The organism is Microbacterium album (assembly GCF_014643695.1).
GTDB classification, from domain to species: domain Bacteria; phylum Actinomycetota; class Actinomycetes; order Actinomycetales; family Microbacteriaceae; genus Microbacterium; species Microbacterium album.
In genome coordinates this window covers 1-57,671 of record NZ_BMJY01000007.1, presented here as the reverse complement: position 1 = coordinate 57,671, position 57,671 = coordinate 1, and the positions used below count along the sequence as shown (strand labels likewise).

Genomic DNA, 57,671 nt, shown 5'->3' with positions numbered 1-57,671 from the left:
CCCGAGACCTACATCGGCTACTCGGACGCGAACGGCACCTGGCAGTACTCGTACTCGGCGGCGCCGCAGGGCACCGACTGGCAGCAGATCTCGTACGCGATCCCCGCCGGCACGGCCTACCCGATCCGACTGCAGATGATCAGTGCCTACGAGACCCGCGCAGCCAACCAGGCCCGCGGCGAAATGTGGTTCGACGACCCGGTCGCCGAGGTCGCCCCCGAGGTGGAGCTCCCCATCGCGCCGATCGTGACCGACGACACCATCGTCGGCGCGGGCGCGACGGACGACTCGACCCTCCGCATCGCGGTGGTTTCGGACGCGCAGTTCGTGGCCCGCAACCCCAACAGCGGTGAGGCGCAGGGTGCGCGCGAGGCGTTCCGCGAGGTCATGGCCGCTCAGCCCGACGCGCTGTTCATCAACGGCGACCTGGTCGACGAGGCGGCGGTCGAGGACTTCGCGCTCGCCCAGCGGATCATCGACGAGGAGCTCGGCGACGCCGACTTCCCGTGGGTGTACGTCCCCGGCAACCACGAGATCATGGGCGGTCCGATCTCGAACTTCAAGGACGCCTTCGGCGACACGTTCACCTCGACCGACATCAAGGGAACGCGCTTCATCACGCTGAACACGGCCACGGGCGACCTGAGCACGGACTTCGCCCAGCTGCCGTTCCTGCGTGACCAGCTGGACGACGCCGCGTCGAACGACGCGATCACGGGCGTCGTCATCCTGCAGCACATGCCGATCGACGACCCGCTCGTGTCGAAGTTCAGCCAGCTGAGCGACCGTCGTGACGCGGCCCTGCAGCAGGACTGGATCGAGAAGTTCCGCGAGACGTCCGGCAAGTCGATCGCGCTCGTCGGTTCGCACGTCGGCATCTTCCACGCCGCGACCGAGGACAACATCCCGTATGTCCTCAGCGGCAACTCGGGCAAGTCGCCGACGCGCTCGGACTTCGGCTCGTTCACCGGATGGATGATGCTCGGCATCGAACCGGAGGCCGGCGACTGGCGTAAGGGCGGCAAGGACATCGCCGACGACAACCCGGAGTGGTTCACGACCGAGACGATGACCCGCGTCGACGAGGTCTCGATCACCACGCCGGAGCCGTACCTGGAGCTCGGGAGCACGGTCGACCTCGCCCCGAGCATCCGTCAGGACGGCACCCGTCGCGTCGCCGTCGCCTGGCCGATGAGCTACACGTGGCTCGGCGGCACCGGCGTGCACGTCGGCGACGTCGCGGACGCCCCCGAGGACGCCGTCGCCGCCATCGACCCGGTGACGCACCGCCTCACGGCGCTGCGCGACGGTGCCGGTGAGGCGATGCTCACGGTCAACGGCGTCACGGAGACGGTCTCCTTCACGCTGGGTGAGGAGCCGCGCGTGCTCGACGTGTCGGTCTCGGCGAGCACGCGCAAGCTCGCCGGCATGCAGTACGTCAACGTCTCCACCGTCAACAACGACGAGGTCCCGGTGAACATCACCATCGAGACCGAGTTCGGCTCGAAGACGTTCACGGCCGTGCAGCCCGGCAAGGCGGCGAACGTGTCGATCAACTCCCGTTCCGCGTCGATCGGCGCGGGCGAGGTCACCGTCACGGCGGTCGGCCACGTCGACGACGAGGAGATCACCACCATCCGGACGGCTCAGTACGCGGCCACTCCCGCGTCCTGATCCGGCCATCCGGGGCCCGCGCGTTCCGCGCGGGCCCCGGACCCGTTTCCGCAGGCAGTCACGAACCCCCGCGCGGTCGCCGAAGAGGGGCCGACGCGGCGCACGAACGATGCGTCCAGCGCGGCGCTCTTCGATCGAAGACGAGAGAGCCGCCGGAGGCTCGAGGATACGGTGGGGCTACCAGGACTTGAACCTGGGACCTCTTCATTATCAGTGAAGCGCTCTAACCGCCTGAGCTATAGCCCCGTGATGGCCGACTCACGTCGTCAACCTCCAAGACTTTACCCGATCCGGCGCCGTCTCGCGAATCCGCCCGGGTGCCGGATCGAGGTCGGCTCGGCCGGCTCAGTTCGACGTGAACCCGACCAACAGCCCGCCGGTCACCTTCACGGCGAGGTTGTAGATGCCAGCGACCACGGCCCCCAGCACGGTCACGATGATCAGGTTGAGAATCGCGAGGATCGTCGCGAAAGCCATCACCTGCGGGAGACCGAGGAAGGTCGAGATGCTGAGGCTGCCGTCGGTGAAGCCGCGCAAGAACTCATCCATCTGAGCGATCAGGCCCGTCGTGAGCACGACCATGTAGATCAGGAAGAAGGACACCACGGTCACGATGGCGAGTGCGACGGCCGCGAGGAACGACAGCTTCACCGCCGACCAGAAGTCGATGTAGACCAGGCGCAGACGGACCTGCTTCGCGCTGGTCTTGTGCGTGGACTTCTTCGCGAGCTTGTCGGCTACCGTGCTCATGCGTCAGTGCTTTCTCCGGGGATCTCGGGAGCGGAGTCCGCCGCGGCCTGGCCGTCGGTCTCGTCCTCGACCACGATGCCCCGCTCGCTGTTGCGTGCGATCGCGAGGATGCGGTCGTCCTTGTCCGGACGCGCGAACAGCACGCCCATGGTGTCGCGGCCCTTCGCGGGGACCTCGGCAACGGCCGAGCGTACCACCTTGCCCTTGGCGAGAACCACGAGCACCTCGTCGTCCTCGGAGACGATGAGTCCTCCCGCGAGACCGCCCCGGTCGTCCGACAGCTTCGCGACCTTGATGCCGAGCCCGCCACGCCCCTGCACGCGGTACTCCTGCACGTGCGTGCGCTTGGCGTACCCGCCCTCCGTCACCACGAACACGAAGCCTTCGTCTCGCACGACGGACGCCGACAGCAGGCAGTCGTCCGCGCGGAAGGACATGCCCTTCACGCCGCTCGTCGACCGGCCCATGGGTCTCAGGGCCTCGTCGGTGGCCGAGAAGCGCAACGACATGCCGCCGCGGCTGATGAGGAGGATGTCGTCCGTCGGGTCCACGAGCAGCGCACTGACGAGCTCGTCGTCCTCGCGCAGCTTGATCGCGATGATGCCGCCCTGGCGGTTCGTGTCGTACTCCGCCAGACGCGTCTTCTTCACGAGGCCGCTGCGCGTCGCCAGCACGAGGTACTCGGCGGCGGCGTAGTCCTTGAGCTCGATGATCTGGGCGATCTGCTCGTCCGGCTGCAGGGCGAGCAGGTTCGCGACGTGCATGCCCTTCGCGTCGCGCCCGGCCTCCGGCAGCTCGTAGGTCTTCGTCCGGTACACCCGGCCCTTGGTCGTGAAGAACAGCAGCCAGTGGTGCGTCGTCGTGACGAAGAAGTGCTCCACCACGTCGTCGGCACGCAGCTGCGCGCCGCGGACGCCCTTCCCGCCACGGCGCTGGGACCGGTAGTTGTCGCTGCGCGTGCGCTTGACGTAGCCCTCGCGCGTGACCGTGACGACCATGTCCTCCTCGGCGATCAGGTCCTCCATGGACACGTCGCCGTCGAAGCCGTGCAGGATGTGCGTGCGGCGCTCGTCACCGAAGCGCTCGACGATCTCGGTCAGCTCCTCGCGCACGATCGCGCGCTGCCGCAGCTCGTCCGCGATGATCGCCTTGAAGTCCTCGATCTTCGCCTCGAGCTCCGCGGCCTCGTCGACGATCTTCTGGCGCTCGAGGGCGGCGAGCCGGCGCAGCTGCATCGACAGGATCGCATCGGCCTGGATCTCGTCGATGCTGAGCAGTTCCATCAGCCCGGTGCGCGCCTCGTCGACCGTGGGCGACCGGCGGATCAGCGCGATGACCTCGTCGAGCGCGTCCAGCGCCGCGAGGTATCCGCGCAGGATGTGCATGCGCTTCTCGGCCTCGCGCAGACGGTACTTCGTCCGGCGCACGATCACCTCGAGCTGATGGGCGATCCAATACTGGATGAACCCGTCGAGCGGCAGCGTGCGCGGCACGCCGTCGACGATCGCGAGCATGTTCGCGCCGAAGTTCTCCTGCAGCTGCGTGTGCTTGTACAGGTTGTTCAGCACGACCTTCGCGACCGCGTCGCGCTTGAGCACGACGACCAGCCGCTGCCCGGTGCGGCCCGACGTCTCGTCGCGGATGTCGGCGATGCCGGTGACCTTGCCCTCACGGGCGAGCTCGCCGATCTTCACGGCGAGATTGTCGGGGTTGACCTGGTACGGCAGCTCGGTGATCACCAGGCACGTACGGCCCTGGATCTCCTCGACCTCCACGACCGCGCGCATCGTGATGGAGCCGCGACCCGTGCGGTACGCCTCGTGGATGCCCTTGGTGCCGAGGATCTGCGCGCCGGTCGGGAAGTCCGGACCGGGGATGCGCTGCATCAGGCCCTCGAGCAGCTCCTCCCGGGGAAGATCCGGGTTGGCGAGCGCGAACAGGGCGCCGTCGGCCACCTCGCGCAGGTTGTGCGGCGGGATGTTCGTGGCCATGCCGACCGCGATGCCGACGGATCCGTTGACGAGCAGGTTCGGGAAGCGCGCCGGCAGGACGGTCGGCTCCTGCGTCTGCCCGTCGTAGTTGTCCTGGAAGTCGACGGTCTCCTGCTCGATGTCGCGCACGAGCTCGAGCGCGAGCTGCGCCATCTTGGTCTCGGTGTACCGCGGCGCGGCGGCGCCCTGGTTGCCGGGGGAGCCGAAGTTCCCCTGTCCCTGCGCGAGCGGGTACCGCATCGACCACGGCTGCACGAGACGCACGAGCGCGTCATAGATCGCCGAGTCGCCGTGCGGGTGGTACTGACCCATGACCTCGCCCACGACGCGGGCGCACTTCGAGAACGACTTGTCGGGACGGAAGCCGCCGTCGTACATGCCGTAGATCACGCGGCGGTGCACGGGCTTCAGGCCGTCGCGCACGTCGGGCAGCGCGCGCCCGATGATCACGCTCATCGCGTAGTCGAGGTAGCTGCGCTGCATCTCCGACTGCAGGTCGACCTGGTCGATGCGGCCGTGGTTGTGCGCGGGCGTGAGGTCGGGGCGCTCTTCGTCAGTCATGGTGGGGACTCAGTTCACTTCTGTTCTCGGGATCGGCTTGCGACACTTCGACTCGCCACTAGATGTCCAAGAACCTCACGTCCTTGGCGTTGCGCTGGATGAAGGAGCGGCGGGACTCGACGTCCTCGCCCATGAGCACCGAGAAGATCTCGTCCGCGGCCGCCGCGTCGTCGATCGTGACCTGGCGCAGCGTGCGCGTCTCGGGGTTCATCGTGGTGTCCCACAGCTCGGAGTCGTTCATCTCGCCGAGGCCCTTGTAGCGCTGGATGCCCGCGTCCTTGGGGATGCGCTTGCCGGCCGCCAGGCCCTCCTTGAGGAGAGCGTCCCGCTCCCGGTCGCTGTAGACGTACTCGTGCGCCGCGTTCGACCACTTCAGCCGGTACAGCGGCGGCATGGCGAGGTACACGTAGCCGGCCTCGACGAGACCGCGCATGTACCGGAACAGCAGCGTCAGCAGCAGGGTCGTGATGTGCTGGCCGTCGACGTCGGCATCCGTCATCAGCACGATCTTGTGGTAGCGCGCCTTGTCGATGTCGAACTCCGGACCGATCCCGGTGCCGAAGGCCTGGATCATCGCCTGGACCTCTTTGTTGCCGAGGGCCTTGTCGATGCGCGCACGCTCGACGTTGAGGATCTTGCCGCGCAGGGCGAGGATCGCCTGCGTGTGCGGATCGCGTCCGCCGACCGCGGAGCCTCCCGCCGAGTCTCCCTCGACCAGGAAGATCTCGCTGATCGACGGATCCTTGGACGTGCAGTCCTTGAGCTTGTCGGGCATCGCGGCCGACTCGAACACGCTCTTGCGGCGGGCGGTCTCGCGCGCCTTGCGCGCCGCGAGCCGGGCGGTCGCGGCGTCGATCGCCTTGCGGATGATGTTCTTGGCCTGCTGCGGGTTGCGCTCGAACCAGTCGCCGAGCTGATCGCCGACGACCTTCTGGACGAACGCCTTCGCCTCGGTGTTGCCGAGCTTGGTCTTGGTCTGACCCTCGAACTGCGGCTCGGCGAGCTTGACCGACAGCACGGCGGTCAGGCCCTCGCGGACGTCGTCGCCCGTGAGATTGTCTTCCTTCTCCTTGAGGATGTTGTTCGCGCGCGCGTACCGGTTCACGAGCGTCGTCAGCGCGGCGCGGAAGCCCTCTTCGTGCGTGCCGCCCTCGTGGGTGTTGATCATGTTCGCGTAGGTGAACACGTTCTCGCTGTACGAGGTCGTCCACTGCAGCGCCATCTCGAGCGCGATGCGGCCGTCGGCCTGCTCCTGCTCGAGCACGATGATGTCCTCGTTCACGCGCTCGGCCTTGCGCACCTTGTTGAGGTACTCGACGTAGTCCACCAGGCCGCGCTCGTAGTAGAAGACGTCGTTGCGCTTGACCATCTCGGTGGAGCCGTCCTCGCGCTCGGCCTCCTGCGATGCGTCGGGACGCTCGTCGTACAGCTCGATACGCAGACCCTTGTTCAGGAACGCCGTCTGCTGGAACCGCGTGCGGAGGGTCTCGTAGTCGAAGTCGGTCGTCTCGGTGAAGATCTCCGGATCCGGCCAGAACGTGATCACGGTGCCGGTCTGGTCGGTCTCCTCTCCCTTCTGCACGGGGGAGAGCGGGACGCCACCGTTCTCGAACGACTGGCGCCACACGTTGCCCTGCCGCTTCACGACCGCGTCCAAGCGCGTCGAGAGCGCGTTCACGACCGAGGACCCGACGCCGTGCAGACCACCGGAGACCGCATACCCTCCGCCACCGAACTTGCCGCCCGCGTGCAGCACCGTGAGGACGACCTCGAGCGTCGACTTCCCCTCGGTCTTGTGCGGGTCGACGGGGATGCCGCGGCCGTTGTCCTCGACGCGCAGGCCGCCGTCCTCCAGCAGCGTCACGACGATCCGGTCGCAGTGGCCGGCGAGATGCTCGTCGACCGAGTTGTCCACGATCTCGTACACGAGGTGGTGCAGACCGCGCGGGCCGGTCGAGCCGATGTACATGCCGGGCCGCTTGCGGACCGCCTCGAGACCCTCCAGGACCTGGATCGCGTCGGCACCGTAATCGCCGCCGACCTTCTTCGTCCCGCCGTTCTGGGGAGCCGCAGTCTCGGGAGGGGTGTCGCCCTCGCCGGTCCGGTCCCGATCCTGCGGGTTGTCCGCTGCGTCCTGAGGGCTGTCGCTCGTCATCTGAGAAGGCGCTCCACATCTGTTCTCGGGTCCCCTCGATCCTAGCAAGGGGGAGGCCCTCACAGGCCGTGAAAGGCCGTCTGACGCGAGAAAAGTGGGGAGGGTATCCCGGGACCTGTCCTACCCGTAGGTATCGCGCGGGCCGCGCCCTGGAATCGATCTGCGACCCCATTTCCAGGTGGGGACGTCCGGCCCCACGAACCGTACGGACTCGACGCCGGCCTCCGGATACCGCGTGACGATCTGGGTGAGGATGTGCGCGCGCATGTACGTGAGGTTCTTCGCCCACGCGGTCGAGTCGCACTGGATCGTGAGCATGCCGTCCACGAGCGACACCGGGCTGGAATGACGGGCGGTGTCCGCGCCCGCCACCTCCTCCCATTGACGCACAAGGTCCTCGCGCGCCAGCTGCGGGGCCCAGCCGTGAGCCTTCGTGAGCACGTCGATCGCGTCGCCGAGCGATCCGGGGTCGCGACCCGGGGTGAACGGCTGGTTCTCGTCGTCGTCGTTCCGGCGCCGCTGCCGCTTCCGCCACGCACCGCGGCGGCTGGGCTCCAGGCCCCGCAACCGCAGATAGGTGGCGATCGTCTCGGGCACCTCGGCGTCGCTCATCCGTCGCCCCCTGCGGGTCCGGCGCCGGCCTCGTCGTGCGCCGGCGCGTCGATCGGGTGCTCCGACAGTGCGCCGAGGACGCGGCCGGCCTCGATGCGGATCGCGCCCGCCCGAAGCGGATCGGGAACGTCGCCCGCGACCGCTGCCGTCACGATCACCTGCTCGTACCCCGACACGACGCCCGCCAGGCGGGCACGTCGGTCCGCGTCCAGCTCCGCGAAGACGTCGTCGAGGATGAGCACGGGGTCCCCGCCCGGCGACTCGGCCCGCAGCAGCTCTGCCGACGCGAGCCGCAGGGCGAGCGCGACCGACCAGGACTCGCCGTGCGACGCATAGCCCTTCACGGGGAGTCCGCGCACGCGCAGGATGAGGTCGTCGCGATGCGGTCCGACAAGCGTCAGACCCCGATCGAGCTCGGCGGCACGGCGGGAGCGCAACGCCGCACGGAACAGCTCGGCGGTGGCCCCCGTCGGCGCGGCCTCCCCGGGTGCGGAGTCCTCGTCCTCGGGGTCCGCACCGCTCACCGACAGCGCCCACTCGAGCTCCGGCCGGTGATCCGCCCCCGCGATCGCCGCGTAGGCGTCGGCCACCGGACGCGCCAGATCCTGCGCGAGCCGGATCCGGGCGTCGATGATCTCCGAGCCGAGCGCGACGAGCTTGTCGTCCCACACGTCGAGCGTGGGCAGCTGCGCGTCCTTCAGACCCCGGGCCCGTGCGGACTTCAACAGCGCCGTGCGCTGGCGCAGCGTGCGGTCGTAATCCGCGAGCACCGCCGACATACGAGGGGTCCGCTGCACCAGCAGCTGATCCGCGAAACGACGACGCGACGACGGATCGCCGCGCACGATCTGCAGATCCTCCGGAGCGAAGAGCACCACCTGGGCGTATCTGGGCAGCTCGGCCGTCCGCACGGGGGCGCCCCCGATGCGCGCCCGGTTCGACCCCTGCCTGTTGACCTGGAGCTCGAGCGTCACGCGGCGCTCGCCGTGCGCGAGCCGCGCCCGCACGAACGCGGCATCGCACCCCTCCCGCACCAGCGGCGCGTCGGCCGAGACCCGGTGCGAGCCCAACGTGGCGAGGTACGCGATCGCCTCGGCGAGGTTCGTCTTGCCCTGACCGTTGCGCCCCACGAGCACGTTCGCCCCGGGAGACAGGGCGAGCTCGGCCTCCGCGTAGTTGCGGAAGTCCTTCAGGCTCAGGTGCTCGACGATCATGTTCTCCACGCGTGGGAGAAGGAGGAGAACACTACCGAAGAAGCAAATTCGGCTGCAGCAGGTACTTGAAGGAGTCGTTGCCGGCCTGGTCGACCGACGTCTGGCTCGTGATCAGCACCGGGCTGAGCTTGTTCGCGTTGTCGCTCGAGGTGAACGTGATGCGGACGAACTCGCTGCGCACGGCCGCGAGCGACTCCAGCAGGTACTGCGGATTGAGGCCCAGCGTGACGTCCTCACCCTGCAGGTGCGCGTCGACCGATTCGGAGGCGCGCGCCTGGTCGCCGCCCGAGGCGTCCATGGTCACCGCCGAGGTGGTGAAGGTGAAGCGCAGCGGCGCCGACCGGTCGAGCACGAGCGCGACGCGGCGCACGGCCTCCATGAGGTCGCCGGTGTTGACGACCGCGTAGTGGTCGGTCTGCTCGGGGAACAGCCGCCGCACCGGCGGGAAGTTGCCCTTGATGAGCAGCGACGTGACCGTCTTGTTGCCGGCCGTGAAGGCGATGATCTCCCGGTCGCCGGATCCGGAGAAAGCGATCGAGATGTTGCCGCCGTGCCAGAAGGTCTTGCCGACCTCCTGAAGCGTGCGCGCCGGCACCAGCGCGTGCGCGTCCTGCTGCCCGCCGTCCCAGTCGATGTCGCGCAGCGCGACCCGGTAGCGGTCGGTCGCGACGAGGCTCAGCTGCTGTCCCGAGACCTCGAGCTGAACGCCCGTGAGCACCGGAGTCACGTCGTCGCGGGACGCCGCGAACGCGACCTGAGCGATCGCGGTGGCGAAGTCGTCCGCGGGGACGAGACCCGATTCGCCGGAGACCTCGGGGATCGCCGGGTATTCCTCGACCGGCATCGACGCGAGCGCGAACCGCGCGGAGCCGCACGTGAGGGCGATGTTGCCGTCCTCCTCGACGGCGACCTGGATCGGCGCCTGGGGCAGCCGGCTGGCGATGTCGGACAGCAGACGCCCGTGCACGAGGATCGTGCCGGGTTCGTCGATCGTGGCCTCGATCGTCGTCCGCGCCGAGGCCTCGTAGTCGAACGCGGACAGCGCGAGCGCGCCGTCCTCCGTCGCCTCGATCAGCACACCGGCCAGGATCGGCTGCGGGTTGCGCTGCGGTAGGAGCTTGACGACGAACGACACGGCCTCGCTGAAGACGTCGCGGTTCACGTGGAACTTCACTTAGCGCTCCCTGGGATCACGGGCATCCACGGATCCGCGTCCGTGGGCCTCCCATGCTAGTGCCCGCGCCGCGGGCTTGTGATTCGGCGCCCGACGCCGAGGAGGTCATCGCAGTCCCGGGGAGGAGAAGAGATCTGTAGTGGTAGTAACACCTGTGGATAATGTGGATAAGTCTGTGGATCCCGCTCGCTCGTAGGGAACTACATCCGTGTGAGATGTGGAGCGGCTGCGGATGGCCCGGGGACGACATCCTCCTCGGCGCGGGAGGGCCGAGGCGGGATTCCACACCGCCCGAGCGTGTCGTTCACATGCGCGGAGGCGTGTCTCCCCAGTTATCCACAGGTTGTCCACACTGGGGAGAAGTCTTATAGAGGCAGTCTCCGAGCGCTGTCAAGGACGGATCAGGGCATACGTCACGCCCCGTGTCACGTGCACGGACCGGAATAGGGAGAGCGAGACTCAGGGCGCGGCGATGACGCGGACGGGTGCTCCGCGCTCCCACGCGCCCACAGCCTCGAGCGCATCCGCGTAGTACCGGCGGTACTGCTCGCGCGTGGCATAACCGAGGTGCGGCGACAGCACGGTGCGCGGGGCTGTGAGCAGCGGGTCGTCCGCCGAGATCGGCTCGTGGTCGAACACGTCGAGGGCGGCCCCGCCCAGCGTGCCGGCGTGGAGAGCCTCGACCAGGGCCTCGGTGTCGACCAGTCCCCCGCGCGCGGTGTTCACGAGGAGTCCGTCGGGACCGAGCGCGTGCAACTCCGGCGAACCGATGATGCGGTGCGTGCGCTCGGAGAGGCGCAGGTGCAGCGTCGCGATGTCGGCGCGCTCGAACAGCTCCCGCTTCGACACGTGCTCGGCTCCCGCCGCAGCGGCCCGCTCGGCGGTGAGGTTCTCGCTCCACGCGATGACCCTCATGTCGAACGCGCGGGCATAGGCTGCGATCCTCGTCCCGATCCGCCCGAGCCCGACCACTCCGAGCGTGCGGCCCGCGAGCTCCCGGCCGAGACCGGTCTGCCAGCGCCCCTCTCGCAGGGACCGCTCCTGCCGCGGGATGTCCCGGGCGGCGCTCATCAGCAGTGCCCAGGCCAGTTCGGGGGCAGCCGCGGCGGACCCGCGCGTGCCGCACACGACGATTCCGAGGTCCGTGGCGGCGGTCATGTCGATCGCGGCGTTGCCGGGACCGGTCGTGATGAGCAGTCGGAGGAGCGGGAGCTGCTCGAGCACGCTGCGCGGAAACGGCGTGCGTTCCCGCATGGCGACGATCGCGGTGGCGTCGCGGAGGTGGGCGACGAGCGCGTCGGGGTGGTCGTGATGCTCACGCAGGGCTTGGACGTCCCAGCCGGTGAGTTCGCCCCAGGGCGCCATGTCCAGCGCGACGCCCTGGTAATCGTCGAGCAGGACCAGACGTGGACGCACGGCGGTGTCCTCAGCGGCGCCCGAGCTGGGTGGTGATCTCGGTGACCTGGTTGTAGATCGAGCGGCGCTCCTTCATCAGGTCGCTGATCTTCTTATATGCGTACATCACCGTCGTGTGGTCGCGTCCGCCGAACAGCTGCCCGATCTTCGGCAGCGACAGGCTCGTGCGCTCGCGGCACAGGTACATCGCGATCTGGCGGGCCTGGGCGACCGCCTGCGAGCGGCTGGAGCCGTACAGGTCGTCGACGGTCAGCTTGAAGTACGCGGCAGTGGCCGTGATGATGTCGGTCGGCGAGACGATGTTGTCCTCGGCCTGGTCGACGATGTCGCGCAGCACGTTCTGCGCCAGCTGGATGTCGACGTCCGACCGGTTCAGGCTCGCGAACGCCGAGACCCGGATGAGCGCGCCTTCGAGCTCGCGGATGTTCGTCGAGACCACCGTGGCGATGTACTCGACGACGTCGTCGGGGATGTACAGACGCTCGGACTGTGCCTTCTTGCGCAGGATCGCGATACGGGTCTCGAGGTCGGGCGCCTGCACGTCGGTGATCAGGCCCCACTCGAAGCGACTGCGCATGCGGTCCTCGAAGCCCGTGAGGTGCTTGGGCGCGACGTCGCTCGTGATCACGACCTGCTTGTCGTGGTCGTGCAGGGTGTTGAAGGTGTGGAAGAAGGCCTCCTGGGTCTCGGCCTTCCCCTGCAGGAACTGGATGTCGTCGATGAGCAGGATGTCGACGTCCCGATAGCGCGCGTTGAACGCAGCTCCGCGGTTGTTCGCGATCGAGTTGATGAAGTCGTTCGTGAACTCCTCGCTCGAGACGTAGCGGACCCGTACCCCCGAGTACAGGCTCTGGGCGTAATCGCCGATCGCGTGGAGCAGGTGGGTCTTTCCCAGACCGGAGTCGCCGTAGATGAACAGCGGGTTGTACGCCTTGGCGGGGGCCTCGGCGACGGCGACGGCCGCCGCGTGCGCGAAACGGTTCGACTGCCCGATGACGAAGTTGTCGAAGGTGTACTTCGGGTTCAGGCGCGTGTCGCTGCGGTTCGGCGTCGACGACGGCGGGTCCGCCGTGGGGTTCTCGCCTACGGGGCGGTGCTGCGGGGGCTCGGGCGCGGGGGTCAGGGGTGCCGCGTACTGGTTCTCCGAGAGCTCGGGGCTCACGGTGACGCGGAAGGTGTGCGCGTCACCGCCGATGCGCGCGAGCGCCTCCATGATGGGTTCGCGCAGACGCTTGCCGATCTGGGCGGCGGTCAGATCGTTCGGGACGTCCAGGTACAGCGTCCCGCCCATGACGCCCTGCGCCACGGCGAGGCTCAGGAAGCCCTGCATCTGCGGCGTCACGCGCGGGTCGCCCTGCAGCTCCGCGAGCACCGCACGCCACACCGGGACGTCCGGGATGCCGTGGTCCGACGGAACGTCTTGCGTCGACATGGTCCCCCTCCAAGGCCGTGGACGATCCACAGGGCATCCTTGCGGGAGAGGATGTCGTGGCGCGCACTGGGGTCGCCGGCCTGTGGATAACTGGTGCAACGCTAGCCACCCGAGGGCCGGACGGCAAACCCTTCTTGCAGATCCGCGCGACCGGATCCGACCCGGGCCGCCGCGTGTCCCTGCCGGCCCCGGCCCCGCCCTGTGGAGATACTGGCAGGTCGCGGTCCTGGTTTGCGAGAATCCCGCGACTGGACGTAACCTAGATCGGTTGACTTATGCCCTCACGGGCACCCACCACGTCTCCCGCCGTATCGATCCGGGTGACCTCTTCTCCGGAGTGATTCCATGAGCAAGCGCACCTTCCAGCCCAACAACCGCCGCCGCGCCAAGAAGCACGGCTTCCGCGCTCGCATGCGCACCCGCGCCGGCCGCGCCATCATCGCCGCGCGCCGCGCCAAGGGCCGCGTCGAGCTGTCGGCGTAACACCGACCGCTGTCCCGGGGCCGTGCTCGCCAGGCCGACACGACTGACCCGCGGGGACGACTACAGGTTCGTCGTCCGGCGGGGAGCTCGGTGCGCGGGGACGCACACCGTGACGCACGTCGTGCTGACGGACGAGCCCCGGCGCGCGCGGTTCGGCTTCATCGTCAGCAAGCGCGTCGGCAATGCCGTCACCCGCAACACCGTGCGGCGGCGGCTCAAAGCAGTGTGCGCGGAGGCCCTGCCGGATGTACGCACGGGCGCCGATGTCGTCATCCGGGTGCTGCCCTCCGCCGCGACGGCGTCCTTCCAGGAACTGCGTGCCGAAGTGACGCGCTGTCTCGCCCGCAGGTCGAGTGCGGCGAGCGAGCGCAGCGAGACGGAACGCGCCGTCCGGACCGGGCAGAGCGAATGAGCGTGCTGCCCGCGTCCGCGCGTGGGACGGCGCGCTTGCGCGCGTCCGAGATCCTGGGCGCGATCCCGCTCGTCCCCCGCAATGCCGGCATCGCCCTGATCCACGCTTATCGCGCGACCATCTCGCGGCTGTACGGCGACGTGTGCCGCTATTACCCGTCGTGCTCGGCGTACGGCCTCGGCGCCGTGCAGCAGCACGGACTCGTGAAAGGATCGGTTCTCGCGGGCGCGCGCATTGCGCGTTGCCACCCGTGGGCAGCCGGAGGTGAGGACGACGTGCGTCCCCACCCGTCCTTCCGATACGACCTCACACCCCACGGCTTCGTCGTACCCCTCCGAAAGGACTGATCCTTCGTGGACTTCCTCCAGACCATCCTGTGGCCCATCAAATGGGTCATCGAGCTCATCCTCGTCGCATGGCACGCGGTGCTCACAGCCGTGGGGCTTCCGGCCGCGGGCGGCATCACGTGGATGCTCTCGATCGCAGGCGTGGTGGTCGTGGTGCGCGCCGCACTCATCCCGCTGTTCGTCAAGCAGATCAAGAGCCAGCGGGCCATGATGGAGCTCGCGCCGGAGATCAAGAAGATCCAGGAACGGTATCGCGGCAAGCGCGACCAGCTCTCGCGCGAGGCCATGAGTCGCGAGACCATGGCGCTGTACAAGAACCACGGCACGAGCCCGCTGAGCGGGTGTCTTCCGATCCTCATCCAGATGCCGGTGTTCTTCTCGCTCTACTTCACGCTGTTCACCGTGAAGGAGCACGCGCAGGCCGGCCGCGGCGGGGTCGGGGTGCTCGACGCAGAACTGACGAAGCAGCTCAACGACGCGAAGCTGTTCGACGTCGCGCCGTTCTCCGAGACGCTCATGGACGCGTGGAACATCCGCCCCGACGGCTGGGAGATGACGATCGTCATCCTGGCGATCCTCGTGGTCCTCATGATCGCCTCGCAGTTCTACACGCAGCTGCAGATCATCTCGAAGAACCTCTCGCCCGAGGCCAAGACCGGCCAGGCGTACCAGATGCAGAAGATCATGCTGTACGTCCTGCCGTTCGCGTTCGTCTTCTCGGGCGTCTTCTTCCCGCTCGGCGTGGTCCTGTACTGGTTCTTCAACAACCTGTGGACGATGGGCCAGCAGTTCGTCGTGATCCGGGAGCTGCCGACGCCCGGCTCGGAGGCCGCGAAGGCCCGGGAGGAGCGCCTGGCGCGACGCGGCAAGGCGATCAACTCCAAGGGGAAGGTCGTCTCGATCGCGGAGTACGAGGAGGAGCAGCGACGGCTGCTCGAGGAGGCCGAGAAGCGCAAGGCGCAGCAGCCGAAGCGGCAGCAGCCGATGGGCAAGCAGCGTGCCAAGAAGCAGGGGAACAAGCCCGACGGCGGCTCGTCGCCGGGACGCGCTCCGGGATCTAAATAATCGCCCTGGACCTGCGATTTTCTGAACTGAGGGATACGGATATGACCACGACACCTGTCAGCGACGACGCACCTTCCGCGGCCGATCTCGAGGCCGAGGGAGACATCGCGGGCGACTATCTCGAGGGCCTGCTCGACATCGCCGACGTGGACGGTGACCTGACCCTCGACGTGCGTCAGGGGCGCGCCTACGTGAGCGTGGAGTCCGACTCCGGATCGCTCGGCGCGCTGTCCGATCCGGACACCGTGCAGGCGCTGCAGGAGCTGACCCGGCTCGCGGTGCAGGCGAAGACGGGCCGCTTCTCCCGCCTGATCCTCGACATCGGCGGTTCGCGCGATGAGCGCCGGCGGCAGCTGGAGAAGCTGGTCGACGCGGCCGTCGCACGCCTCGACGAGGGCGCATCGCAGGCGTCGCTGCCGGCCATGTCGAGTTACGAGCGCAAGATCGTCCACGACATCGTTGCGGAGCGTGGCCTCCTCTCCGAGTCGTACGGCGAGGGTGCCGAGCGCCACGCGGTCATCCGCCGCGCCTGAGCCGGTCACTCGGGGACGCAGACGCGCGATGATGGTGGAGGGTCTCGAGGCCGAGCCGGCCGCAGCGGCGACGCTTTTCGGCGACCGCATCGCGCTCGCCAGGGCGTTCACACGCGCCCTCGCCGAGCACGGGGAGCAGCGCGGCCTCATCGGCCCGCTCGAACTGCCCCGGCTGTGGACGCGTCACATCCTCAACAGCGCCATCGCCGCTCCCCTGTTTCCCGCCGGCGGACTCGTCGGCGACGTGGGCTCCGGCGCCGGATTGCCCGGCCTCGTCCTCGCAATCGCCCGCCCCGATGTGCGATGGGTGCTCATCGAACCGATGGAGCGGCGCGTCGCCTGGCTGGACGAACAGGTCGCGACGCTCGGCCTCGAAAACGTCGAGGTGCTGCGCGCCCGCGCCGAGGAGGCGGGCCGATACGAGGGGATGCTCGACGCCGTGACGGCACGGGCGGTCAGCGCGCTGCGCACCCTGATCCCGTGGACGGCGCCGCTCGTGCGCGACGGCGGGGAACTCATCCTGCTCAAGGGTCACAACGCCCCGAACGAGATCGACTCGGCGCAGAAGCAGATTCGCAAGTTCAAGCTGTCGGACGTGCGCGTCGAGGTGCTGGGCGAAGGCGTGCTTGCCGAGGAGACGCGCGTGGTGCGCGCGACTGTGCGCGCCTCCTGATCCCCTCTGGCACTCTGCCTTCGTGCGCGTTGTTTCACGTGAAACTCGCGTGGAGGGGACCGCTGATCCCCCGTTGGCGAGCGCACGCGGAACGGTCTCGACCGCTATGAAGTACCGGCTCCCACCAGTACGGCGTCACAGTTCGACTGAGCTTGGAGCTTGTGCCATTGCCCGTCGAGCGCCGGCTCGAGTACGTCGGCGACGTAGTTCTCGGGGTTGACGAACAGGTACGCCTTCGCGTCGCCTTCCCACCAGAGACGCAACGCCTGAAGCCAGTAGGCTGCCATCACAGCATCGCCGTCCCGCTGTGCTGTCAGTGCTGCCGTCTCTGCGGCGCACGTCCACCAGCGGTCTGCCTCGCCCAGGCCGTAGCCGACCGTGTAGAGCGTTCCGCCTGTGATCTCCTTAAGCCGGTCTGGAAACGGGTACACCTCCGGGATTGGAAGCGGCCAATCCTCAGTGACACGCTGCCACTCGGCCTGCAGCTCTTCGTAAGGCGCGAGGTCGCATATGTCCCGCGTACTGCATTCGCTTGCCTGTGCGAGCAGGTCCTCGTACGCGAACGCCTCGAGCACGGGCGGGTTCTCCAGTTCCACGCCCCGCGAGGCGGCCGAGGACGCGGGGGTTTCCGTGGCGGGCTCGGGTGCTGCTACGGTTGGCGTGCTCTCAAGGGGGGTTGCCGCGCATCCCGAGAGCGCGAAGGCAGTGATTGCGAGTACGGCAGGTAGGGTGCCGGTGGTGCGGGTTGCGCGGCGGGGCATGTCCTGATGGTATGGCTTGGCGCGGAGTCCACCCAAGCCTTTCCGGCACTTCGTTTGTCAGCGTAGTGGGCCCGTGCAATGCGCGAACTGAGAGAGGCGATGAAGCGACGCGCCCCTCCAGTCGTAGCGGATCAGAGGTTTCATCCTCCGGCTAGTGTTTTTGGGGTCCGCGCGTCGGAAGGAGGGCTCGCCTTGATCACTCGATGCGGCCGACTTCCGTGGCGTTTCACGGGAAACGCGATCCAGGTTTCGCGCCAGCGCCTCCCGCTCGTGCAGCGCTGTGCCCCGACTCCGATCGACAGGCAGCGACCTGAGGCGGTCGCTTTGGTCCACCTCGGTAGCCGATGTTTCACGTGAAACAAGTCGACGAGTCGGTCGTCCTTTTACGCGGTGGTTGCGTGTGTCGTTTGGGAGGGCGCGTTCTCCGGAGAGCCTCGAGTGCGGTAGCCGCCGCCACGCGGCGTTGCGCGTTTCACGTGGAGCTTCCGGGCTGGCTGGATGTGGGCGAGCCCCTGGTGTCGTCGTTCCCTCTTGCTGACGCGTTGTGGACCGCCCGCCTTGGCTTGGCGACCCAGTCGCTCGTTGCCTGGCCGGGCCGGCAATGTCTCTGACCGCGCCCGGGTGCCTCTTGCGCGTCGGACCATAGGTGAGGACCTCGGCCACCCTCCGAGTGAACGGCGAACAGCGATGGGCAATCCACGTGGCACCGGGCGTCAATGCCCGGGCCGATCAGCGCGTGTCCGCGGTTGCCGTGTTTCACGTGAAACGTGCACCCTGGGGTAGGTCGTCCCTTCTTCCCACCTGCGTCGCGCCCCGGGTGGGACCGCTCCGTTAGGGAGGCGTGTCGCTTTGCTCGGCGCGTCGGCGCTTCGTGCCCGGTTGGCGGGCGCACTCGCGCCCGCACGCTCGCTTCGCTCGCACCGGGTTGAGGTGGGTGGGTTGCGGTGGGGTGGTTTCTCTCCCGCTCGTTGAGCGGAGGCCGCGGAGCGGCCGAAGTCAAAACGGGTTGAGCGGAGCGGCAGAGCCGCGGAGCCGAAACCGGCTGCAATCCTCCGGCGCGTCGGGGTTGGGGTGTGTTCTTTTTTCTCCCACGCGTCGGGCCCCGAGGGGCCGCTCCGCGAGGGGGGCGCTTCCGCTTCGCTTCAGCGCGCCGGCGCTTCGCGCCTGGTTGGCGGGCGCACTCGCGCCCGCACGCTCGCTTCGCTCGCACCGGGTTGAGGGGGGTTGAAATGGGTGGGTATGGGTATGGGCTTGTTACTGCTCGTTGAGCGGAGCGGCGGAGCCGCGGTGTCGAAACGGGCTGAGCGAGCGGAGCGCGGCGAAGCCGGGGTGTCGGTTGAGGAGTCGCCACCGTTCGTTTCACGTGAAACATCGTCTCCGAGTCGCGGGGTGCCGACGCCTGATCCCCGTCGTGGTCACGTGAACGGTCGAGTCTGGCTGTGCGTGGGCGGGGGTGGGTGTCAGGAGCGGCGGCTAGAGTGGGGGAGGTCATACGGCTCGCGAAGGGAAGAGTGTTTCACGTGAAACAGTCCGAGAAGGCGGCGTCCTTCGCACTACCCGAGGACACGCCGCTCGCCCGGGAGCTGGCGGACTTGGCGGCGCGGCGACGCGCTTTGTCGGAGGTGAGCGTCGAGTTCTCCGGGAGGACCCGCGTCCTCACGATCTCAAACCAGAAGGGCGGCGTCGGTAAGACCACGACCACGGTCAACATCGCTGCAGCGATCGCCGCGCTCGGAGGGCGTGTCCTCGTCGTCGACCTCGACCCGCAGGGGAACGCCTCGACCGCACTCGGGATCCCCCACGACGCCGACACCCCGAGCATCTACGACGTGCTGATCGACGAGTTCCCGATCGCGGACGTCGTGCAGCAAAGCGCCGAGTCCGAGCGCCTCTTCTGTGTTCCGAGCACGATCCATCTCGCAGGCGCCGAAATCGAACTCGTGACTCAGGTCGCGCGCGAGCAACGCCTCAAGACGGCGATCGACGACTACCTCGCTCGCGAGGACACGCGACTCGACTTCATCCTGATCGACTGCCCACCGTCGCTCGGGTTGCTGACGATCAACGCCTTCACGGCGGCGGAAGAGGTCTTCCTCCCCATCCAGTGCGAGTACTACGCGCTCGAAGGCCTCAGTCAGCTGCTCGGGAACGTGCGCATGATCCAGAAGCACCTCAACCCGCGGCTGCGCCTGTCGACGATCCTGCTGACCATGTACGACGGGCGCACCAAGCTGTCGCAGCAGGTGGCGGAGGAGGTGCGCAGCCACTTCCCGGAGGAGGTGCTGAGCACAATGATCCCCCGGTCGGTGCGGATTTCCGAGGCGCCCAGCTTCGGGCAGACGGTCATCGCGTACGACGGGAACTCAGCGGGCGCGATCGCGTACCGGGAAGCAGCGGTGGAAATCGTGCGTCGCGACGGCCGGCCGACAGGCGGCGAGTCGCGCGCGGAGAACGGAGAGTCTTGATGGCGAAGCGAGCGGGTCTGGGCAGGGGGATCGGCGCGTTGATCCCGACCGCGGAATCGAGCGAGACGCGGCCCGTCGACGTGTTCTTCCCGGGCGGGCCCGGAAAGACGGCCACGGCGACGGTGGAGCGGGAGGCCGAGCAGCCCGCGGTCGCCGGCGACGACCTTGTCGCGGTACCCGGGGCGCGCCTCGTCCACATCGACCCCCACAGCATCGTTCCCAACCCCCGACAGCCGCGCACCCATTTCGACCCGCACGACCTCGCCGAGCTGGTCCACAGCGTCCGGGAGTTCGGCGTGCTGCAGCCGGTCGTCGTCCGCGACAAGGGGGACGGCACCTACGAGCTCATCATGGGGGAGCGGCGCACGCGCGCGTCCCGCGAGGCCGGCCTCACCGAGATCCCCGCGATCATCCGCGACACGTCGGACGAGGATCTCCTCCGAGACGCGCTGCTGGAGAACCTCCACCGTTCGCAGCTGAACCCGCTCGAGGAGGCCTCGGCGTACCAGCAGCTCCTCGAGGACTTCGGTATCACCCAGGACGAGCTGGCCAAGCGAATCGGGCGCTCCCGACCCCAGATCAGCAACACCATCCGCCTGCTGCGCCTGCCCGTGCCCGTGCAGCAGCGGGTCGCGGCCGGGGTGCTGAGCGCCGGCCACGCACGAGCGATCCTCTCCCTCGAGGATCCGGAGGCCATGCAGCGCCTCTCGGACAAGATCGTGAACGAGGACCTGTCGGTGCGAGCGGCCGAGGCCGCCGCGAAGAGCGTCGCCGCAGAGGGTGCGGCGCGCTCGCCCCGGCCTCAACCGGGTGCCCGGCGGGCCTTCCTGAACGATGTCGCCGATCGTCTCGGAGATCGCCTGAACACCAAGGTGAAGATCGACCTGACTTCGCGAAAAGGCCAGATCAAGATCGATTTCGCGACGATCCAGGACCTCAACCGGATCCTGGCGGAGCTCGGCGAGGAGGGGTACGGGCAGTAGACCGCCCGCCCAGTCTTCGCACGCTAAGTCACGGCGTCCGCTCGGTCAAGGGCCTGGGGGCGCGCGCAGGTCGTCCGTAGCGTGGCCTCACATCCACCACGCCAAGGAGGTTGCCGTGACCGACACCACGCCCCAGGACGACCCGCGCGAGCCGGCCGGGTCCTTCCCGTCGCAGGAGCAGCCCTCTCAGCCGGGCCACACGTCAGACATGGCGCCGACCCCCGACCACGGCGAGAGCAGCTGGGTCGGGCGCGGTCGGCTCACAGGGAACAAGGCCCTCATCACCGGCGGAGACTCCGGTATCGGCCGGGCCGTCGCCATCGCCTACGCGCGGGAGGGCGCCGACGTCGCCATCGTCTACCTGCCGGAGGAGGAGGAAGACGCGCAGACGACGGAGCGGTTCGTGCGCGAGGCGGGGCGCGAGTGCGTACTCCTGCCCGCCGACCTCACCGACGAGCAGGCGTGCATCGACGTCGTGGCCGCGGCGCGCGAGCGCCTCGGCGGTCTCGACATTCTCATTCCCAACGCGGCATATCAGCGTCAGCGGGAGGGCGTCGACGACCTGCCGGTCTCCGAGATCGAGTTGACGTTCCGCACCAACCTGATCGCGCCCATGGTCCTGGCCCGAGAGGCCGTGCCCCATATGCCGGCGGGGTCATCGATCATCGTCACCACATCGATCCAGGCGTCGGAGCCGTCTCCGGGGCTGCTGGACTATGCGATGACGAAGGCGGCGCTGGTCGCCTTCACGCAGGCGCTCGCCCAAGACCTGGGCCCCCAGGGCATCCGCGTCAACGCCGTGGCCCCCGGTCCGATCTGGACGCCGCTGATCCCCGCGACCGGCTTCCCCGAGGAGAAGGTCGAGAACTTCGGCCAGGAGACCCCGCTGGGACGTGCGGGCCAGCCCGTCGAGCTCGCGGGCGCCTATGTCTACCTTGCGAGCGAGGAGGCGTCGTATGTCGCCGGCGCGGTGATCCCCGTCACGGGCGGGAGGGGGTTCTGACATGCCGAACGACAGGATCAAGGACGAAGAGCTCTACGAGAAGCTGCGCGACGAAGGCAACTCGAAGGAGAAGTCCGCGCGGATCGCGAACGCCGCCGCCCGGGACGGCCGGGAGAAGGTCGGCGAACGGGGCGGGCACGGAGAGAGCTACGAGGACCGGACCGTGGACGAGCTGCGCGACCGGGCGAAGGAGCTGGGCATCGAGGGCGTGTCCAAGCTCAAGAAGGACGAGCTGATCGACAAGCTGCGGCACCACTGACGGGATGCCGGGCCGTCCACAGGACGGCCCGGCATGCCCCGCGGCGCACGTAGGCTGAGGGGGTGGATGAGCCCCAGGAGCAGCACCGACGACGCGCAAGCGTCGAGGTGCTGCGCGCCGAGGCGGCAGACGAGCTGGCGGTCCTCGTGCAGGAGCGGCTACGTGGCGGCGAGGATCCGTGGGACTTCATGGAGGATCTTCCCACGGTCGACGAGCTGGTCGTCTTCATGCTGCGCGCCGAGCACATCGAGGCGGACGGCGGCCTTCGTCCGACCGCGGCGCGCAATCAGCGCCTGCTGCGGCTCATCGCGCACGAGTACCCGGAGCTCACCCGCGCCGTATGGCGTCTCGTGGGCCAGGAGAACACCCACCGCCGCTGGGACGCGGTCGTCCGCGTCGTAGGTCAGTAGCCTCGCGCCACGCGGCGGGCCCCCCGAGCACGGCCCGCACCGACGACGATGCCCCCGGAGATGAACTCCGGGGGCATCGTCGAGTGAGGGCGCTGATTACTTGAGGAACTCCGCGAGATCCTGCTCGAGCGCGAACTTGGGCTTCGCGCCGATGATCGTCGTGGCGACCTCGCCGTCCTTGAACACCTTCATCGCGGGGATGGAGGTGATCTGGTACTTCATCGCGAGGTCCGGGTTCTCATCGACGTTGAGCTTCAGGATCGTGATCTTGTCGGGGTTCTCGGCCTGGATCTCGTCGAGGACCGGCGCGACCATGCGACACGGGCCGCACCAGGCCGCCCAGAAGTCGACGAGCACGGGACCCTCGGCCTGGAGGACATCCTGCTCGAACGTGGCCGACGTGGTGGCCTTGGCGGTCATTCTCTTCTCCTGTCGTGAGCGGTCATTCGCGTAGTGGCGACAACGTCGCCCTGCGCAGTCTTGTTCCCGGCCTCAGGCCTGGACCAGCTGGTCCTCGGTCGGCGCCGGTTCGCCCGCGTCGCCGAGCGACGCGAGGTAGTGCTCCGCGTCGAGAGCGGCGACCGTGCCGCTCGCCGCTGCGGTCACGGCCTGGCGGTAGGTGGGGTCGATGACGTCCCCCGCCGCGAACACGCCCGTGACGGACGTGCGGGAGGAGCGTCCCTCCACCGCGATCGTGCCGTCGGCGGTGAGCTCCAGCTTGTCGTGCACGAGGTGCGTGCGGGGGTCGTTGCCGATCGCGACGAAGAGCCCCTCGAGGGCGAGATCGCGCGTCTCGCCCGTCACGGTGTCGCGCAGCGTGACGCCCGAGACCGCGTCCTCGCCCAGGATGTCGGCGACCTCGCTGTTCCACACGAACTCGATCTTCTCGTTCGCGAGGGCGCGCTCCTGCATGATCTTCGAGGCCTTCAGTGTGTCGCGGCGGTGGATGACGTACACCTTCGTCGCGAACTTCGTGAGGAACGTGGCCTCCTCCATGGCCGAGTCGCCGCCGCCGACGACCGCGATGGTCTTGTCGCGGAAGAAGAAGCCGTCGCACGTGGCGCACCACGACACCCCGTGGCCCGAGAGACGCTCTTCGCCCTCGAGGCCCAGCTTGCGGTAGGCCGAGCCCGTGGCGAACACGATCGCCTGGGCCTCCTCCACCGCCCCGCTGCCGAGCGTGACCCTCTTGATGTCCCCGCTCACGTCGAGCTCCGTCACGTCGTCGTAGCGGATCTCCGCACCGAAGCGCTCGGCCTGCGCCTGCATGCGCTGCATGAGGTCGGGGCCCATGATGCCCTCCGGGAAGCCCGGGAAGTTCTCCACCTCGGTGGTGTTCATGAGCTCGCCGCCGACCTCGACGGAGCTCGCGACCACGAGGGGACTGAGGTTGGCTCGCGCCGCGTAGATGGCGGCCGTGAATCCGGCCGGACCCGATCCGATGATAATGAGCTGTCGCACGCGCGCCTCCTAGGTTCGTCTGTGCCTCAACACATGCTAAGCGCGCGCTATTCCATAGATCAACATCTATAAGACATTCGTCGGATGCTCGTTCGGAGCTCCGCGTGCAACACGAAGGACCCGGGTCGGCGGGAACCCGGGCCCTTCGCGGGTCAGTGCCGCGTGGCGCGATCGCGTCCGAGGAGCACTCCCAGCGCGATCATCGTCACCGCCAGCACGAAGTGCAGCCAGTTGTCAGCCGTGTTCAGCGGCACGAAGTTGGCGTCGTGGTCGTGCGGAACGACGAGGCCGTACAGCCAGAGCACGCCGTAGACGGCGCCGCCCCAGATGAGGTAGTGCTTCGACGCCCCGAACGCCTTGGCCGCCGCGACGCCCACCACGCCGTAGAGCAGATGGACGACGTTGTGGAGAATCGACACCTGGAAGATGCCCATCAGCATCGCCTCGGAGCCGTGGCCGGCGAACTCGAGGCTTTCGATGTTCGTGGTGAGGCCAGGGATGAACCCGCCCAGACCGACGATGAGGAAGACGATCCCGTAGATGAGGGCGGCCTTCTGCAGTGCGGTCTCGGCGAAACGCCCGGTCCGGGCGGTGTGTGCAGTGCTCATGTCTCTCCTCGATTCCTCCGCGCGCTGTGGCATGTCGCGGAACAGCAGAGAACCACGTCCTGGGGAACCGCTGACAGGGGCTTGACTCCGGCGCGTGGATCATGCCGGTCAGACCAGTCGGGGACCGTGCGTCGGAGACGGGACCGTCGTCAGCGGCGGATGAGGCGCCGCACGAGACGGATGGCCGTGCCGAGTTCGGGCGTGCGGAACACCGCCAGCAGGCCGACGTAGACGAGGGCCGCGGCGCCTCCGATCAGCGCCGTCCCGAGCGCGCCCGGGATGCGGCCCGACGTCATCCAGCCGGCGTCCCCGCCGCACAGCACGTACACGAGCGCGCCCGCGCCGGCCGCGGGCAGCGCCGCCAGCGTGAAGCGGCCCAGGGCGGCGAGCGAGCGGCCCATCCCGAGCGTGCCGAGCCGGCGTCGCAGCAGCCAGCTCGCGAGCACGACCTGGGCGATGCTCGAGATGGACTGGCTGACCGCGACCGCCGCCGTGAGGTGCTCGGGCGGGAACACGAGGCCCGCCAGCAGGGCGAGCCCGATCGCGATAGCGGCCTGGAACGCGGTGAACAGGAAGGGTGTGCGCGTGTCCCCGTAGGCGTAGAACGTGCGTTGCACCACGAACTGGACCGCCAACGGCACGAGGCTGACGAGGAACCCGACGAGCACGGGAGCTGCGGCCGCGGCCTCGGCCGCACTGCCGGTGAAGACGCGTGCGGCCGGCACGGACGCGACCATGAGCGCGGCGGTGGCGAGGATCACGAACAGCCCGAGGGTGCGGATGCTGCGCGCGATGTCGGAGCGGACGTCGTCGTCGCGGCCCGCGGAGGCGTGCTCGGACAGCTGCGTGAAGTACGGCGTCCCGATTGACATCACGATGATCGAGTAGGGCAGCATGAACACCAGCCATGCGCTGAACCACACGGTCGAGGACGGATCGTCCCCCGAGGCGGCCGAGATCACGCGCTGCTGCACGGTGGACACGACCAGGCCCACGATCAGCATGGCGAAGCTCCATCCGGCGAGCTTCCGGATCTCTCCGAGCCCCAGGCCGCGCCAACGGAAGTCGGGGCGCAGGCTCAGGCCCGTGCGCCGCCAGAACACCAGCAGCAGCGCCGTCTGGGCTGCGATGCCGAGCGTGGCGACGCCGCCCATGACCGCGATCATGAGCGGATCCCACTGGTCGACCTCGTTGCGCTGGCCCCCGAAGAGGGCGATGAACAGCCCGAACCCGACGATGGAGATGACGTTGTTGACGATGGGCGCCCACGCGTAGGGACCGAAGACCCGGCGCGCGTTGAGGGTCTCGCCCACGAGCGCGAACATGCCGTAGAAGAACACCTGCGGCAGGCACCAGTAGGCGAAGGCCGTCGAGAGCGCCGACTGCGCGGGTCCCCAGTCGTCGCCGAAGAGACGCACCAGGAGCGGCGCGCAGAGCATCGCCAGGGCCGTCACCGCCAGCAACACGACCGTCCCGAGCGTGAACAGCTTGGACAGGTGCGCGCGGCCGCCATCCTCACGCGCGCTCCACTTGACGATCTGCGGCACGAGCACCGCCGTGATGAGCCCGGCGGACAGCACCTGGAAAAGGTAGTTGGGCAGCTGATTGGCGATCGTGAACGCGTCGGACGCCTGCCCCACCGCGCCGATCGCGGCGACGAGCACGATCGTGCGCAGCAGCCCCGTGACTCGGGAGACGAGCGTCCCGGCGGCGATCAGCGCGCTCGATCGGCCGAGGCTACTCATGCCGACCTTCGGGCGTGTGCGGGCTCCCCGCCTCGGCGAGGCGCGCGCGCCGCGCTCGCCGACTGCGCCGGACCGTGCGCACCACCCCGGTGATCACAAGGCCCGTGACGAGTGCGATCAGGATGCCGATGCCGACACGCTCCCAGTCGGCGCGGACGGTGACCTCCATGGTCTGGGTGGGTCCGATCTGCTCGCCCGTGGGGCTCAGCAGCGTCAGCGCGACGCGCACCTGGCCGCTGCCGACCCGGGCTTCGACCGGGACTTGGATGCTCGTGCTGCTGAGCGGCTGCGCCGTGACGGTGGTGAACTCGGTGACGTCCAGACGGGGATCGTCCGGCTGCGCGATGAGTGTCGCCGTCACGGGGTACGGCAGGTCGTTGTGGATCCACACGGGAAGCGCGGCGCCCGCGCTGACGAGCTGCACGGTCGTCGGCTGCTGGATGCCCACGCCCTCCGCGCGAGCGCGAACACGCTCGAGGTGCGCGCGAGCCGCATCCCGCCACAGCGCCGTCCGGCCGTCCCACGCCACGGACAGCACCTGCAGCGCCTCCGCGCGCGCCTGCCCCGTGAGCAGCTCGGGATCCTCGAGCACCGTGGCCGTGTGGGACAGGCGCGCCTCGCCCGCGAGTGCCTCGGCGACGAACGCGACCCTCGGCTCGTCGGGCTCGGCCGTCGTGGGGGTCAGCCGGGCGGGAGGCGCCTCGAGCAGGTCGCGCAGGCCGAGCGGCTCCACCGCCGCGCTCGCCGTGACGATGTCCAGGGCTGCCGCGAGCCCGTCGGCATCGACGGCTGCCTCCGGCACCTCGCCGTCGTCGAGGACGCCCGCCATGCGATCGAGCGCCAGCAGGAGCGGTCGACCGCCCGTCTCGTCCCCGGCGAACCATAGCTCGGCGGCTGCGGCGACCTCCGCGGCCGCCCGGGCGGTCTCGTCCTGTTGCCGCGCGATGCTCTCGAGCGCAGCCGAGATGCCCGCGTCGTACGCGAGCAGTCCCTCGCCGCGCGCCCCGACGGAGGCCCGGTCGGCCCCCTCGCGCAGTGCGCGGGAGGCGACGAGAGCCACGGCGTCGCGGTCCCACGCGCGCAGACCGTCGAGGACCTCCGGGCCCATCGCGTCCCGCATGGGCCAGTACACGGACCCGGTCGCGCGGCCGATGTCCAGCAGAGCGTCCAGGTCGGGCGGGGTGTCGTCCGGTACGCCCGCGGGCGACGGCGACGGTGTGGGGGAAGACTGCGGGGCGGGGGCCTCATACGCCCCCAGGCTCGTGGGGCGGAGCGGGCCGTCGAGGCCGGCGTGCACCTGGGCGGCCACGTCCGCGTCGGCGAACTGCAGCGCGAACCGCTCGTTCGCGAGCATTGTCAACCGCGAGAGCCACGTCTGCGCGCTCGCGGGGGCCGTCTCGCCCAGAGCGCGGATCGCGGCGGGGATCGCGGGATCGACCGCGAGGATCGCCTCGGACCCGGCGGCGGCGTCCAGCTGCGCGGTCAGCAGGCCGTCGGGCGCCGTGAGCGCGGCCAGTTGCGCGGACGTGAGCACGCCAGCCGTCGTCGCTGGCGCCGTGATCGGCAGCACGATGCCGACGGGACGGGGGCTGTCCGCCACGACGACGACGCTCTGCACCGCTGTTCCCGCCAGTTGCGCTCGTACCGGGTACACCCCGGGACCGAGATCGGCGATGGCGTCCTCGGAGGAGTCCACCCGCACGCTGACGCTCGAGGTTTCGCCCGGTGCGACCTCGTCGGTCCGGGCCGCACCGACGGCCGTGAGGGGGACGTCGAGTCCCTCCCCGCGCAGCCAGGCCCGCAGCGCATCCCGGTCGCGGAGCGGCTGCTCGCCCAGGTGCAGGATCGCCGTCCCGGGTGGGAGGGCCTCGCCGGAGGGGTTGTCGATGTCGAGGACGGCCGTGAACGGCGCGCCGGGCGTGGTCACCCCGCGCGTCCCGGCTACGAGGCTGAGCTCGACGCTCCCGTCGTCGTCCTCCGTCGCCGCCTGGGCGGGCGGCGCCACGGCGCCGAGCGCGCCGGTGAGCGCGACGGCGGTGAGCGCGGCGAGGCGCCGCCACCTGCTGCGCGCGGTCGTGCCCCGGGGGCGTTCCGTCATCGTCATGCTGCTTCTGCTCGTGTGCGATGGGCGACCGCACGGACGCACACGATTCTACGGAAGCGGCTGGGCGGGACCCGAACGAGGTCGGCGCGGTGGCGGTTCGCCGGGCGGCACGACCCGGCCCAGACGTGGGGGCCCGGGATCGGAAGATCCCGGGCCCCCATCTGGGATGCGACTACGCCGTGAGCTCGGGCGCGACGTCCTGCGCGGCCTGCATCGAGCGCTGCACCTCGATCTTGCGCGGCTTGGCCTTCTCGCTGATCGGGATGATGACGCTCAGCACGCCGTTGTCGTACGTGGCGGAGATGCCGGCCGTATCGATGCCCTGGCCGAGGTTGAGCTGGCGCAGGTACGAACCGGTGGCTCGCTCACGGGTGATCCACTTCACGCCCTCCTCGCTGCGGGGCGTGCGTTCGGCGCGGATCGTGAGCAGCTGGCCGTCGACGTCGATGTCGACGCTGCCGGGGTCGATTCCCGGCAGGTCGGCGCTCAGCACATAGTGATCGCCGTCGCGGTAGAGGTCCATCGGCATGAGTCGCGGACCCTGCCTGTCGAGCAGCTGCTCCGTCACGCGGTCGAACTCGCGGAACGGGTCGAAGAACATCGCCATGGGATCCTCCTCGTCGATCGCAGTTTGCGTGAACCTGAGTCGATGTGACTCAACTTCATTATTAGCACTCTCGGCCCAGGAGTGCTAATAGTCGTCTGAGAAGACGTTATGAGTTCGCCGAGCGGGCGGACGCCTGGGACCGGTTGAATTGGGGGCGTGATGCCGCACGCCGATCCCGCGCTCTGCTCCGCGCTCGCCGCCGACCTCGCCGCCGCCGGCTTCCGCTCCGACGCGCTGCGCGACGCGTGGGGCGCGGAAGCGGACGCGGCGATCGGACGAGGTCTGCGCGTGCCCGCGCTGCGCACGCTCGCCGCCCGCACCGATCCCGTCGCCACGCTCGCGCGCCTCCTCGTGCTGGGTGTGCCGCAACCGCGGGACGCCGTCGACGCCGCGCTCCCGCGGACGGGAGCTGACGGTCTCGCGACGCTCGGGCTGGCGGAGACCGGGGGCGGCGAGGTCCAGCCCCGCGCGATCGTGCGGCCGCAGTCCTATCTGGACACCGAGGGGACCGGCGAGTGGTGGTTCGCCAGCGACCTCGACGAGCTCGCGGCGGGCGGAGGCCCGCTCGCGGAGGATCACGTGCTCGGGGTCGGCGGTGCGTCGCTCACGCTCGCGGGACTGCACCTGCCGACCCCGGCACGGCGCGTGCTCGACCTCGGCACCGGGTGCGGCATCCAGGCGCTTCGCGCGAGACGCTACGCGAATGCGGTCGTGGCGACGGATCTCTCCGAACGCGCGCTGGGCTTCGCGCGACTGAACGCCCTCCTCAATCGCGACGAGCGGATCGAGACGCGGCTCGGCAGCCTCTTCGAGCCCGTGACGGGGGAGACGTTCGACCGCATCGTGTCCAACCCGCCGTTCGTGATCACGCCCCGGGCGACGGGCGTGCCGGGATACGAGTACCGCGACGGCGGCCTGGTCGGAGACGCGCTCGTCGAGCGGCTGGTCGCGGACGTGGGCGCGCACCTCGCACCGCCCGGAGCGGGCTCTCACGGCGGCGTCGCCCAGTTCCTGGGCAACTGGGAGAGCCGCGACGGGGTGCCGGGACTCGACCGCATCCGCGCGTGGGTCGCCGCCTCGCCCGTGCCGCTCGACGCGTGGGTGGTCGAGCGCGAGGAACTGGATCCGGTCAGTTACGCCGAGATGTGGATCCGCGACGGCGGCACGGCGCCCGGTTCCGAGCGTCACGACGCGCTGCTGTCGGCATGGCTCGATGACTTCGGCGCGCGCGGTGTCACGGCGATCGGGTTCGGATACGTGCTGCTGCGCCGCGCAGAGGGACGGCCGACGCTGGATCGGTTCGAGCGGGTGACCCACCCCATCCCGTCGGAGGGAGGGCTCGGCGCGCACCTCGCGCAGGCGCTCGAGGCGCACGACCGGCTCGCGCGCATGGACGACGAAGCGCTCGCCGCGGCGACGCTCCGCACCGCCGCGGACGTCACCGAGGCGCGTCACCACCTGCCCGGCGTCGGCGACCCGCAGGTCATCGAGCTGCGCCAGGGCGCCGGCTTCGGCCGCGCCGTGCAGGCGGACCCGGGACTGGCCGCCCTCGTGGGCGCGTGCGACGGCGACCTGCCCGTCGGGCCGCTGGTCGCCGCGATCGCGGACCTGCTGGAGGTCGACCGCGCCGCCCTCCGCCACGAGCTCTTGCCGCGCGTGCGCGAGCTGCTGTTCACGGGTTTCCTGCGGTTCGCGGCCTGAGCGCCGCGCCGGAGCGGATCTACGCGCGCAGCAGCGACTTGATCGCGCGACGGTCGTCCATCGCCGCGTACGCCTCCGCGACGTCCGCGAGCGGCAGCGTCAGGTCGAACACGCGGCCCGGCTCGATGTCGCCCGCGAGCACTTCCGGCAGCACCTCGTCGATGTAGTTGCGGACGGGCGCGACGCCTCCGCGGACGCCGACGTTGGTGCCGAACATCGTGCGGACGGGCAGCTCCGGCCCGCCGTGGGGAACGCCGACGAAGCCGACCTGCCCGCCGGGGCGCGCCGAGCGCAGCGCCTGGTCCATGGACTCTTTCGTGCCGACGCACTCCAGCACGGCGTCCGCCCCGAGGCCGTCCAGGAGGTCCTTCACCTCCGCCACGCCCGCGTCGCCGCGGGCGGCGACGACATCCGTCGCGCCGAACGCGCGGGCGAGCTCCTGACGGGGCTCGTGGCGCGACATCGCGACGATGCGCGCCGCGCCCAGCCGCGTCGCCGCGAGCACGCCGCTGAGACCGACCGCGCCGTCGCCGACGACCACCACCGCGGAGCCCTCCCGCACCCCGGCCGAGACCGCCGCGTGGTGCCCCGTGAGGAATACGTCGCTGAGGGTCAGGAGGCTCGGGATGAGCGCGTCGTCCGGCGTGCCGCCGGGCACGACCGTCAGGGTCCCGTCCGCGTGCGGCACGCGCACGAACTCGCCCTGACCGCCGTCGCTGGCCACGCCCGTGTGGTCGGGTCAGCCCCACCAGCACAGCTCGCGGCAGGACGTGCTGAATCCGTACCGGCAGTTGTCGCAGGTCATGTCGCAGTCGTAGAACGGCGCGATGACGAAGTCCCCCGGCTTCACCCGGGAGACGTCCGCGCCGACCTCCTCGACGATCCCGACGAACTCGTGACCGATGCGCTTGGGCTCCGAGGGCGCGGGAGTCACGCCGCGGTAGTGCCACAGGTCGGACCCGCACACGCACGCGGCCACCACGCGAACGATGGCGTTCCGCGGATCCGCGATGACGGGATCCGGCACCTCTTCCCAGCGGACGTCCCCGGGCCCGTACAGCAGTGTCGCGCGCATGCGCTCAGCGTAGCGCCGGGGCATGCTCGCCCGGCGCCCGATTATCCTCGAGTAATGCTCAACATGGCCGCCGGTGTCGCACGCCTCGGCGAGCTCGCGGCCTCGCCCGTCGTCGCCGCGCTCGCGCGCGCCTTCGCGGACGCGGGCCACGACCTCGCGATCGTCGGCGGCCCGGTCCGCGACGCGCTGCTGGGTCGGGACACCCACGACCTCGACTTCACGACGGATGCGCGGCCCGACCGCATCCTCGAGATCGTGACGCCCATCTCGTCGGCGCAGTGGGACATCGGCCGCGCGTTCGGCACGATCGGCGCGCGGGTGCGCGGCGAGCAGGTCGAGATCACGACCTACCGCGCCGACAGCTACGACGGAGTCACCCGCAAGCCCACGGTGGAGTTCGGGGACACGCTCGAGTCCGACCTCGTCCGTCGTGACTTCACGGTCAACGCGATGGCGCTGCGCGTGACCGACGTCCGGCTCGTCGACCCGACGGGTGGCGTCGAGGACCTCGTCGCCGGGGTGCTGCGCACCCCGATCGACCCGCGCATCAGCTTCGGAGACGATCCGCTGCGGATGATGCGCGCGGCGCGCTTCTCATCGCAGCTCGGCTTCGACGTCGAGAACGGCACGCGCGCGGCGATCGAGGAGCTGCGCGAGACGCTGTCGATCGTGAGCCCGGAGCGCGTACAGGGCGAGCTGACCCGCCTCCTGGCCACCGAGGACCCCGTGCGGGGCATCCGCGTGATGGTCGAGACGGGGCTCATCGAGCAGTTCCTGCCGGAGGTCTCGGCGCTGCGTCTCGAGGTGGACGAGCACCACCACCACAAGGACGTCTACGAGCACTCGCTCACGGTGCTCACGCAGGCGATCGAGCATGAACACGTCCGCTTCCCCGGCGCCGCGCCGGACGTGCCGTTGCGGCTGGCCGCGCTGCTGCACGACATCGGCAAGCCGCGCACCCGCAAGCTCGAGCCCGGCGGCGCCGTGTCGTTCCACCACCACGACATCGTGGGGGCGCGCATGGCGCGCAAGCGCCTGCAGGCCCTCCGGTTCGACAGCGACACGATCGCCGCGGTCTCGCGCCTGATCGAGCTGCACCTGCGCTTCTTCGGCTACGCGGAGGGCACCTGGACGGACTCGGCGGTGCGCCGCTACGTACGTGATGCCGGCGACCAGCTCGAACGGCTCCACATCCTGACGCGCGCCGACGTGACGACGCGCAACCGGCGGAAGGCCGCCCGCCTGGCGGCCGCGTATGACGACATCGAGGCCCGCATCGTGGCGCTCCGGGAGCAGGAGGAGCTCGACTCCATCCGCCCCGAGCTCGACGGGAACCGCATCCAGGAGGTCCTCGGCATCTCTCCCGGTCCCGACGTGGGGAAGGCCTATCGCTTCCTGCTCGACCTGCGGCTGGACGAGGGCGTGCTGGGAGAGCAGGAGGCCGAGCGGCGCCTCCGCGAATGGTGGGCCGCGCAGGGCTGAGTCCCGCCGGAGCGGCACGCCTCCCGGGACGCCGGGACGGCGTCGGTTAGGCTCGGACATCGACGTCCCCGTCGCCGCACCCCCCCACCCAGCGCTTTGCGGCGTTGCCGCCACGAACAGCACTGCGAGGCCGAGTGACCACTTCCCGTCATCCGAGCGATCCGGTCCCCGCCGAGGACGCCGCGCCGGGCGCTCCCGACGCGCGACGCCCCCTGCGGGTGCTGCTGGGGTGCGACACGTTCTCCCCGGACATCAACGGCGCCGCGCGCTTCGCCGAGCGGCTCGCCGCCGGGCTCGTGCAGCGCGGACACGAGGTGCACGTCGTGGCGCCCAACACGCGGCATCGCCTCGAGCCGCCCCGCACCGAGACGATCGAGGGCGAGCCCATGACGCTGCATCGTCTTCCGTCGGTCAAGCTGTGGTGGCACGAGTGGCTGCGCTTCGTGTGGCCCTGGCGCTCCAAGCACCACGCGCGCCGCGTGCTCGACGCCGTCAAGCCGGACGTCGTGCACATCCAGTCGCACATCGTGATCGGGCGGGGCCTCGCGCGCGAGGCGCGCAAGCGCGGCCTGCGGGTCATCGCGACCAACCACGTCATGCCGGAGAACATCCTCGACCACACGGCGATGCCCGACTGGGCGAACCGGATGCTGATCGACGCGGCCTGGCGGGACGCCAAGCGCACCTTCGGGCTCACCGAGGCCGTCACGACCCCGACCCAGCGCGCCGCCGACTTCCTCGAGAAGACGATCGACCTGGCCGGCGTCATCCCTGTCAGCTGCGGCATCGACCGGTCGCAGTACACGGCCGACCTGACGCCCCGCAGCGAGAACCGCATCGTGTTCGTGGGCAGGCTCACCGCCGAGAAGCAGGTGGACGTCATCCTGCGCGCCGTCGCGAGGCTGGATCCCGCGCTCGATGCTCGGCTCGATCTGGTGGGCGGCGGGGACCAGGAGGGGGCGCTGCGCCAGCTCGCGCGCGAGCTGGGGATCGAGGAGCGCGTGGTGTTCCATGGCCGCACCAGCGATCAGCAGCTCCGGGCGACGCTCACGGCGGGCAGCGTCTTCGCCATCGCGTCGATCGCGGAGCTGCAGTCGATCGCGACCATGGAGGCGATGGCATCCGGACTGCCGGTCGTCGCGGCCGACGCCGTGGCATTGCCGCACCTGGTCCACGAGGGGGAGAACGGGTACCTCTTCACGCCGGGCGACGCCGACGAGCTCGCGGCGAAGCTCACGGCCGTGCTCACGGCGCCTCCCGAGGAGCGGTTGCGCATGCAGCGCGCCTCGCTCGACGGCGTCGTGGTGCATGACATCAACCGCACGCTGGACACGTTCGAGGCGCTCTACCGCGGGGACGAGCTTCCCGCCTAGGCGGGGCAGAGTTCTGACAGGGGCCCGGCATGCACATCGTGATGTTCGCGGACCAGCACGTCGAGACGCTCGGCGGTGCGCAGGTGTCGCTGCGCCTGCAGCGCCGCTATCTCGAGCGGGCCGGTCACCTCGTGACGATCGTCGCGCCGCGCCGGCACGGACCGCGAGCCGCCGTCGCCGCGGATGATCCCGGCTACGTGGACACGCCGTCGCTGCCGCTCTCGCTCGACCGGGAGTACTCCTTCAGCGTGCCGGGGCGGGCCGCGGACGCGATCGTCGACCGTGCACTCGCCGCCAGGCCCCGTCCCGATCTCGTGCACGTCCAGGCCGACTTCTGGGAGGGCTTCCTGGGCTATCGCTTCGCCGCGAGGCACGGCGTGCCCGCCGTGCACACGATGCACAATCGCGTGGACGTCGGCATCGCCGCGATCGCCCCGGTGTTCCCCGGTCTGGTGCTGGGCGGCCTGAACGCGTGGCGCCGACTGGCGCTGCGCGGTCTGCCGGGTGGTGCAGTGCGCGGCGCGGACGGCTGGGCGCACCTGCGCGGCCTCGCCGCGGGCGCCGCGGCGGTCACCGCACCCTCCGCCCACTTCGCGCGCCGGCTCGAGCAGCACGGGGTCTTCCGCGCGGTGGACGTCGTGTGGAACGGCATCGACGACGAGCTGCTCGATCGCGTGCTGGCATCCGGGCGCGGGGAACCCCGTACCGGCCCGCCGCGCTTCGTGTGGCTCGGCCGGATGAGCCCCGAGAAGCGGCTTCTGCCCTTCCTGGAGGCGGTGGCCGCGGCAGGAGCGCCCTGCGCGGTGGAGGTCATCGGCGGCGGCGGGCAGCTGCGCGCGGCCCGCCGCCTCGTCGCCCGGCGCGGGCTCGAGCGGACCGTGCGATTCGCCGGCCGGCTTCCCTACGAGGAGACGCTGCGCCGCATCGCGCGCGCCGACGCGCTCGTGCAGACCTCGATCGGCTTCGAGACCCAGGGGATGACGCCCTTCGAGGCGGCGTCGCTCGGCACACCCGCGATCGTCAGCGACCCCGACATCGCGGCCGAGTTCGCGGCCGGCGTCTGGCGCGTGGAGCCGCGCGACGACGAGCCCGGGCGCATCCGCGCGCTCGCCGAGGCGCTGCGCCGCGCCGCGGCGGAGATCGAGCAGGGAGCGGCGCCGGCGCCCGATCCGGGCATCGCGGCGAAGTTCCGGCAGTCTTCGCGCACCGACGCGATGCTGGCGATCTACCGCCGCGTCCTCGCTTGAGAGCCCGCGCGCCGATCGGGTTCCGCGACGGTCAGTCGCGATCGGGAAGGCGCTGCCAGTCCGTCTCGACCGCGCGATAGCCGTCGCGGGCGAGTTCGCGCAGCGTCGCGGCCACGAGGACGAGTGTCGGCAGGCCGAGCAGGACGAGGGCGATCACGGTGGTCATGGCAGACATCCTGCGCGTGCACGAATTCCGTCACGAGTCGCAGGATGGTCGTCGATCGAAGGAAAAGTGCCAGCGAAGGGGGCCGCTGTGAAGACGGTCGCATGCATCGTTCAGGAGGGGTTCGCGCCGTTCGAGTTCGGCGTCGCCTGCGAGGCGTTCGGGCTCGATCGCACCGAGGACGGCATCCCGAGCTTCGACTTCCGCATCGTCACGCCGGTACCCGGCGCCGTGCCGTCGAAGATGGGCTTCTCGATCAACGTCCGTGACGACCTGTCCTTCGCGTCCGAGGCCGATCTCGTCGTGGTGTCGCCGATCCCGCACCCCTCCTGGGCGGACGTGGATCCGCGGGTCCTCGATGTCGTCCGGCACGCCGCGGACCGTGGCGCGTGGCTGCTGAGCATCTGCAGCGGCTCCTTCGTGCTCGGCGCGGCGGGGGTGCTCGACGGGCGCCGCGCCACGACACACTGGATGTACGCGGAGCGGATGGCGCGCATGTTCCCGCGCGTCCAACTGGATCCCGACGTGCTGTACGTCCAGGACGGGCGCATCATCACCAGCGCCGGCACTGCCGCCGGGTTGGATGCGTGCCTTCACCTGCTGCGTCTGGAGCTGGGAGCCGAGGCCGCGAACGTCATCGCCCGGAGGATGGTCGTGGCGCCGCAGCGGGACGGCGGCCAGGCGCAGTTCATCGTCAGGCCCCTGCCGCAGACCGCGGGACTGTCGCTCGCGCCCGTGGCCGACTGGGCGCTGGAGAACCTGCACCGCGAGCTCACGGTCGAACAGCTGGCGGCTCGCGCGCACATGTCGCCGCGTACCTTCGCGCGGCGGTTCAAGGCCGACTACGGCACGACGCCCGCGGCCTGGCTCGCGCGGCAGCGGGTGATCCACGCCCAGCGCCTGCTGGAGCGGACCGAGTGGGGTCTCGATCGCATCGCGGCCGAGTGCGGCTTCGGCTCCGCGGCCGTGCTGCGCCAGAACTTCGCGCGCGTCCTCGGCACGGCGCCCACCGCCTATCGCGCGCGCTTCACGTGCGCTGCCCGGAGCGGCCAGGCGGCCGGCGACCCGTCCGCCCCCTCCCCGGCGGCATAGTCGTGCGACTGCCCGCGGCGTCAGGGCAGCACGACGGGAAGGAGCAGCTGCACAAAGCCGCCCCAGAGCGCGAATCCGATCAGCGAGGCGAGGCTGAAGCCCAGGGCGACGGCGGCCAGGGTCTTCCGCTCGTGTCGCAGGGCCAGCACAGCGCAGACGGCGGCCGCGGCGGTCATGGCCAGCAGCCCCATGGTGAGAAGGGCGAGGCTTCCCTGACCACTCTCGCGCAGCGGCACGAGCCGCGCGAGGATCCCGGCGGCCAGGTCGATGAGGGCCGAGACGGCGACGAGGGCGATCGCGACCGCGCCGAGCGTGTTCCGCGTCCCGGACGGCGCCGCGGACGGCACCGGCCCGAAGCCGGGCGGTGTCGCCGGGTGCGGCGGAAACGGATCGGCGGGAACACTCACGAGCTCAGGCTAATGCCGGCCCCTGTCCTGACGGTGGGAAGTACTACCCGCCGGCGATCCGTCCTGCTAAACTTGAGCCCAAACGACTCAACTTTCCGAGTCGTGGGGGCGAGACGTCAGGAGGCGACATGCAGGCCCAGCCGCAGCAGGAGGAGCAGCAGAGCGCACTCGAGCAGTTCGGCATCGACCTGACCGAGCGCGCGCGTCAGGGGAAGCTGGACCCGGTCATCGGGCGCGACGCGGAGATCCGGCGCGTCAGCCAGGTGCTCACGCGCCGCACCAAGAACAACCCGGTGCTGATCGGGGAGCCCGGCGTCGGCAAGACGGCCGTGGTCGAGGGGCTGGCCCAGCGGATCGTCGCGGGCGACGTCGCCGAGAGCCTGAAGGACAAGCGCCTCATCAGCCTCGACATGTCGGCGCTCGTCGCCGGCGCGATGTATCGCGGGCAGTTCGAGGAGCGGCTCAAGAACGTCCTGAAGGAGATCACCGAGTCCGAGGGCCGGATCATCACGTTCATCGACGAGCTCCACGTGCTGATGGGCGCCGGGGGCGGCGAGGGATCGGTCGCGGCTTCCAACATGCTCAAGCCCATGCTGGCCCGCGGTGAGCTGCGGCTCATCGGCGCCACGACGCTCAACGAGTACCGCGAGTACATCGAGAAGGACGCCGCCCTCGAGCGCCGCTTCCAGCAGGTCTACGTCGACGAGCCCAGCGTCGAGGACACCGTCGCCATCCTGCGCGGGCTCAAGGGACGGTACGAGGCTCATCACGGCGTGACGATCAGCGACAGCGCGCTGGTCGCGGCCGCGGCGCTCAGCAACAGGTACATCCCGAGCCGGCAGCTGCCGGACAAGGCGATCGACCTCATCGACGAGGCGATGAGCCGCCTGAAGATGGAGATCGACTCCAGCCCGGTCGAGATCGACGAGCTCAAGCGCCAGGTCGATCGGATGCGGCTCGAAGAGCTGGCCCTCAAGAAGGAGAAGGATGCCGCCTCCAAGGAGCGCCTCGCGAAGCTGCGCGAGCAGATGGCCTCCGCGGCCGAGGAGCTCGCCGGACTCGAGGCGCGCTGGGAGCGCGAGCGGGGCGGGCTCAACCGCGTGGGCGAACTCAAGAAGAGCCTCGACGAGGCCGTCACCGAACGCGACCGGGCGATGCGCGAGGGCAACTACGAGAAGGCGTCCCGCCTCGAGTACACGACCATCAAGCAGCTCGAGGCGCAGCTGGCGGAGGCCGAGCGGCAGGCGGACGCCGGTGCGGACGAGCCGCGCATGGTCAACGAACAGGTGACGGAGGACGACATCGCCGCGGTCATCGCGGCGTGGACGGGCATCCCCGTCGGCCGGCTGCTGCGGGGCGAGACCGAGAAGCTGCTGCACCTCGAGAACGAGCTCGGCCGTCGCCTGATCGGCCAGCGCGACGCGGTGAAGGCCGTCTCCGACGCCGTGCGCCGCTCGCGCGCCGGCGTCGGAGACCCGAACCGCCCGACCGGGTCGTTCCTGTTCCTCGGCCCCACGGGCGTCGGCAAGACCGAGCTGGCGAAGGCGCTCGCCGAGTTCCTGTTCGACGACGAGCGCGCCATGGTGCGGATCGACATGTCGGAGTACGGCGAGAAGCACTCGGTCTCGCGGCTCGTGGGCGCCCCTCCCGGCTACGTCGGGTACGAGCAGGGCGGTCAGCTCACCGAGGCCGTGCGCCGCCGGCCCTACAGCGTCGTCCTGCTCGACGAGGTCGAGAAGGCGCACCCCGAGGTGTTCGACGTGCTGCTGCAGGTGATGGACGACGGTCGCCTGACCGACGGCCAGGGCCGCACGGTCGACTTCAAGAACGTGATCCTGATCCTGACCTCGAACCTGGGTTCGCCGATCCTGATCGATCCGACGCTGTCGACCGAGGTCAAGCGCGAGCAGGTGATGCAGCTCGTGCGGCAGGCGTTCAAGCCCGAGTTCGTGAATCGGCTGGACGACATCGTGATGTTCCAGGCCCTCTCGCAGGACGACCTGGCGCAGATCGTGGAGCTGCAGGTCGACCTCCTGCAGCGTCGCCTGTCGGACCGGCGCCTCACGCTCGCCGTGACCCCGGACGCGCGAGCGTGGCTGGCCGAGCGCGGGTACGACCCGGTGTACGGCGCGCGCCCCCTGCGCCGCCTGATCCAGACGGAGATCCAGGACCGGCTCGCCCTCGCGATCCTCTCCGGCGGCGTGCGCGACGGCGACCTGGTGCGCGTGGATGTCTCGGCCGACGGGTCGCAGCTCGTCGTCACGAGTGGCGGTCAGCCGACCGCGGAAGATGACGCGGACGAGGACGAGGTCATCGAGGCCGTCATCGACGAGTGAGGCGTGAAACGCGCGAAGGGCCGGCGGACGATCCGCCGGCCCTTCGCGCTGATCCGCTCAGGCGTCGACGATGACCGAGTCGCGGAGCGGGCGCCGCACGCGGGGCGCGGTCTCGCGCTCGAGGAGCTTCTCGGGCAGCGACCGGTGGTCGCCGAAGACGCCGATCGCGGAGACCGTCAGCGGGACGAATCGCTCGTCGAGGCCGAAGCGTGCGCGCACCGCCTCGACGTCGAAGCCTCCCATCTGGTGCACGTGCAGGCCCTCGTGGTGCGCCTGGACCGAGAAGTGCGCCATCGCCTGGCCGAGGTCGTACTGGGCCCAGCGGCGCGGCTCGCCCGCCTCGTCGGCGACCTCCGCGATCGCCACGAGCAGCACGGAGGCGTTGGGGGCCCATGCCCGGTTGAAGCCGACCAGCGCCTCGGCGATCGCCGCGTGCTCCGTCGAACCGCGTCGGGCGACGATGAAGCGCCACGGCTGCGTGTTGCTGGCCGAGGGGCTCCACCGGGCAGCCTCGAGCGCGCTCGCGAGCTTCGCCTCGTCGATCGGTGCCTCGGCGTCGAAGGCGCGCGGGCTCCAGCGCTCGGCGAGGACGTCCAGGACGGGGTGATCGGTGGTGGCGGTGCGGACGAGCGTGGCGGCTCCCATACGGTGACTCCTCGGTTCGGTGGATGAAGACCGGGCGACATCGCCGCCCTCCGTGACCATAACCGCTCGCGGGGCGCGGCCATTCCGGCCGCGCCCCGCGTAACGGAGGCGCGCTCACCCGCGCAGGGCCTCCTTGAGCTTGACGCGGGCCCCCATGCGCAGCAGCGAGTTCTCGTAGATCTTCGCGCCGAGGGCGATGACGAGCGCGCAGGAGGCCAGGAGCACCCCGAGCGCCACGAGCGGCTCCCACCACTGCGCCTCGTTGAAGTACAGCCGGATCGGCATCGCGACCGCCGCGGAGAACGGCACGTGCGACAGCACGGTCATCACGATCGTGTTCTGCCCGAAGATCAGGACGAGGAAGTAGGGGATCATCGTCAGGTAGATCACGGGAGTGAGCGTCGGGCCGGAGTCCTCCTGCCGCGAGACGAGCGATCCGGCCGCGGCGAACATCGCCGCCAGGAGCAGGAAGCCGAACAGGAAGAAGACCGCGAACCACACCAGCGGCGCGCCCAGCCCCTGCAGCAGGGCGGTCTGCTGCGTGATCACCAGGCCCACGATCGCGACCGCGATGAGGAGCACGATCTGACCGATCGCCAGGACGGTGTTGCCGAGCACCTTGCCGGCGAGCAGGACGCGCGCCGGGATCGCGGAGATCAGGATCTCGACGACGCGGGTCTGCTTCTCCTCGATCACGCTCATCGCGATCGGGGAGCCGAAGGTCATCGCGGCCATCATGAAGATGATGCCGAAGATGAGTCCGAGGATGTAGCGCATCGGGCCGTCGCCCGCGGCGTCCGGATCCAGCAGCTCGACCGATGGCATCACGGACAGCTGCATGAGCAGCGACTGCGGCGCCGACTCGTTGGCGACCACGAGCAGGCCGGTGGGGGAGGCGTCGTCGGGCAGCACCGCGGCGTCCACCTCGCCGTCGCGCACGAGCGCCTCCGCCTCGGCGCGGTCGGTGACCTCGGTGACCTCGATGCCCGGCATCTCGGACAGCTGCGCGGACGTCGCCGCGGTGGCCGCCACGGGGGTGCTGCTGTCGTCGTTGGCGCTGAAGCCCATCCACAGCACGCCGCCGAGTGCGAGCACGAGCAGGATCGCCGTGGAGATCAGGAACGAGCGGCTGCGGAGCTTGCCGCCGATCTCGCGCTCGGCGACGAGCCACACGCCCTGCGCCGTCGAGAGGGTGGGGGGAGCGGGCCGGGAAGCGGTGGGAGTCTGCGTGCTCACTGGATGACCTCCTTGAAGATCTGGGCGAGGGTGGGACGCTGCGGGGCGAAGCTCGCCACGTCGCCGAGGGAGACGGCGCGGCGCAGCACGCGCTGGGCGGCCTCGTCGCTGTCGGCGTCGAACACGGCGTACCCGCCGTCGAACTCGACGACGTGGATGCCCGCCTCCTCTCGCAGCCAGCCGGCGTCGCCCGAGGAGACGAGCTCGAACCGGCGGCTGGAGTGCGCGGCGCGCAGCTCGTCGCGCGATCCGCTCGCGCGGATGGTGCCGCCCGCGATGATGACCAGGTCGTCGCACAGACGCTCGACCACATCGAGCTGATGCGACGAGAACAGCACCGCGGTGCCCTGTGCCGCGCGGTCGGCCAGCACGCCGGCGACGACCTCGACGGCGAGGGGGTCCAGGCCCGAGAACGGCTCGTCCAGGATCAGGACGGACGGATCGTGCACGAGAGCCGCGGCGATCTGGGCGCGCTGCTGGTTGCCGAGCGACAGCGCCTCGATGTTGTCGCCCAGTCGCTCGCCCAGGCCCAGCTGCTCGAGCAGCGCGGTGGCGCGTTCGGTGGCGTCCGAGCGCGAGAAGCCGTGCAGCCGCGCGAGGTACACGATGTGCTCGAGCACCTTCATCTTCGGGTAGAGGCCGCGCTCCTCGGGCATGTAGCCGAAGCTGCGCCGGTCATTGGCGGTGACCGGCGCGCCGTCGAGCGCCACCTCGCCCTCCTCGTGGGCGAGCAGACCGAGCATGATCCGCATGGTCGTGGTCTTGCCGGCGCCGTTGCCGCCGACGAAGCCCGTGAGGCGCCCGGGCGGCACGTCGAACGACACGTCGTCGAGCACCCTCCGGTCCCCGTACGTCTTGACGATCCCGCGCAGTGTGAGCATCCGCGATCCTTTCTGTCCGTGCTTTCACGCTAGGGAGGGCGCGCCGCGCGGGCATCCCCCGCGCGGCGGATGTTCGCGCGTGCGGCTCCGCCGGGGTGGGGAAGCCGCGAGCGGGACCGGACCGGGCGCTCAGGCCAGACCGTGGCGGTGGGCGTAGACGACCGCGGCGACGCGGTCGCGCGCGCCGAGCTTCTGCAGCACGTTCGACACGTGGGTCTTGACCGTGGCCTCGCCGATGTAGAGCTGCTGCGCGATCTCCGCGTTGCTGAGGGCCTGCGCGAGCAGGCGCAGCACCTCGCGCTCCCGCTCCGTGAGTCCCGGATCGATCTCGGGAGGCCGCACGGGTACGTCGCTGCCATTGCCGGACGTGCGCGCGAACCGCTCGATCACCCGGCGCGTGACGCCCGGCGCGAGGAGGGCGTCGCCCGCGGCGACGACGCGCACCGCCGAGACGAGCTCCTCCGGGCCGGCGTTCTTGAGCAGGAAGCCGCTGGCCCCCGCGTCGAGCGCCGCGAACAGGTAGTCGTCGCGGTCGAAGGTCGTGACGATCACGATGCGGGGCGGAGCGTCGCGCGCGGCGGCGAGGATGCGCCGCGTCGCCTCGATGCCGTCGAGATCGGGCATCTGCACGTCCATGCAGATCACTTCCGGCCTCAGCGAGGCGGCCGCGGACACCGCCTCCGCGCCGGTCGCCGCCTCGCCCACGACGTCGATTCCCGAGGCCTCGAGGATCATCCGGAACCCCATGCGCATGGTCGCGTGGTCGTCGACGAGCAGCACGCGCACACCGTTCATGTCGTTCATGCCGTTCACGCCGGCACCGCCGTCCGGACCGGCACGCGCACTCGCACCAGGTAGCCGCCTCGCTCTCGCCGGCCGAACTCCAGCGTGCCGCCCGATGCGATGGCCCGCTCGCGCATCCCGAGCTGTCCCATCCCGGGGCGTGCGCCGGGCCGCACGCGACCCGTGTTGGTCACCTCGAGTTCGACGGCGCCGGGCTCGTAGCGCAGCCGCACGTCGGCGGTGACGCCCGGCCCGCCGTGTCGTCGTGCGTTGGTGAGCGCCTCTTGGGCGATCCGGTACAGGTTCACGTGCACGATCTCGGGCACCTCCACGGGATCGCCCACGACGGTGAAGGTCGTCGGCGTGCCCGCCGCGGACACCTGGCGCGCGAGCGACTCGAGCCGGTCGAGCCGCAGCGTCGACGGCGGGGCGTCCTCGTCCTCCGGCGTGCGGAGGGTGTCGAGGAGATGATGCAGTTCGTCGATCGCCGAACGAGCCGAACGCTCGACGGACTCAAGCATGGCGCGCGCGGCATCCACGTCCCGGTCGAGCACGGTGCGCGCGGCGCCCGCCTGCACCCCCATGGCCGACACGTGGTGTGCGACGACGTCGTGCAGCTCCCGCGCGATCCGCACCCTGTCCAGCGCGACGGCCTGCGCGGCCGACGTCTCGCGCTCCTCCTCCAGCTCGCGCGTGCGCTCACGGAGTGCATGGCGGTCGAGTGCGGCGGCGTACGCGCGATCGCCCAGGTAGTACGCGCCGCCGAAGTACGCCGCGTTGATCAGCCACTGCATGAGCATGAACGCGACATACGGCGAGAATGCGCCGGCGTACATCTCGGGGTCCTCCGTGGGGTGCACGGCTCCGAGGTAGGTGTTCACCAACAGCCATACGAACATCGCCACGATGATCAGGATCCGCGCCCACGCGGCTCTGCGGCGGTCGTTCACCCAGGCGCCGATCGTGAAGAGCGCGGCGAACATCGCCACCTGGCTCACGTACAGCTCGGGCAGCGCGAAGATCGACGCCTGCGCGAAGTACGCGCCGCACACGACGACGGCGACAGTGATGGGCAGCCGGCGGCGCAGCGCGAGAGGGAGCGTCATGAGTGCGCTGAAGACGACGAGCCACGGGCTGCCCCCGTGCTGGAGCTCGACGATCCCCGAGATGGACGACAGCGCCAGGCTGATCATGGCGGTGACGAACAGCCCGCCGGCGAGCAGGCCGTCCAGACGCAGATCGGCCGCGGTGGGGCGAGGGCGCACGAGCGGTGCGTCGGGCGGGGCCGGGTCCGTTGCCGGCCGCGCCGGCGCGCGCGTGAGAAGCGACATGCCTCCACGGTACGGAACGCACCGCGGCCCGTCCTCCCTCGCGCGACGGACCTGGAGTTCTCCGTCGCGGACGGTGGTCAGCCGAAGATCATCGGGACGTCGTCCTCGTCGGCCGGCTCGAGGTCGAGGTCCACGACGACCGGCACGTGATCGCTCGGGGCGTCGCCCTTGCGCTCGTCGCGGTGGATCGCCGCGCCGGTCACCGCGTCTGCCAGAGCGCGTGATCCGAGGATGAAGTCGATGCGGAGCCCCTGGTCGCGTGGGAACTTGAGGGCCTTGTAGTCCCAGTAGGTGTAGCCGGTCGGCACGAGCGGGCGCACGACGTCGGTGACGCCGGCCGACTCGAGCGCCGCGAACGCCTCGCGCTCGGCGGGCGAGACGTGCGTCGTGGCGCCCTCGACCACCTGGGGGTCGCCGTTGTCGGCGTCGGTGGGGGCGATGTTGAAGTCGCCGACCAGCGCGAGCGGCAGGTCGGGGTCGGCCGCCAGCGTCGCGCGCGTGTGCTCCTCGAGCGCCTTGAGCCAGTGCAGCTTGTAGACGTAGTGCGGGTCGCGTAGCGAGCGTCCGTTGGGGACGTACAGGCTCCACACCCGCACGCCGGCCACCGTGGCGCCGATCGCGCGCGCCTCGAGCGGCGCGTCCGGGCCGTCATGATCCTTCAGGAAGCCCGGCATGCCCGGAAAGGCATATTCGACGTCCTCGATGGGCTCACGGCTCGCGATCGCGACGCCGTTCCACTGGTTCAGGCCGTGGGCCTCGACGTGGTACCCGGCCGCCTCGAACTCCGCGTACGGGAACTGCGCCGGCGTGCACTTGATCTCCTGCATCGCCAAGACGTCGATGTGCTCACGCTCGGCGAAGGCGACGATGCGCCCCACGCGGGCGCGGATCGAGTTCACGTTCCAGGTGGCGAGACGCATGGAACCAGCCTAGGTCGTGCCGCCGACGCGAACCCGTCACTCGACCGCCGCGATGAGCATCCGCGCCGTCCGTAGACTGTTCGGCATGCCCGCCTCCTCTCCCGAGATCGAAGCCGACCGGCAGGCGCTCGTGCGCCTCATCAGGGACGAGGCGGTGTTCCACGGCGACTTCACCCTCTCGAGCGGCAAGAGGGCCACGTACTACGTGGACATGCGCCGACTCACGCTCGACCACCGTGCGGCACCGGCCATCGGACGAATCATGCTCGACCTGATCGCCGACATCCCGGACGTCGTCGCGGTCGGCGGGCTCACGCTCGGGGCGGACCCCATCGCGAACGCGATCATGCACGAGTCCGCGCGCACGGACCGTCCGCTCGACGCCTTCGTCGTGCGGAAGGAGCCCAAGGACCACGGGCGCGGACGCCAGATCGAGGGCGCCGAGGTCGCGGGGCGCCGCGTGGTGGTCGTCGAGGACACCTCGACCACCGGGCAGTCGGCGCTCAAAGCCGTCGAGGCGCTGCGCCGCGAGGGCGCGGAGGTCGTCGCGGTCGCCGTGATCGTGGACCGCTCCACGGGAGCGCAGGCCGCGATCGAGGCCGCCGGTCTCGAATGGCGCGCCGCGATCGGGCTCGCCGACCTCGGCCTCGACCCCCAGTAGCGCGAGAGGCCCGAGCCGTGAGCGCCCGTCTCGCCCTGGCCCTCGATCTCGGGGGGACCAAGCTGGACGCCGCGCTCGTCACCGGGGCAGGCGAGGTGATCGCCGCGAGTCGCAACCGCCGCCCGACCGGGCGATCCGCGACTCCCGCCGACCTCGACGAGGCTCTCGCCGGCACGATCGCGCAGGCGCTCGAGCAGCTGCCGGCGGGAGCCGAGTTCGCGGGCGTCGGGATCGGAAGCGCTGGTCCCATCGACCGCGCGGACGGCGCGATCTACCCCGTCAACATGCCGGGGGTGCACGGCTTCGGTCTCACCGGAGCGGCGCGCGGGGCGGCGGCACGGGTGCTGGGGAGCGACGACTTCCCGGTGCGACTGCGCCACGACGGCGGCTGTCTCGCGCTGGCGGAGTCCTGGCTGGGCGCCGCCGCCGGCGCGCGCGCATCGCTGTCGATCGTGGTGTCCACGGGCGTGGGCGGCGGGATCGTCGTGGACGGCGCCCCGATCGGCGGGGCCTCGGGCAACGCGGGACACCTGGGACAGCTCGTCGTCGGCGACAGCACCCTCGAGGAGATCGCGTCCGGGCCGTCCAGCGTCGTGTGGGCGCGCAGCCGCGGATGGGCCGGGGAGACGGGCGAGGACCTGGGGCGTGCCGCGGCCGCGGGCGACCGCACGGCGCGCGCGGCCATCCAGCGCTCGGCGCGGGCCGTGGGCCTCGGCTTGGCGAACGCCTCGACCCTGCTCGACCTCGACGTGATCGCGATCAGCGGCGGGTTCTCGCGCGTGTCGGACGACTACGTCGACCTCGTCGGCGCCGCGCTGCGCGAGAGCGCCGTGCTGCCCTACGCGCGCGCGACGCGCGTGGTCCGCAGCGCCCTGGGCGACGAGGGCCCGCTCGTGGGCGCCGCCGCGCTCGTCCTCCGCTGACCCGGACGGCCCGCCGCCACCCGCATGCGGATCACCGCTGCGGGGCGAGGCCGAGCTCGTAGGCGAGGATGACCAGTTGCACGCGGTCACGCAGCCCCAGTTTGGCGAGAATGCGCGTCACATAGGTCTTCACCGTCGCCTCGCTGAGATGCAGGTGTGCCGCGATCTCGGCATTGGACATGCCGCGGGTGAGGGCGCGGATGACGGCGAGCTCGCGCTCGGTGACGTCGCGCAGCACCTCCGCGGCGTCCGCGCGATCGCGGGATCCCGCGGGCGTGCGCTGCACGAAGCTGGTGACCAGACGGGCGATCACGGATGGCGCGAGTACCTGCCGCCCCTGGTGCACGGCGCGGATGGCATCGAGCATGTCGGCCGTGGGCGACGTCTTCAGCAGGAACCCGCTGGCCCCGGCCTTGAGACCTTCGAAGACATACTCCTCGAGATCGAACATCGTCAGCAGGAGCACCCGCGGGCCAGGTCTCTCGGCACGCAGCAGCGCGATCCCCTCGATGCCCGTCGTCCCCGGCATCTCGATGTCCATGAGCACGACGTCCGCGGCAGCGACGATCGCGAGTCGAGCGGCCTCGGCACCGTCCTCGGCCTCGCCCACCACGGTGAGATCGGGTTCGGCGTCGATGATCGCCGTCAGTCCGGTGCGGATCAACTCCTGATCGTCGGCCACCACGACGCGGATCACGAGGGCGTCTCCGCGGCCGCCCGCGCGGCGACGACCGCCGGGCGCCCCCGTCCGTCCTGCACCGGCATGCGGGCATGCACGACGAACCCACCCGCGCTCGCGCCCGCCTCGAACTCGCCGCCGCACGCGCGCACGCGTTCCTCGAGCCCGCGGAGCCCCGAGCCGCTGCCTTCCTCGGTCCCGCGCCCGACGACCGGTCGGCCGGTGTCGACGACGCGGATGTGATGCGTCCGTCCCTCCACCCACGCCTCGATGGCGATGTCGCCGCCGACGGAGTGCCGCAGTGCGTTGGTGAGCGACTCCTGCACGACGCGATACAGCGTGCCGGTGATCGGCGGAGCGCTCGGAAGCTCCGCAAGACGCAGTTCGACCTTGTATCCGCAGCGGCGGACGCCGGCGACCATTCGCTCCAGCGCCGCCCGCAACTGCCCGGGCTCGGCGTATCGCCGGGTCGCGTCGCCGAACTCGCACGCGTCGAGCGCGCCGAAGAGAGCGTCGATCTCGGCGAGCGCGTCCTCGCCGGCCTGCACCACGGCCTCCAGCGCGGATCGCGCCCGTTCGGGCGCCTTCTCCCGCAGGGCGAGGGCGACGCCGGCCTGCGTGACCATGACCCCCACCGCATGGCCGGCGACGTCGTGCAGCTCCTTCGCGAGCCGGAGCCGATCGTTGCGCACCGCCTTCGCCGCGGCGGTGTCCAGTTGCGCCCGCAACGACTCCCCCTGCGCGCGGGCGGTGCGCAGGATCCGGTCACGCTCGCTCCACGCCCACCCCGCCATCGTGGGCAGGAGGAAGACGGTGGCGATGAACGCGATCGCCATGGGTCCGTTGGGCAGCGCCACGACGACCGCCGCACCGCCGAGCGTCCCGGTGATCGACCATCGGCCGCGCACCTCGGCCGTGGCGAGCACCCATGCGATGACCGCGTACGCCAGCGCGGCCGGCATGAGAGATTCGGGGTCGGCGGGCATGTCGAACAGGGCGCACAGAGTCGCCGCAGCGAGGCCGAGGCCTGCCGTACGCGGGAACGCGTGCACGAGCACGACCGCGAGGATCGCAGTGCCCCAGAGCACTGCGGTGGTCCACGAGCGGTCCCACTGCGGGTGGGTCACGATCAGGCCGAGCATGAGGCCGATCGGCGCGAGTGTGCGCGCCAGCAGCGGCGCCGTCTGGCCGAGCCCGCGAGCCCGACGCGGAGGGGCCTCGTCGGGCTCGGCGCGCAGCAGCCCGAGCAGGCGGCGCAGCTCGTCCACGGCATCGGCACCGCGCTGCTGGATGAGGGAGAGTTCCGTGACGTCGAGGCCGGCGCGTGCCCGGTGAGCGGACGCGCGCATGTCGAGCACCGCGACGCGCAGGGTCACCAGGGCGCGATCGGCGAGCCGGGCGCGTTCTTCGACCACGCGATCGACGCTCACCGCATCCGGGTCGGCATCCTCGAGTGCGCGAGCCTCGGCGACGGCTTGCTGCGCTCGGAGCGCCCGGAAGCGCACGACGCGACCGAAGACCCACATCGACCCGAACAGCACGATCGACACGACGAAGGCGCTCAGAATCGATGCGGGTTCGGCCCGCAGCGCGCTCGTGACGACGCACACCGCGGTCAGCCCCGCGCCGACCCAGGTCGAGCCGACCGAGCGCCCCGCACTGTACAGCGCGATCGCGAACGGCAGCACCATGTCGACGGTTCCCCACGGCGCGCCCGCCAGCCACGTGACCGTGCTGGCCGCGGCGACGAGCGCGACCGAGGAAACGGCGCGACGATCCACGCCGAAGACTCCGAGCACGACGAGGGGCACGGCCAGCAGCGCGGTGGGCGGCGCATCCAGGAGGAAGACGACGACCCAGGCACCGACGAGCAGCGCCGCGCACGCTCTCGCGCCGGCGCTGCGCATCCACGTGGGCCCGCCCGGGCTCATGGCATCAGGGTAGTGGTCACCGCACGGATGCGGGGAGCTCAACGCCGGACGCGCGCGCGCCTCGCGATCACGAGCGCACCGAGAAGCAGCATGAGGCTTCCGGCGCCGAGAAGCCACGGGCTCGCCTCCCCTCCGGTGACCGGGAGTGAGTTTCCGTCCCGTGCCCCCGGTGGCTGCGCGGCATCCACCGATCCCTGCCCCTGACTCGGGCTTGGAGCGGGGTCGGGAGTGCCGGTCGGGCTCGGAGTGGGGTCGGGAGTGCCGCTCGGGCTCGGGCTCGGACTCGCGGTCGGAGTCGGAGTGGGAGTGGGAGTCGGGCTCGGGCTCGCGGTCGGGGTCGGGGACGGGCTCGCGGTCGGGGTCGGGGACGGGCTCGCGGTCGGAGTCGGGCTCGGAGTGGGAGTCGGGCTCGGGTTCGGCGTGCCGCCGACGAGCGAGGCGGTGTCCTCACGGTAGCTGACGGCGAACTCGATCTCCGGGTTCACCGAGAACCGCACGGCCGACTCCGCGCGCCAGGCGGCGTTGGGCAGTGTCTCGTCGAGGATGAACCCGTTCGCAATCCGCTGCTCGATTTCGTCGTCGGTGAGCGGAGCGCCCGTCATCGGATCGCGCAGCCGGCCGTCGCTGTAGTCGTCCGGGGTGATCGGACGCCAGCCGGGGAGCCCGGTGGGCGCGCCGTCGTCGTCGGTCGTGACGCCCGGCCACGGCAGGATGTGTCGGATGCCCCGGTCGACCGGGTCCAGGGTGACGTCGAGTGGTTCCACATCGGCGATCGGACGACCGTCCGCATCCACCGGCCACCACCGCATCGAGATCGGAAGCTCCTCGAGCATCGGCGTGGTTGCCGCGCTGACGATGAGGTACGGCGCACCGTTCACCAGACGCGCGGTCACGTTGGCCGTGATGTGGCCGAGCGCGAGGGTCGAGTCATCGCAGTCGTTCCCGGGGCGCCCGTCCCCCAGCGCGGTCGCGCAGGCGGTGAGCACCGCCGAGGCGGCGGTCGGAGGCACCGCGGTCGCGGGCAGGCTCTCGGTGAGCGTTCCCTCGTCCACGGTGACCGGGGGCTGCGCGATGGGGCGCACCGTCGCGGTCACGAGGATCTCGTGCGTGTCGAGCACGTCGAGACGGTCGCCCTCGACGAGCAGCCAGCTGCCGTCGCGGCCGTCGGGGTGCGCGCCGATCAGGTCGGCACCGTGCACGATGGTCCACCCGCCGGCATCCACCGCGGTGATCTCGATCTCGGCGGGCACCTCGTGGGCGACCTGGACACTGTTCACGGCATCGCCCCGGTTCGCCACCGTCAGGGAGTACGTGAACGACTCGCCGCTGACGCGACCGTCCCCCGCGGTGTGCGCGACGGTGAGCGCGACGTTCGCTCGCGCCTCGACCCGGATGATCGTCGTGTCGGTCGCGGTGTTGTTGCTCATGTCGCGTTCCGGGCCGAGCTGCGGATTGCCGGCGATCGTCGCGGTGTTCTCGATCAGGTGCTCGCCCGCCCCGAGCTGGTCGGCATCCGCGGTGCGCACGGTCACGGTCCGCACCGCCTCGGCTTGCGGCGTGAGGGCGAACTCCGGCCAGGTGACCGTCCCGTCCGCCGCTGAATACACGCCGCCGTCGCTCGCCGACACGAAGCTCACGCCGGCGGGCAGCGTGTCGGTGACGACGATCTCGTCGACCGTGATCGCGCCACGGTTCGAGGCGGTCAGCGTATAGGTGAGCTCGGTGTCCGGGCCGGCGGTGTCGACCCCGTCGGTCTTGGCGATCGCCAGATCGGGGGTCTGCGCGACCCGCACGCAGCCGGTGACGAGCGCGTCGAGCACGGCCGACGCGTCGCGCTGGAACTGCGTGATGGGCCAGGCCGCACCGCCCGACACCTGGGCGAGCCCACCCGGCAGTGCTCCGTAGCCTTCGTTGGTCGCCAGGTCGCTCGTGATGATGGAGAACACCGCGGCATCGCGGCTGCGGATCGCGGCGAGGGCCTCCTCCTTCGTGGTGGCGGGCAGCGCGGATGTCGCTTCGCTCACGGCCGCGTCGCTGATGAGCACCAGACATGTCGCGGCGTGGCCGCGGAACTGCAGGTCGGATCCGGTAGCGACCTCCACACCGTGATAGCCGTTCGCGCTCGCGCTCGACGTCCGCAGGCGGCCCAGCGCCGCCGCGTATTCCGTCATGTTCTGGGTGACGGGACTGAGGACGTGACCGAACCCGCCGGTATAGCCCCCGGCGTAGCCGACGAGCCCTACGCGGTGATCGAGGTGTGCGCCGAGCCCCTGGTTGATCTCGTGGATGCGTTCGATCACCGCGCGCTGATAGCTGGCCATGCTGGAGGACTCGTCGACGACGAAGACGATGTCGGCGGCGGGCACGTCGACGTCACGCTCGAGGGACGCGGGATGGTGCAGTGCCGAGCCCGCGAAATCGATCGCGAGCGACTCGGAGGCGGAAGATCCGGGAAGCAGCACCTCCGCGTATCCGTCGTCATCCGTCTGCGCCACCGCCGATGTGGTGCCATCGGCGGTGATCGTCATCGGCGCGGAACCGACCGGGTGCGAGGTGAGAGCGTCCAACAGACGGATTCTGACCCGCAGGTCGTCGCCCGCGGCCGCCGCTTCGATGATCTGCAGGTAGGCGGGGCGCTTGTCGATCGTCGCCGTGAGGGTGCCCCGGGTCACACCGCCGTCGCCGTCGTCGGCGGTGAGGGTGATCACGTAGTCGCCGGGCATCGCGTAGACGTGCGGCTGCCGCAACAGAGTGCTGCTTCGGCAGTCACCGGAGACCTCGGTGGTCTCGCCGTCGCCCCACTCCCATGTGCACCGGACCTGGTCGACCGGATCGGTCACCGACGCCTGCGGGGTGACGGGAACGCCCGCGACTCCGGTGAGATCCGCCCCCGGAACGACCGTGGGCGCGACGTTGGCGACGGTGATCTCGTGTGTGACGGAGGTCCACAGGTAGTCGGGCGTGAGCGCGCGCACGGTGAACCCGCGCACGCCGTCGTCGGGCATCGGGTAGATGCGGGCGAAGTCGGCAGCCACGATCGACACCGATGCTCGCCAGTCGAAATCGATCGTCCACTCCACCGCCGGGGTGCTGCCCACGGTGTCGCCGAGGATGTACACCTGCGCGCCCTCGTTGACGGTCCAGGGCGCGGGGATCAGGTTGGTCGGGCTCGTGCCCAGATCCACCTGCAGTGCGGGGGCGTGCGGGACGACATAGGTGCCCGTGGTGGTCTCCACGTCCCCTGCCGCGTCGGTCACCGTCAACGTGACGTTGTAGTCGCCCGGCCCGGGGAAGGTGTGGACCGGGTGCTGCTCGGAAGACGTCGTACCGTCACCGAAGTCCCACGCCCACGCGGTGATCGTCTCCGGACCGGCGGACAGGTCGACGAAGGGCACATCGATGTGCGAGCCACGCGCGGGCGAGTAGACGTCGATGTCGGTCAGAGCCATGTAGTCACGTACGCCGTGCACGGCCGGCAGCCGCACCTGCACGTACTTGGCGGCGACCGGCTCGAAGACGATCCAGTTCTGCTGTCGCGCGAAGTCGGGGATCGGCATGCCGGCAACCCGGGTGAAGTCCTCGGCATCCTGCCCTGTCGTCGACACCCAGATCTCGGCCGCTGTCGGCACCCCCTGCGGCGACGACAGCATGACGCGGTCGATGACGTGCACGTCGCCGTTGCGCAGGAGCACCGTGATCTGCTGGTCGGTGACGGCACCCCGCTCGGAGCGCCATTCCGTGGCAGCGTGGGAGATCGCGTTCTCGGCAGGGTAATTGCTCCAGTGACTCGACGCGGAGGTCACCGTCGCGCCCACCCCCGCGCCGTTCGCGACGTTCAGCCCGTCGACGGTGAGCGCCTCGACCGTGCGGAGGCGAACGTGGTCGCCACTGTGGGGGCGCAGGTCTCGCAATTCGATGAAGCGCGCCTCGACCGGGGCGGGGAAGACGAACTCCTCCCCGCCGCTCCCGCGCGACACCGCCACGTTCTCGAGCACGGGCGAGAACGAGCCGGGGTCGGCGCTGGTGGAAGCGTAGATGGAGAGGTTCGCCGGGTCCTGCGACGCGCCGGTGCGGATCACACGGACCCGGTCGATCAGATGACTGCCCTCGCCGCCGACCTCGAAGCGATACCACTGGTCTGCGCTCTGACCGCTCGCGCTGCGCCAGAATGTGGTGTTCGGCAGGAGTGCATGACCGGCGCTCGCCGGATCGTGCGTGGACGAGGCGTCGACGAACGTCGCCGCCGGACCGACGGGGAGCGACACGATGCCGCCGTCGCGGCCGGCGGTGGGCAGCTCGATCCGCTGGACCTCGATGTAGTCGGTGGCGCCTGTCAGGCCGCCCAGGTTGTTCACGAGCGTGAGCTTCGCGTAGCGAGCGGTCTGGGCGGGGAACGAGAACTCCTGGGTGCCGACGGCGCTGTCGCGGCGGTCGGTCACGACGGGGACGAAATCACCGGCCGCGAAGCCGCGCTGCGAGAGGGAGAGCACGAAGTCACCCAGGCCGCGCGCGGTGGTGGCGGAGGAGATGCGGACCCTGTCCACGAGGTCGCCGCCGCCGCCGGCGAGCTCGAACACGATCTCCTGGTGTGTCGCCTCCCCCGCGGCCGTGCGGTAGGTCGTCGTGTTCGGCGCGATAGCGTTCGCCGGGCTGAACGACGCCGAGGCGTTCACGCTGGTCGCGATGAGCATGCGGGCTCCGCTGGCCAGGTCGGCGGCGTTGTACGCCTTCGCGACGGTGAATGCACTGCTCAGGTCAGGTGCCGGGGGCTCCGTCACCGGAGCGGTGACGACGATCGCCTGCTCGTGCGATGCCCAGGCGCCGGAGGTGTCCTGCACGATGAGCGTGACCGTATACGTGCCGGGCTCGACGAAAGTGTGCGTGACGGGTCCGTCGCCGACCAGCTGCGTGCCGTCGCCGAGATACCAGGTGTGGGTGATCGCGTCGCCGTCGGGATCGCTGGACGTCGACGTGAAGGTCACCTGGAGCGGGGCGACGCCGTCGGTGACGTCCGCGGTGAACGCGGCGACGGGGGGCTGACCGACGGGGACGGACGCCACCACTTCGCCGGTCTTGGTGGCGCTGGCTCTGCCGTCGCTGACGACGAGCACGACGCTGTAGATGAACCCCGTTTCGAAGGTGCGCGTCACCTCCGCGCCGGTGAGGGTCTGGCCGTCGCCGAAGTGCCAGGTGTGCGTGAGTTCGTCGCCGTCGGGGTCGCTCGAGGTGGAGGTGAACGTGACTTCGAGCGGGTCGCTGCCCGGAACCTCGGTCTGGACGAAGTCGGCGATCGGCGGGGAGTTGGGCGGCTCGGCGGGGGGTGCGACGGTGATCGTCTGGACCGCCTCATCCCAGGCCCCGTGGGGATCGGTCGCCAGCAGCGAGACGGTGTAGATGCCGGGCCGGGTGAAGGTGTAGGTGACCTCGGAGCCGGTGCGGCTCGCGACTCCTCCGATGTCCCAGGCGAGGGTGAGGGGATCGCCGTCGGGGTCGCTCGACGTGGACGTGAAGACGACGGTCAGCGGAGCCTCGCCCGCGGTGACGGATGCCGTGTAGGCCGCGACCGGCGCGTTGTTGGGCGGGGGCGCATCGGCGCGCTTGCGCTGCTCTGATGCCTCCACGCTCAGCATGCGGCCGAACTCGTCGAACGCCGTGATCGTCTCGGGGAGGAGGCCGCGCACATGGGCGAGTAGCGAACGCGCGTTGACGCCAGGATCCTCGAGAGAGACGAGGTTCGTCCCGCCGACGAGGATGTGCTGATAGTCGGCCTCCAGCTCCGCGAGGCTGTCCTCGGCGATCTCCGCGTCGCGAAGCTGAGCGAGCTGCTCGGGTGTGTGTCCTTCGGTGCGGATGCGTTCACGCTCAGCCATCGCCGCCGTGTAGTGCTCGACGGTCGTGATCGGCTCGGCCATCTCGGCCTCGCCCTCCAGACTCGGCTGGAGGATCTCGATGCGCCGCAGAGCCTTGACCTGCTCGCGTGTGAACTCCGATGCGGCATCCGCCTGGATCGCGGCGGCGTCCCAATCCTCGGCGATGACAGCACCCTGGTACCGCTCGAACGCGATCCGCGCGGCGGTGCCGTAGGCGTTCGCCGCGTCATAAGCGGCGTACAGGTCGCCGTGCGCGGCGAGGGTCGGCGCGAACTCGTCGCCGAGGTCGCTGGTGTCGGCGAACGCGAACACCGGCGGGGCGACCGTGGCGAAGTCCGGGTCGGGCGGGTCGTTGGCGATGTCGGCCATCATCTTGGTGACGCCGCAGGACACTTCCTTCAGCATCGTCCAGGCCGCGGCCACCGTCGTGGTGTCGACGAAGTAATCCCAGGCCGCCGCGCCGCCGCCGAGCACCAAGCCCATACGTCCACCGTCGACCTTCTTGTACATCTTCTTCCCCGCCGAACCGGCGTTGCGGAAGCTGCGCAGGTGGGTCGCCATGCACACCGCGCCCGTGCCGATGCCGAAGCTCGTCGCGTGACGCTTCCACGCTTCGAGCTCCTCGCGGCCCCCCGTGGGGTCGCACACCTGGCTGCAGGGGTGCACGGTGAACACATCGGACAGGGCGACGCCCTTGCGATCGGGGCCGGTGCTGAGCAGCCGCCACTGACCGACCTGCAGCCATGGACCGTCCAAGGGCATCCCCGGGAGCGTGCCGAGGCCGATGTAGAAGTTCGGCGTGCCCCATGCGGGGGTTTCGCAGGTCGCCCCGGAGGGGCTGGTCACGGTCGCCTCGACGACGCACACGTAACCGCCGGTGATGTCGGACGTCATCGTCGCGTACAGCACCGAGTTGGCGTAGAACTCGTACGTGGGGATGCCCGAGCTGTCCGCCGGCATGATGTTGTACAGGGCGGCCGAGGCCGGCTGCTCGTCGAGCGCGAGATGAGCGGCGGCGCCTCCGCCGATCGCCAAGACGATGCTCAGGAGCATCGCCGTCCAGCGCCGTCTGCCGCTCACTTCGGGTGCGTCTGTCATCGAACCGGTACTCCCGCCCGCATCAGCTGGTTCTCGTGTGCGCGCGATGATCGGCCGCGGTGCTCGCGGCGCGCCGGTGCACACGGACCAGAACGTAACAGCGGCCGCGCGGGCCCACTATCAACTTTCGGGGACGTTTCGATGCGACTTTCGGTGGTCGGCTGCGGATCGGGGCCCGGGGTGCCGGCGGCCGGCGGTCAGCCCTCGAGGAGGGCCGAGGTGCGGGGGCCGAGCCCGAGGGCTGCGGCCGCGCGCAGCTGGTCGGCCGTGTCGACGTCGCGGCGGAGGGACGACGTGGTCGGCAGGTCGATCGGGGTGTAGCCGGCGGCCGCGTGGCGGTCGCGGGAGCCGGAGCCGAACAGCGGCACGAGGCCGGCGCCGGCGCCGGCGGTGAGGAGCGTGGTGCCCGTGTCCTCGGCGTCGGCGACGAAGCCGCGGGCAACGGCCTCGGCGCGCGCGAGCGCGTCGTCCAGGTCCGCGGGATCCAGCGCCGGCAGGTCGCCGAGCAGAGCGGCACGCGGTCGCTCGGGATCCGCGCTCGCCGCGCCGGCCGCGACGGCGGCGTTGAGACCCGCGCCGGGGTCGGCGACGACGCGCGCCGGGGTGGCGCCGGCAGCCGCCGGAACCCCCGCCGCGACGTCGGGGTCGGACGTCACGATCACGACCTCGGCGACGCGGGCGGCGCGGGCGACGGCCGCAACGGTGTCCAGCGCGATCGCCCGCGCCATCCGCTCGCGGGGTCCCACCGCCAGACGCGACTTGCCGGTGCCGCCCTTGACGGGCACCACGACGGTCCAGGCCGGCGTGGTGCGGGGGTCGTGGTTCAACGGAAGCGCTCGCGCAGGCGGGGCAGCACCTGCTCGCCGTAGAGGCGGAGGAAGGTCTCCTGGTCGTGGCCGGGGTCGTGGAACACGAGGTGGCGGAACCCGAGGTCGACGT

At 70.5% G+C, this 57,671-nt stretch carries 46 protein-coding genes, 1 tRNA gene and 2 pseudogenes (1 of these 49 running past the window's edge); 20 read left to right on the top strand and 29 right to left on the bottom strand.

Annotated features, from left to right (window positions below; genetic code table 11):
• Nucleotides 1-1,674: the 3' portion of a phosphodiester glycosidase family protein gene (locus tag IEX37_RS09570; RefSeq protein WP_188756042.1), read on the top strand. It extends 1,917 nt beyond the left edge of the window; the window shows 1,674 of its 3,591 coding nt (coding positions 1,918-3,591); the start codon falls outside the window, past its left edge; the stop codon is at nucleotides 1,672-1,674.
• Nucleotides 1,675-1,846: 172 nt separating this feature from the next.
• On the opposite strand, the gene IEX37_RS09565 is transcribed toward IEX37_RS09570, so the two are convergent.
• From IEX37_RS09565 to dnaA, 9 genes are all read right to left on the bottom strand, one after another.
• Nucleotides 1,847-1,920, bottom strand: a tRNA-Ile gene (locus IEX37_RS09565).
• Between the two features lie 99 nt (nucleotides 1,921-2,019).
• Nucleotides 2,020-2,424: a DUF3566 domain-containing protein gene (locus IEX37_RS09560; RefSeq protein ID WP_188756041.1), complete on the bottom strand. Its 405-nt coding sequence runs from the start codon at nucleotides 2,422-2,424 to the stop codon at nucleotides 2,020-2,022.
• The gene (gene gyrA / locus IEX37_RS09555) at nucleotides 2,421-4,976 is read right to left on the bottom strand and encodes a DNA gyrase subunit A (protein ID WP_188756040.1); all 2,556 of its coding nucleotides are present in this window, start codon (nucleotides 4,974-4,976) and stop codon (nucleotides 2,421-2,423) included. The genes IEX37_RS09560 and gyrA overlap by 4 nt, the downstream gene beginning before the upstream one ends.
• Nucleotides 4,977-5,034: 58 nt before the next feature.
• A complete protein-coding gene (gyrB, locus tag IEX37_RS09550; RefSeq protein ID WP_188756039.1) occupies nucleotides 5,035-7,131 on the bottom strand; it encodes a DNA topoisomerase (ATP-hydrolyzing) subunit B in 2,097 nt (698 codons plus the stop codon).
• A gap of 120 nt (nucleotides 7,132-7,251) precedes the next feature.
• Entirely contained in the window at nucleotides 7,252-7,743 is a 492-nt protein-coding gene (locus IEX37_RS09545; protein WP_188756038.1) for a DciA family protein, read from the bottom strand.
• Complete coding sequence (recF, locus tag IEX37_RS09540; protein ID WP_188756133.1) at nucleotides 7,740-8,957, bottom strand: DNA replication/repair protein RecF; 1,218 nt, start codon at nucleotides 8,955-8,957, stop codon at nucleotides 7,740-7,742. The genes IEX37_RS09545 and recF overlap by 4 nt, the downstream gene beginning before the upstream one ends.
• 31 nt (nucleotides 8,958-8,988) lie before the next feature.
• On the bottom strand, nucleotides 8,989-10,131 hold the full coding sequence (gene dnaN / locus IEX37_RS09535) for a DNA polymerase III subunit beta (protein ID WP_188756037.1): 1,143 nt from the start codon (nucleotides 10,129-10,131) through the stop codon (nucleotides 8,989-8,991).
• Between the two features lie 459 nt (nucleotides 10,132-10,590).
• Nucleotides 10,591-11,547, bottom strand: a complete 957-nt coding sequence (locus IEX37_RS09530) for a D-2-hydroxyacid dehydrogenase family protein (protein WP_229663188.1) — start codon at nucleotides 11,545-11,547, stop codon at nucleotides 10,591-10,593.
• Between the two features lie 10 nt (nucleotides 11,548-11,557).
• Nucleotides 11,558-12,979, bottom strand: a complete 1,422-nt coding sequence (gene dnaA, locus IEX37_RS09525) for a chromosomal replication initiator protein DnaA (RefSeq protein ID WP_188756036.1) — start codon at nucleotides 12,977-12,979, stop codon at nucleotides 11,558-11,560.
• Nucleotides 12,980-13,324: 345 nt separating this feature from the next.
• On the opposite strand from dnaA, the gene rpmH reads away from it, so the two are divergent.
• Genes rpmH through rsmG form a run of 6 tightly spaced genes read left to right on the top strand, consistent with a single transcriptional unit; the run spans nucleotide 13,325 to nucleotide 16,492 of the window.
• Entirely contained in the window at nucleotides 13,325-13,462 is a 138-nt protein-coding gene (rpmH, locus tag IEX37_RS09520) for a 50S ribosomal protein L34 (RefSeq protein WP_188756035.1), read from the top strand.
• Nucleotides 13,463-13,484: 22 nt separating this feature from the next.
• Nucleotides 13,485-13,874, top strand: a complete 390-nt coding sequence (gene rnpA, locus IEX37_RS09515) for a ribonuclease P protein component (RefSeq protein WP_188756034.1) — start codon at nucleotides 13,485-13,487, stop codon at nucleotides 13,872-13,874.
• Complete coding sequence (gene yidD / locus IEX37_RS09510) at nucleotides 13,871-14,221, top strand: membrane protein insertion efficiency factor YidD (RefSeq protein ID WP_188756033.1); 351 nt, start codon at nucleotides 13,871-13,873, stop codon at nucleotides 14,219-14,221. Before rnpA ends, yidD begins: the two co-directional genes overlap by 4 nt.
• A 6-nt stretch (nucleotides 14,222-14,227) precedes the next feature.
• Nucleotides 14,228-15,286, top strand: coding sequence for a membrane protein insertase YidC (gene yidC, locus IEX37_RS09505; protein ID WP_188756032.1), 1,059 nt, complete (start codon nucleotides 14,228-14,230; stop codon nucleotides 15,284-15,286).
• 41 nt (nucleotides 15,287-15,327) lie between these two features.
• Entirely contained in the window at nucleotides 15,328-15,819 is a 492-nt protein-coding gene (locus IEX37_RS09500) for a Jag family protein (protein WP_188756031.1), read from the top strand.
• A gap of 31 nt (nucleotides 15,820-15,850) precedes the next feature.
• The gene (gene rsmG, locus IEX37_RS09495; protein WP_188756131.1) at nucleotides 15,851-16,492 is read left to right on the top strand and encodes a 16S rRNA (guanine(527)-N(7))-methyltransferase RsmG; all 642 of its coding nucleotides are present in this window, start codon (nucleotides 15,851-15,853) and stop codon (nucleotides 16,490-16,492) included.
• Nucleotides 16,493-16,596: 104 nt separating this feature from the next.
• Here rsmG and IEX37_RS09490 read toward each other — a convergent pair whose 3' ends face one another.
• Complete coding sequence (locus tag IEX37_RS09490) at nucleotides 16,597-17,088, bottom strand: hypothetical protein (protein WP_188756030.1); 492 nt, start codon at nucleotides 17,086-17,088, stop codon at nucleotides 16,597-16,599.
• 1,676 nt (nucleotides 17,089-18,764) lie between these two features.
• Here IEX37_RS09490 and IEX37_RS09485 point away from each other — a divergent pair.
• The 5 genes from IEX37_RS09485 (at nucleotide 18,765) to IEX37_RS09465 (ending at nucleotide 22,373) form a co-directional block, all read left to right on the top strand.
• Nucleotides 18,765-19,718, top strand: a complete 954-nt coding sequence (locus IEX37_RS09485) for a ParA family protein (RefSeq protein ID WP_373286263.1) — start codon at nucleotides 18,765-18,767, stop codon at nucleotides 19,716-19,718.
• A complete protein-coding gene (locus IEX37_RS09480) occupies nucleotides 19,718-20,701 on the top strand; it encodes a ParB/RepB/Spo0J family partition protein (protein WP_188756028.1) in 984 nt (327 codons plus the stop codon). The genes IEX37_RS09485 and IEX37_RS09480 overlap by 1 nt, the downstream gene beginning before the upstream one ends.
• A gap of 115 nt (nucleotides 20,702-20,816) precedes the next feature.
• On the top strand, nucleotides 20,817-21,704 hold the full coding sequence (locus IEX37_RS09475) for an SDR family oxidoreductase (RefSeq protein WP_229663187.1): 888 nt from the start codon (nucleotides 20,817-20,819) through the stop codon (nucleotides 21,702-21,704).
• Between the two features lies 1 nt (nucleotide 21,705).
• Nucleotides 21,706-21,963: a DUF7218 family protein gene (locus IEX37_RS09470; protein ID WP_188756027.1), complete on the top strand. Its 258-nt coding sequence runs from the start codon at nucleotides 21,706-21,708 to the stop codon at nucleotides 21,961-21,963.
• Nucleotides 21,964-22,025: 62 nt separating this feature from the next.
• On the top strand, nucleotides 22,026-22,373 hold the full coding sequence (locus tag IEX37_RS09465; RefSeq protein WP_188756026.1) for a tryptophan synthase subunit alpha: 348 nt from the start codon (nucleotides 22,026-22,028) through the stop codon (nucleotides 22,371-22,373).
• 96 nt (nucleotides 22,374-22,469) lie between these two features.
• Here IEX37_RS09465 and trxA read toward each other — a convergent pair.
• From trxA to IEX37_RS09435, 6 genes and pseudogenes are all read right to left on the bottom strand, one after another.
• Nucleotides 22,470-22,814, bottom strand: a pseudogene (gene trxA, locus IEX37_RS09460) (thioredoxin); the annotation flags it as partial.
• Nucleotides 22,815-22,865: 51 nt separating this feature from the next.
• Nucleotides 22,866-23,834 carry a thioredoxin-disulfide reductase gene (gene trxB / locus IEX37_RS09455; protein ID WP_188756024.1) on the bottom strand — a complete coding sequence of 323 codons (969 nt, stop codon included), beginning with the start codon at nucleotides 23,832-23,834 and terminating at the stop codon, nucleotides 22,866-22,868.
• A gap of 152 nt (nucleotides 23,835-23,986) precedes the next feature.
• Nucleotides 23,987-24,442: a DUF4383 domain-containing protein gene (locus tag IEX37_RS09450; RefSeq protein ID WP_188756023.1), complete on the bottom strand. Its 456-nt coding sequence runs from the start codon at nucleotides 24,440-24,442 to the stop codon at nucleotides 23,987-23,989.
• 149 nt (nucleotides 24,443-24,591) lie between these two features.
• On the bottom strand, nucleotides 24,592-26,187 hold the full coding sequence (murJ, locus tag IEX37_RS09445; RefSeq protein ID WP_188756022.1) for a murein biosynthesis integral membrane protein MurJ: 1,596 nt from the start codon (nucleotides 26,185-26,187) through the stop codon (nucleotides 24,592-24,594).
• A complete protein-coding gene (locus IEX37_RS09440) occupies nucleotides 26,180-28,285 on the bottom strand; it encodes a DUF6049 family protein (protein ID WP_188756021.1) in 2,106 nt (701 codons plus the stop codon). The genes murJ and IEX37_RS09440 overlap by 8 nt, the downstream gene beginning before the upstream one ends.
• Nucleotides 28,286-28,463: 178 nt before the next feature.
• Entirely contained in the window at nucleotides 28,464-28,898 is a 435-nt protein-coding gene (locus IEX37_RS09435) for an Hsp20/alpha crystallin family protein (protein ID WP_188756020.1), read from the bottom strand.
• Nucleotides 28,899-29,057: 159 nt separating this feature from the next.
• Here IEX37_RS09435 and IEX37_RS09430 point away from each other — a divergent pair, with 159 nt between their 5' ends.
• The gene (locus tag IEX37_RS09430; RefSeq protein ID WP_188756129.1) at nucleotides 29,058-30,599 is read left to right on the top strand and encodes a DUF7059 domain-containing protein; all 1,542 of its coding nucleotides are present in this window, start codon (nucleotides 29,058-29,060) and stop codon (nucleotides 30,597-30,599) included.
• A gap of 19 nt (nucleotides 30,600-30,618) precedes the next feature.
• On the opposite strand, the pseudogene IEX37_RS09425 reads toward IEX37_RS09430, so the two are convergent.
• Nucleotides 30,619-31,674 (bottom strand): annotated as a pseudogene (locus IEX37_RS09425) (zinc-dependent alcohol dehydrogenase family protein).
• A gap of 54 nt (nucleotides 31,675-31,728) precedes the next feature.
• Between IEX37_RS09425 and IEX37_RS09420 the strand changes: the two are divergent.
• The 3 genes from IEX37_RS09420 (at nucleotide 31,729) to IEX37_RS09410 (ending at nucleotide 35,776) form a co-directional block, all read left to right on the top strand.
• The gene (locus tag IEX37_RS09420) at nucleotides 31,729-33,156 is read left to right on the top strand and encodes a CCA tRNA nucleotidyltransferase (RefSeq protein ID WP_188756019.1); all 1,428 of its coding nucleotides are present in this window, start codon (nucleotides 31,729-31,731) and stop codon (nucleotides 33,154-33,156) included.
• A 134-nt stretch (nucleotides 33,157-33,290) separates the two neighbouring features.
• On the top strand, nucleotides 33,291-34,529 hold the full coding sequence (locus tag IEX37_RS09415; RefSeq protein ID WP_188756018.1) for a glycosyltransferase: 1,239 nt from the start codon (nucleotides 33,291-33,293) through the stop codon (nucleotides 34,527-34,529).
• Between the two features lie 29 nt (nucleotides 34,530-34,558).
• Nucleotides 34,559-35,776 (top strand): glycosyltransferase, encoded by a 1,218-nt coding sequence (locus tag IEX37_RS09410; RefSeq protein WP_188756017.1) that lies wholly within the window; start codon nucleotides 34,559-34,561, stop codon nucleotides 35,774-35,776.
• A 31-nt stretch (nucleotides 35,777-35,807) separates the two neighbouring features.
• On the opposite strand, the gene IEX37_RS16065 is transcribed toward IEX37_RS09410, so the two are convergent.
• A complete protein-coding gene (locus IEX37_RS16065; protein ID WP_268236530.1) occupies nucleotides 35,808-35,942 on the bottom strand; it encodes a hypothetical protein in 135 nt (44 codons plus the stop codon).
• An 87-nt stretch (nucleotides 35,943-36,029) separates the two neighbouring features.
• Here IEX37_RS16065 and IEX37_RS09405 point away from each other — a divergent pair, with 87 nt between their 5' ends.
• Complete coding sequence (locus IEX37_RS09405) at nucleotides 36,030-37,031, top strand: GlxA family transcriptional regulator (protein ID WP_188756016.1); 1,002 nt, start codon at nucleotides 36,030-36,032, stop codon at nucleotides 37,029-37,031.
• A 20-nt stretch (nucleotides 37,032-37,051) separates the two neighbouring features.
• On the opposite strand, the gene IEX37_RS09400 is transcribed toward IEX37_RS09405, so the two are convergent.
• Nucleotides 37,052-37,438, bottom strand: a complete 387-nt coding sequence (locus IEX37_RS09400; protein WP_188756015.1) for a hypothetical protein — start codon at nucleotides 37,436-37,438, stop codon at nucleotides 37,052-37,054.
• A gap of 128 nt (nucleotides 37,439-37,566) precedes the next feature.
• Here IEX37_RS09400 and IEX37_RS09395 point away from each other — a divergent pair, with 128 nt between their 5' ends.
• Nucleotides 37,567-39,774 carry an ATP-dependent Clp protease ATP-binding subunit gene (locus IEX37_RS09395; protein ID WP_188756014.1) on the top strand — a complete coding sequence of 736 codons (2,208 nt, stop codon included), beginning with the start codon at nucleotides 37,567-37,569 and terminating at the stop codon, nucleotides 39,772-39,774.
• A 57-nt stretch (nucleotides 39,775-39,831) separates the two neighbouring features.
• Here IEX37_RS09395 and IEX37_RS09390 read toward each other — a convergent pair whose 3' ends face one another.
• From IEX37_RS09390 to IEX37_RS09365, 6 genes are all read right to left on the bottom strand, one after another.
• Nucleotides 39,832-40,419, bottom strand: coding sequence for a nitroreductase family protein (locus tag IEX37_RS09390; protein WP_188756013.1), 588 nt, complete (start codon nucleotides 40,417-40,419; stop codon nucleotides 39,832-39,834).
• Nucleotides 40,420-40,533: 114 nt separating this feature from the next.
• On the bottom strand, nucleotides 40,534-41,655 hold the full coding sequence (locus IEX37_RS09385; protein WP_188756012.1) for an ABC transporter permease: 1,122 nt from the start codon (nucleotides 41,653-41,655) through the stop codon (nucleotides 40,534-40,536).
• Entirely contained in the window at nucleotides 41,652-42,536 is an 885-nt protein-coding gene (locus tag IEX37_RS09380) for an ABC transporter ATP-binding protein (RefSeq protein WP_188756011.1), read from the bottom strand. Before IEX37_RS09380 ends, IEX37_RS09385 begins: the two co-directional genes overlap by 4 nt.
• A 129-nt stretch (nucleotides 42,537-42,665) precedes the next feature.
• Nucleotides 42,666-43,331, bottom strand: a complete 666-nt coding sequence (locus IEX37_RS09375) for a response regulator (protein ID WP_188756128.1) — start codon at nucleotides 43,329-43,331, stop codon at nucleotides 42,666-42,668.
• A gap of 14 nt (nucleotides 43,332-43,345) precedes the next feature.
• A complete protein-coding gene (locus tag IEX37_RS09370) occupies nucleotides 43,346-44,650 on the bottom strand; it encodes a sensor histidine kinase (protein ID WP_188756010.1) in 1,305 nt (434 codons plus the stop codon).
• A gap of 77 nt (nucleotides 44,651-44,727) precedes the next feature.
• Entirely contained in the window at nucleotides 44,728-45,570 is an 843-nt protein-coding gene (locus IEX37_RS09365) for an exodeoxyribonuclease III (RefSeq protein WP_188756009.1), read from the bottom strand.
• 85 nt (nucleotides 45,571-45,655) lie between these two features.
• Here IEX37_RS09365 and pyrE point away from each other — a divergent pair, with 85 nt between their 5' ends.
• Nucleotides 45,656-46,231: an orotate phosphoribosyltransferase gene (gene pyrE / locus IEX37_RS09360; RefSeq protein ID WP_188756008.1), complete on the top strand. Its 576-nt coding sequence runs from the start codon at nucleotides 45,656-45,658 to the stop codon at nucleotides 46,229-46,231.
• Nucleotides 46,232-46,248: 17 nt separating this feature from the next.
• Nucleotides 46,249-47,154 carry an ROK family protein gene (locus IEX37_RS09355; protein WP_229663186.1) on the top strand — a complete coding sequence of 302 codons (906 nt, stop codon included), beginning with the start codon at nucleotides 46,249-46,251 and terminating at the stop codon, nucleotides 47,152-47,154.
• A 31-nt stretch (nucleotides 47,155-47,185) separates the two neighbouring features.
• On the opposite strand, the gene IEX37_RS09350 is transcribed toward IEX37_RS09355, so the two are convergent.
• From IEX37_RS09350 to cofC, 4 genes are all read right to left on the bottom strand, one after another.
• Nucleotides 47,186-47,851 (bottom strand): response regulator, encoded by a 666-nt coding sequence (locus IEX37_RS09350; RefSeq protein WP_188756006.1) that lies wholly within the window; start codon nucleotides 47,849-47,851, stop codon nucleotides 47,186-47,188.
• On the bottom strand, nucleotides 47,848-49,764 hold the full coding sequence (locus tag IEX37_RS09345) for a sensor histidine kinase (protein WP_188756005.1): 1,917 nt from the start codon (nucleotides 49,762-49,764) through the stop codon (nucleotides 47,848-47,850). Before IEX37_RS09345 ends, IEX37_RS09350 begins: the two co-directional genes overlap by 4 nt.
• 38 nt (nucleotides 49,765-49,802) lie before the next feature.
• Nucleotides 49,803-56,732, bottom strand: coding sequence for a PKD domain-containing protein (locus IEX37_RS09340; protein WP_188756004.1), 6,930 nt, complete (start codon nucleotides 56,730-56,732; stop codon nucleotides 49,803-49,805).
• Nucleotides 56,733-56,929: 197 nt separating this feature from the next.
• Nucleotides 56,930-57,559 carry a 2-phospho-L-lactate guanylyltransferase gene (gene cofC, locus IEX37_RS09335; RefSeq protein ID WP_188756003.1) on the bottom strand — a complete coding sequence of 210 codons (630 nt, stop codon included), beginning with the start codon at nucleotides 57,557-57,559 and terminating at the stop codon, nucleotides 56,930-56,932.
• Between the last annotated feature and the right edge of the window lie 112 nt (nucleotides 57,560-57,671).

Excerpts from the sequence above, each read along its gene's own strand:
- IEX37_RS09560 (WP_188756041.1), bottom strand. The coding sequence starts at position 2,424 with ATGAGCACGGTAGCCGACAAGCTCGCGAAGAAGTCCACGCACAAGACC.
- gyrA (WP_188756040.1), bottom strand. The coding sequence starts at position 4,976 with ATGACTGACGAAGAGCGCCCCGACCTCACGCCCGCGCACAACCACGGC.
- gyrB (WP_188756039.1), bottom strand. The coding sequence starts at position 7,131 with ATGACGAGCGACAGCCCTCAGGACGCAGCGGACAACCCGCAGGATCGG.
- IEX37_RS09545 (WP_188756038.1), bottom strand. The coding sequence starts at position 7,743 with ATGAGCGACGCCGAGGTGCCCGAGACGATCGCCACCTATCTGCGGTTG.
- recF (WP_188756133.1), bottom strand. The coding sequence starts at position 8,957 with ATGATCGTCGAGCACCTGAGCCTGAAGGACTTCCGCAACTACGCGGAG.
- dnaA (WP_188756036.1), bottom strand. The coding sequence starts at position 12,979 with ATGTCGACGCAAGACGTTCCGTCGGACCACGGCATCCCGGACGTCCCG.
- rpmH (WP_188756035.1), top strand. The coding sequence starts at position 13,325 with ATGAGCAAGCGCACCTTCCAGCCCAACAACCGCCGCCGCGCCAAGAAG.
- yidD (WP_188756033.1), top strand. The coding sequence starts at position 13,871 with ATGAGCGTGCTGCCCGCGTCCGCGCGTGGGACGGCGCGCTTGCGCGCG.
- IEX37_RS09500 (WP_188756031.1), top strand. The coding sequence starts at position 15,328 with ATGACCACGACACCTGTCAGCGACGACGCACCTTCCGCGGCCGATCTC.
- rsmG (WP_188756131.1), top strand. The coding sequence starts at position 15,851 with ATGGTGGAGGGTCTCGAGGCCGAGCCGGCCGCAGCGGCGACGCTTTTC.
- IEX37_RS09480 (WP_188756028.1), top strand. The coding sequence starts at position 19,718 with ATGGCGAAGCGAGCGGGTCTGGGCAGGGGGATCGGCGCGTTGATCCCG.
- IEX37_RS09470 (WP_188756027.1), top strand. The coding sequence starts at position 21,706 with ATGCCGAACGACAGGATCAAGGACGAAGAGCTCTACGAGAAGCTGCGC.
- IEX37_RS09450 (WP_188756023.1), bottom strand. The coding sequence starts at position 24,442 with ATGAGCACTGCACACACCGCCCGGACCGGGCGTTTCGCCGAGACCGCA.
- murJ (WP_188756022.1), bottom strand. The coding sequence starts at position 26,187 with ATGAGTAGCCTCGGCCGATCGAGCGCGCTGATCGCCGCCGGGACGCTC.
- IEX37_RS09440 (WP_188756021.1), bottom strand. The coding sequence starts at position 28,285 with ATGACGGAACGCCCCCGGGGCACGACCGCGCGCAGCAGGTGGCGGCGC.
- IEX37_RS09435 (WP_188756020.1), bottom strand. The coding sequence starts at position 28,898 with ATGGCGATGTTCTTCGACCCGTTCCGCGAGTTCGACCGCGTGACGGAG.
- IEX37_RS09430 (WP_188756129.1), top strand. The coding sequence starts at position 29,058 with ATGCCGCACGCCGATCCCGCGCTCTGCTCCGCGCTCGCCGCCGACCTC.
- IEX37_RS09420 (WP_188756019.1), top strand. The coding sequence starts at position 31,729 with ATGCTCAACATGGCCGCCGGTGTCGCACGCCTCGGCGAGCTCGCGGCC.
- IEX37_RS09410 (WP_188756017.1), top strand. The coding sequence starts at position 34,559 with ATGCACATCGTGATGTTCGCGGACCAGCACGTCGAGACGCTCGGCGGT.
- IEX37_RS16065 (WP_268236530.1), bottom strand. The coding sequence starts at position 35,942 with ATGACCACCGTGATCGCCCTCGTCCTGCTCGGCCTGCCGACACTCGTC.
- IEX37_RS09395 (WP_188756014.1), top strand. The coding sequence starts at position 37,567 with ATGCAGGCCCAGCCGCAGCAGGAGGAGCAGCAGAGCGCACTCGAGCAG.
- IEX37_RS09390 (WP_188756013.1), bottom strand. The coding sequence starts at position 40,419 with ATGGGAGCCGCCACGCTCGTCCGCACCGCCACCACCGATCACCCCGTC.
- IEX37_RS09380 (WP_188756011.1), bottom strand. The coding sequence starts at position 42,536 with ATGCTCACACTGCGCGGGATCGTCAAGACGTACGGGGACCGGAGGGTG.
- IEX37_RS09375 (WP_188756128.1), bottom strand. The coding sequence starts at position 43,331 with ATGAACGGTGTGCGCGTGCTGCTCGTCGACGACCACGCGACCATGCGC.
- IEX37_RS09370 (WP_188756010.1), bottom strand. The coding sequence starts at position 44,650 with ATGTCGCTTCTCACGCGCGCGCCGGCGCGGCCGGCAACGGACCCGGCC.
- IEX37_RS09365 (WP_188756009.1), bottom strand. The coding sequence starts at position 45,570 with ATGCGTCTCGCCACCTGGAACGTGAACTCGATCCGCGCCCGCGTGGGG.
- pyrE (WP_188756008.1), top strand. The coding sequence starts at position 45,656 with ATGCCCGCCTCCTCTCCCGAGATCGAAGCCGACCGGCAGGCGCTCGTG.
- IEX37_RS09345 (WP_188756005.1), bottom strand. The coding sequence starts at position 49,764 with ATGAGCCCGGGCGGGCCCACGTGGATGCGCAGCGCCGGCGCGAGAGCG.
- IEX37_RS09340 (WP_188756004.1), bottom strand. The coding sequence starts at position 56,732 with ATGACAGACGCACCCGAAGTGAGCGGCAGACGGCGCTGGACGGCGATG.